General features: G+C 44.9%; 51 protein-coding genes, 1 riboswitch and 2 other annotated features. Of the genes, 8 read left to right on the top strand and 43 right to left on the bottom strand.

Annotated features, from left to right (window positions below; all coding sequences use genetic code 11):
* A partial coding sequence (locus CVN76_RS21255) for an FAD-binding protein (protein ID WP_157805740.1) occupies window positions 1-945 on the bottom strand: 945 nt, incomplete at its 3' end.
* A 72-nt stretch (window positions 946-1,017) separates the two neighbouring features.
* A complete protein-coding gene (locus tag CVN76_RS21250; protein WP_061142167.1) occupies window positions 1,018-1,626 on the bottom strand; it encodes a succinate dehydrogenase cytochrome b558 subunit in 609 nt (202 codons plus the stop codon).
* 384 nt (window positions 1,627-2,010) lie between these two features.
* Between CVN76_RS21250 and CVN76_RS21245 the strand changes: the two genes are divergently transcribed.
* Entirely contained in the window at window positions 2,011-2,466 is a 456-nt protein-coding gene (locus tag CVN76_RS21245) for a YslB family protein (RefSeq protein WP_061142168.1), read from the top strand.
* Window positions 2,467-2,529: 63 nt separating this feature from the next.
* Here CVN76_RS21245 and CVN76_RS21240 read toward each other — a convergent pair whose 3' ends face one another.
* The 14 genes from CVN76_RS21240 to zapA form a co-directional block, all read right to left on the bottom strand.
* Window positions 2,530-3,762, bottom strand: a complete 1,233-nt coding sequence (locus tag CVN76_RS21240) for an aspartate kinase (RefSeq protein ID WP_100532958.1) — start codon at window positions 3,760-3,762, stop codon at window positions 2,530-2,532.
* A gap of 85 nt (window positions 3,763-3,847) precedes the next feature.
* Window positions 3,848-4,024, bottom strand: a riboswitch (Lysine riboswitch).
* A gap of 61 nt (window positions 4,025-4,085) precedes the next feature.
* On the bottom strand, window positions 4,086-5,858 hold the full coding sequence (gene uvrC, locus CVN76_RS21235) for an excinuclease ABC subunit UvrC (RefSeq protein ID WP_232732403.1): 1,773 nt from the start codon (window positions 5,856-5,858) through the stop codon (window positions 4,086-4,088).
* A 103-nt stretch (window positions 5,859-5,961) separates the two neighbouring features.
* Entirely contained in the window at window positions 5,962-6,276 is a 315-nt protein-coding gene (gene trxA / locus CVN76_RS21230; protein ID WP_057911504.1) for a thioredoxin, read from the bottom strand.
* Window positions 6,277-6,473: 197 nt separating this feature from the next.
* Window positions 6,474-7,451 (bottom strand): electron transfer flavoprotein subunit alpha/FixB family protein, encoded by a 978-nt coding sequence (locus CVN76_RS21225; RefSeq protein WP_100532956.1) that lies wholly within the window; start codon window positions 7,449-7,451, stop codon window positions 6,474-6,476.
* A 72-nt stretch (window positions 7,452-7,523) separates the two neighbouring features.
* Window positions 7,524-8,297 carry an electron transfer flavoprotein subunit beta/FixA family protein gene (locus tag CVN76_RS21220; protein ID WP_100532955.1) on the bottom strand — a complete coding sequence of 258 codons (774 nt, stop codon included), beginning with the start codon at window positions 8,295-8,297 and terminating at the stop codon, window positions 7,524-7,526.
* A 128-nt stretch (window positions 8,298-8,425) separates the two neighbouring features.
* Window positions 8,426-9,199 carry an enoyl-CoA hydratase gene (locus tag CVN76_RS21215; RefSeq protein ID WP_100532954.1) on the bottom strand — a complete coding sequence of 258 codons (774 nt, stop codon included), beginning with the start codon at window positions 9,197-9,199 and terminating at the stop codon, window positions 8,426-8,428.
* Window positions 9,200-9,325: 126 nt separating this feature from the next.
* A complete protein-coding gene (locus CVN76_RS21210) occupies window positions 9,326-9,913 on the bottom strand; it encodes a TetR/AcrR family transcriptional regulator (RefSeq protein ID WP_061142174.1) in 588 nt (195 codons plus the stop codon).
* A gap of 196 nt (window positions 9,914-10,109) precedes the next feature.
* A complete protein-coding gene (locus CVN76_RS21205) occupies window positions 10,110-11,807 on the bottom strand; it encodes an AMP-binding protein (RefSeq protein WP_100532953.1) in 1,698 nt (565 codons plus the stop codon).
* 167 nt (window positions 11,808-11,974) lie between these two features.
* Window positions 11,975-12,136, bottom strand: a complete 162-nt coding sequence (locus CVN76_RS31165; RefSeq protein WP_157805739.1) for a hypothetical protein — start codon at window positions 12,134-12,136, stop codon at window positions 11,975-11,977.
* Window positions 12,137-12,343: 207 nt separating this feature from the next.
* The gene (locus CVN76_RS21200; protein WP_061142176.1) at window positions 12,344-12,751 is read right to left on the bottom strand and encodes a DUF350 domain-containing protein; all 408 of its coding nucleotides are present in this window, start codon (window positions 12,749-12,751) and stop codon (window positions 12,344-12,346) included.
* A 62-nt stretch (window positions 12,752-12,813) separates the two neighbouring features.
* Window positions 12,814-15,168 carry an endonuclease MutS2 gene (locus CVN76_RS21195; RefSeq protein ID WP_100532952.1) on the bottom strand — a complete coding sequence of 785 codons (2,355 nt, stop codon included), beginning with the start codon at window positions 15,166-15,168 and terminating at the stop codon, window positions 12,814-12,816.
* Window positions 15,169-15,204: 36 nt separating this feature from the next.
* Window positions 15,205-16,923, bottom strand: a complete 1,719-nt coding sequence (polX, locus tag CVN76_RS21190; protein WP_100532951.1) for a DNA polymerase/3'-5' exonuclease PolX — start codon at window positions 16,921-16,923, stop codon at window positions 15,205-15,207.
* A gap of 193 nt (window positions 16,924-17,116) precedes the next feature.
* The gene (locus tag CVN76_RS21185; protein WP_100532950.1) at window positions 17,117-17,662 is read right to left on the bottom strand and encodes a CvpA family protein; all 546 of its coding nucleotides are present in this window, start codon (window positions 17,660-17,662) and stop codon (window positions 17,117-17,119) included.
* Window positions 17,663-17,666: 4 nt separating this feature from the next.
* Complete coding sequence (gene zapA, locus CVN76_RS21180) at window positions 17,667-17,927, bottom strand: cell division protein ZapA (protein ID WP_057911494.1); 261 nt, start codon at window positions 17,925-17,927, stop codon at window positions 17,667-17,669.
* Window positions 17,928-18,098: 171 nt separating this feature from the next.
* Between zapA and rnhC the strand changes: the two genes are divergently transcribed.
* The gene (gene rnhC / locus CVN76_RS21175) at window positions 18,099-19,058 is read left to right on the top strand and encodes a ribonuclease HIII (RefSeq protein ID WP_100532949.1); all 960 of its coding nucleotides are present in this window, start codon (window positions 18,099-18,101) and stop codon (window positions 19,056-19,058) included.
* A gap of 125 nt (window positions 19,059-19,183) precedes the next feature.
* Here rnhC and pheT read toward each other — a convergent pair whose 3' ends face one another.
* From pheT to CVN76_RS21160, 3 genes are all read right to left on the bottom strand, one after another.
* Window positions 19,184-21,598, bottom strand: coding sequence for a phenylalanine--tRNA ligase subunit beta (gene pheT, locus CVN76_RS21170; protein ID WP_100532948.1), 2,415 nt, complete (start codon window positions 21,596-21,598; stop codon window positions 19,184-19,186).
* A gap of 28 nt (window positions 21,599-21,626) precedes the next feature.
* A complete protein-coding gene (gene pheS / locus CVN76_RS21165) occupies window positions 21,627-22,667 on the bottom strand; it encodes a phenylalanine--tRNA ligase subunit alpha (RefSeq protein ID WP_100532947.1) in 1,041 nt (346 codons plus the stop codon).
* Window positions 22,668-22,725: 58 nt separating this feature from the next.
* Window positions 22,726-22,966, bottom strand: a binding site (T-box leader).
* A 50-nt stretch (window positions 22,967-23,016) separates the two neighbouring features.
* Window positions 23,017-23,769, bottom strand: coding sequence for a TrmH family RNA methyltransferase (locus tag CVN76_RS21160; RefSeq protein WP_100532946.1), 753 nt, complete (start codon window positions 23,767-23,769; stop codon window positions 23,017-23,019).
* 123 nt (window positions 23,770-23,892) lie between these two features.
* Between CVN76_RS21160 and sspI the strand changes: the two genes are divergently transcribed.
* A complete protein-coding gene (sspI, locus tag CVN76_RS21155; RefSeq protein WP_061142185.1) occupies window positions 23,893-24,102 on the top strand; it encodes a small acid-soluble spore protein SspI in 210 nt (69 codons plus the stop codon).
* A gap of 33 nt (window positions 24,103-24,135) precedes the next feature.
* Here sspI and CVN76_RS21150 read toward each other — a convergent pair whose 3' ends face one another.
* From CVN76_RS21150 to CVN76_RS21120, 7 genes are all read right to left on the bottom strand, one after another.
* Complete coding sequence (locus CVN76_RS21150) at window positions 24,136-24,525, bottom strand: general stress protein (protein WP_100532945.1); 390 nt, start codon at window positions 24,523-24,525, stop codon at window positions 24,136-24,138.
* A 189-nt stretch (window positions 24,526-24,714) separates the two neighbouring features.
* Entirely contained in the window at window positions 24,715-25,494 is a 780-nt protein-coding gene (locus CVN76_RS21145) for a general stress protein (protein WP_100532944.1), read from the bottom strand.
* Window positions 25,495-25,691: 197 nt separating this feature from the next.
* A complete protein-coding gene (locus CVN76_RS21140; RefSeq protein WP_198512612.1) occupies window positions 25,692-26,624 on the bottom strand; it encodes a YsnF/AvaK domain-containing protein in 933 nt (310 codons plus the stop codon).
* 264 nt (window positions 26,625-26,888) lie between these two features.
* The gene (locus CVN76_RS21135) at window positions 26,889-28,214 is read right to left on the bottom strand and encodes a (Fe-S)-binding protein (RefSeq protein WP_100532942.1); all 1,326 of its coding nucleotides are present in this window, start codon (window positions 28,212-28,214) and stop codon (window positions 26,889-26,891) included.
* The gene (gene glcD, locus CVN76_RS21130) at window positions 28,211-29,623 is read right to left on the bottom strand and encodes a glycolate oxidase subunit GlcD (protein ID WP_100532941.1); all 1,413 of its coding nucleotides are present in this window, start codon (window positions 29,621-29,623) and stop codon (window positions 28,211-28,213) included. The genes CVN76_RS21135 and glcD overlap by 4 nt, the downstream gene beginning before the upstream one ends.
* A gap of 115 nt (window positions 29,624-29,738) precedes the next feature.
* Window positions 29,739-30,857, bottom strand: a complete 1,119-nt coding sequence (locus tag CVN76_RS21125) for a PucR family transcriptional regulator (RefSeq protein WP_100532940.1) — start codon at window positions 30,855-30,857, stop codon at window positions 29,739-29,741.
* Window positions 30,858-30,923: 66 nt separating this feature from the next.
* Window positions 30,924-32,615: an L-lactate permease gene (locus CVN76_RS21120; RefSeq protein ID WP_100532939.1), complete on the bottom strand. Its 1,692-nt coding sequence runs from the start codon at window positions 32,613-32,615 to the stop codon at window positions 30,924-30,926.
* A 254-nt stretch (window positions 32,616-32,869) separates the two neighbouring features.
* Between CVN76_RS21120 and CVN76_RS21115 the strand changes: the two genes are divergently transcribed.
* The 4 genes from CVN76_RS21115 (at window position 32,870) to CVN76_RS21100 (ending at window position 36,642) form a co-directional block, all read left to right on the top strand.
* A complete protein-coding gene (locus CVN76_RS21115; protein WP_100532938.1) occupies window positions 32,870-33,601 on the top strand; it encodes a FadR/GntR family transcriptional regulator in 732 nt (243 codons plus the stop codon).
* A gap of 173 nt (window positions 33,602-33,774) precedes the next feature.
* On the top strand, window positions 33,775-34,491 hold the full coding sequence (locus tag CVN76_RS21110; RefSeq protein WP_100532937.1) for a (Fe-S)-binding protein: 717 nt from the start codon (window positions 33,775-33,777) through the stop codon (window positions 34,489-34,491).
* A 22-nt stretch (window positions 34,492-34,513) separates the two neighbouring features.
* Complete coding sequence (locus CVN76_RS21105) at window positions 34,514-35,944, top strand: LutB/LldF family L-lactate oxidation iron-sulfur protein (RefSeq protein ID WP_100532936.1); 1,431 nt, start codon at window positions 34,514-34,516, stop codon at window positions 35,942-35,944.
* Window positions 35,938-36,642 carry a LutC/YkgG family protein gene (locus CVN76_RS21100; protein WP_232732406.1) on the top strand — a complete coding sequence of 235 codons (705 nt, stop codon included), beginning with the start codon at window positions 35,938-35,940 and terminating at the stop codon, window positions 36,640-36,642. The genes CVN76_RS21105 and CVN76_RS21100 overlap by 7 nt, the downstream gene beginning before the upstream one ends.
* 64 nt (window positions 36,643-36,706) lie before the next feature.
* On the opposite strand, the gene CVN76_RS21095 is transcribed toward CVN76_RS21100, so the two are convergent.
* Window positions 36,707-37,792 (bottom strand): M42 family metallopeptidase, encoded by a 1,086-nt coding sequence (locus tag CVN76_RS21095; RefSeq protein ID WP_100532934.1) that lies wholly within the window; start codon window positions 37,790-37,792, stop codon window positions 36,707-36,709.
* A gap of 64 nt (window positions 37,793-37,856) precedes the next feature.
* A complete protein-coding gene (locus CVN76_RS21090) occupies window positions 37,857-38,345 on the bottom strand; it encodes a dUTP diphosphatase (protein WP_100532959.1) in 489 nt (162 codons plus the stop codon).
* A 109-nt stretch (window positions 38,346-38,454) separates the two neighbouring features.
* Between CVN76_RS21090 and CVN76_RS21085 the strand changes: the two genes are divergently transcribed.
* The gene (locus tag CVN76_RS21085; RefSeq protein ID WP_100532933.1) at window positions 38,455-38,838 is read left to right on the top strand and encodes a sigma-w pathway protein ysdB; all 384 of its coding nucleotides are present in this window, start codon (window positions 38,455-38,457) and stop codon (window positions 38,836-38,838) included.
* Between the two features lie 48 nt (window positions 38,839-38,886).
* Here the strand turns inward: CVN76_RS21085 and CVN76_RS21080 are convergent, their stop codons facing one another.
* From CVN76_RS21080 to coaE, 15 genes are all read right to left on the bottom strand, one after another.
* Window positions 38,887-39,456 carry a TVP38/TMEM64 family protein gene (locus CVN76_RS21080; RefSeq protein WP_061142199.1) on the bottom strand — a complete coding sequence of 190 codons (570 nt, stop codon included), beginning with the start codon at window positions 39,454-39,456 and terminating at the stop codon, window positions 38,887-38,889.
* 64 nt (window positions 39,457-39,520) lie between these two features.
* Window positions 39,521-39,793 (bottom strand): DUF1294 domain-containing protein, encoded by a 273-nt coding sequence (locus CVN76_RS21075; protein WP_100532932.1) that lies wholly within the window; start codon window positions 39,791-39,793, stop codon window positions 39,521-39,523.
* A gap of 68 nt (window positions 39,794-39,861) precedes the next feature.
* Complete coding sequence (rplT, locus tag CVN76_RS21070) at window positions 39,862-40,221, bottom strand: 50S ribosomal protein L20 (protein ID WP_034309067.1); 360 nt, start codon at window positions 40,219-40,221, stop codon at window positions 39,862-39,864.
* Between the two features lie 35 nt (window positions 40,222-40,256).
* Complete coding sequence (rpmI, locus tag CVN76_RS21065) at window positions 40,257-40,457, bottom strand: 50S ribosomal protein L35 (RefSeq protein WP_034309070.1); 201 nt, start codon at window positions 40,455-40,457, stop codon at window positions 40,257-40,259.
* A 34-nt stretch (window positions 40,458-40,491) separates the two neighbouring features.
* Window positions 40,492-40,992 (bottom strand): translation initiation factor IF-3, encoded by a 501-nt coding sequence (infC, locus tag CVN76_RS21060; protein WP_057911473.1) that lies wholly within the window; start codon window positions 40,990-40,992, stop codon window positions 40,492-40,494.
* 98 nt (window positions 40,993-41,090) lie between these two features.
* Window positions 41,091-41,227: a sequence feature (ribosomal protein L20 leader region), on the bottom strand.
* A 127-nt stretch (window positions 41,228-41,354) separates the two neighbouring features.
* On the bottom strand, window positions 41,355-41,849 hold the full coding sequence (locus CVN76_RS21055; protein ID WP_100532931.1) for a GNAT family N-acetyltransferase: 495 nt from the start codon (window positions 41,847-41,849) through the stop codon (window positions 41,355-41,357).
* Window positions 41,850-41,892: 43 nt separating this feature from the next.
* Window positions 41,893-42,063 carry a hypothetical protein gene (locus CVN76_RS31160; protein WP_155645463.1) on the bottom strand — a complete coding sequence of 57 codons (171 nt, stop codon included), beginning with the start codon at window positions 42,061-42,063 and terminating at the stop codon, window positions 41,893-41,895.
* A gap of 89 nt (window positions 42,064-42,152) precedes the next feature.
* A complete protein-coding gene (gene thrS / locus CVN76_RS21050) occupies window positions 42,153-44,084 on the bottom strand; it encodes a threonine--tRNA ligase (protein ID WP_100532930.1) in 1,932 nt (643 codons plus the stop codon).
* 416 nt (window positions 44,085-44,500) lie between these two features.
* On the bottom strand, window positions 44,501-45,337 hold the full coding sequence (ytxC, locus tag CVN76_RS21045) for a sporulation protein YtxC (RefSeq protein ID WP_100532929.1): 837 nt from the start codon (window positions 45,335-45,337) through the stop codon (window positions 44,501-44,503).
* Window positions 45,338-45,458: 121 nt separating this feature from the next.
* A complete protein-coding gene (gene dnaI / locus CVN76_RS21040; RefSeq protein ID WP_100532928.1) occupies window positions 45,459-46,397 on the bottom strand; it encodes a primosomal protein DnaI in 939 nt (312 codons plus the stop codon).
* Window positions 46,381-47,796, bottom strand: coding sequence for a replication initiation and membrane attachment family protein (locus CVN76_RS21035; protein WP_332850658.1), 1,416 nt, complete (start codon window positions 47,794-47,796; stop codon window positions 46,381-46,383). Before CVN76_RS21035 ends, dnaI begins: the two co-directional genes overlap by 17 nt.
* Window positions 47,797-47,854: 58 nt before the next feature.
* Window positions 47,855-48,322: a transcriptional regulator NrdR gene (gene nrdR / locus CVN76_RS21030; protein WP_061142318.1), complete on the bottom strand. Its 468-nt coding sequence runs from the start codon at window positions 48,320-48,322 to the stop codon at window positions 47,855-47,857.
* Between the two features lie 227 nt (window positions 48,323-48,549).
* On the bottom strand, window positions 48,550-48,930 hold the full coding sequence (gene speD / locus CVN76_RS21025; protein WP_061142319.1) for an adenosylmethionine decarboxylase: 381 nt from the start codon (window positions 48,928-48,930) through the stop codon (window positions 48,550-48,552).
* Between the two features lie 682 nt (window positions 48,931-49,612).
* On the bottom strand, window positions 49,613-50,650 hold the full coding sequence (locus CVN76_RS21020) for a glyceraldehyde-3-phosphate dehydrogenase (RefSeq protein ID WP_100532926.1): 1,038 nt from the start codon (window positions 50,648-50,650) through the stop codon (window positions 49,613-49,615).
* A 160-nt stretch (window positions 50,651-50,810) separates the two neighbouring features.
* Window positions 50,811-51,083, bottom strand: a 273-nt coding sequence (gene coaE, locus CVN76_RS21015; protein ID WP_100532925.1) for a dephospho-CoA kinase, incomplete at its 5' end; no start/stop codon positions are given.

Raw genomic sequence — 51,083 nt, 5'->3', positions numbered from 1 at the left:
ATGTGATAGATCCAGATAAACCATGTTTTCTCCATTAATACCAAGCTTCATGTTCATACATACGTCGAAGATTTCACGAGTCGCGATATCACGAGGTACCAAGTTACCGTAAGCAGGGTATTTTTCTTCAAGGAAATACCAAGGTTTTCCGTCTTTATATGTCCAGATACGTCCACCTTCACCACGAGCGGATTCACTCATTAGACGAAGTTTGTCATCTCCAGGGATTGCTGTCGGGTGAATTTGAATGAACTCACCGTTGGCATAATTAACACCTTGTTGATAGACGATCGATGCTGCTGAACCTGTATTGATCATCGAGTTAGTGGATTTACCGAATATGATTCCAGGGCCCCCGCTTGCCATGATGACTGCATCGCCAGGGAATGATTTGATTTCCATTGTAGTCAAGTTCTGAGCTACGATACCGCGTGCTGTTTCTTCATCATCGATAACAGCTCCAAGGAATTCCCAGCCTTCATATTTCGTAACAAGTCCTTCCACTTCATAACGGCGAACCTGCTCGTCCAATGCGTAAAGCAATTGTTGACCAGTCGTTGCACCCGCGAATGCTGTACGGCTATGTTGTGTACCGCCGAAACGACGGAAATCAAGAAGACCTTCCGGAGTACGGTTGAACATAACGCCCATACGGTCAAACATATGGATGATCGATGGTGCCGCTTCACACATCGCTTTAACCGGGGGTTGGTTAGCCAAGAAGTCCCCGCCATAAACTGTATCATCAAAGTGAATGAATGGAGAATCCCCTTCACCTTTTGTATTTACTGCCCCATTGATTCCGCCTTGGGCACAAACTGAGTGAGAGCGTTTAACAGGCACTAAAGAAAATAAATCAACCTGTTGTCCAAGCTCTGCTGCTTTGATCGTCGCCATTAAGCCGGCTAGACCTCCACCTACGATAATGATTTTACCTTTACCCAATTCTGTCACTCCCTTATTTCCATTAGCAAAGCTATGTTTTTTATCCGGATACTATAAATGAACTCTAACTTCTTAAACGAAAGCGAAAACTGCGCTAACGCCGATATAAGAAAGCAGAACGAAAATGATCAAAGTTACGTACGTCATGATTTTTTGTGATTTAGGTGAAACTGTCAGACCCCAGCTCACTGCAAATGACCATAATCCATTCGCAAAGTGGAAAATTGCAGAAATAATACCTACAATATAGAACACGATCATGAATGGGTTAGAGAAAATCTCTGCCATCATGTCAAAATCAACCTCAGCACCCATGGCTGCTTGAACTCTAGTCTCCCAAATATGCCAAACAAGGAAAATCAGCGTTATGATTCCAGTCAGGCGTTGCAACATGAACATCCAGTTACGGAAGAAACTAAATCTCCCCAAGTTGTTTTTTGCTGTAAAGGCAATATAAATTCCGTACACAGCATGGAAAATGATCGGTAGATAGATGACGACCCACTCTACCAAAAGCTTTACGGGCGTATATTCAATTAAATGAACGGCCCCATTAAATGTCTCTTCCCCTTTTGTTGCCATAAAGTTTACCGATAAATGAAAAATTAGGAATAGACCAATCGGAATAACTCCAAGAAGTGAATGAAGTCTACGATTCCCAAACTCGCGATTTTTTGCCACTAAGTGCCCCCCCTTAATTTGTGAAAAATCATGCAAAGATAATCTGGTGGCTACCTTTTATCTCCGCGTGAAAATAAAGTATAGAGTGCAAAAAGCTCTCCTATACTTTCTTACAATTATGTGACATGTCCATTTTACTCCTGACTTCTATGTGCGTCAAGAAAACGGATACAACAAATCTCTTTTTTAAAATAGATATTATTGGCTAAAAATGCATGTTTTTTTATTTGTCAAGGCTATATTACGAGAAATAATGTATGAATCCATTAATATTTCGGTATAATTTATCATTTTTTTCCATTTGCCTTTTAAATAAATAAAAAAACAATATAATTTGCAAAAGAAAAACGTTTATAATAGATTTACAGAAAGAGGCGATAAACTATGAAAAAAAATATTGCTGCAGCGATAGAGGAAGAAATTCAAACTGAAGAGTTCCAAGTTCCGGCTTTCGGATATGAATTAATCAGGGAAGTACTTCTGAACGATATACTCGGAAAAGACTCGAATCAGATCCTCTATTGGGCAGGTAAACAGTTAGCAAGAAAATTCCCACTGAATGGCGATCAAGAGGTTATTGAATTTTTCCAAAGCGCCGGTTGGGGAGATTTGGAAATCATCAAGTATACGAAAAACGAGATGGAGTTATCCTTGTCGGGTGAAATAATCAGCCGCCGCCTGGATTTACATCCTGACTGTCACTTCCAGCTTGAAGCCGGCTTTCTTGCCGAGCAGTTCACACTGCAAAAAAAATTCCTCAGCGAATCAACGGAAGAAGTTAAACGCCGCGCAAAAAAAGTGACATTCACCATTCAATGGGATCCCAGAGATCCAATCTAACGAGCCCATAAAACAGACTTACCCTTTTTACCGGAAGTCTGTTTTTTACTGGACTCCATACAATCAGGCTAGCACATTTGCATGCTGACCAAGTTTAAATGCTTCATGCAGGGATTCTACCGCCTTCACCATCTCCAGCTCATTGACGACAGTCGAAACTTTAATTTCCGATGTGCTGACCATTTTCACTTGGATGCCTGTATTGGCCATCACTTCAAACATCTCGGCAGCCACTCCAGGATTGGATACCATACCCGATCCAACGATTGACACCTTGGCCAGTCCGCCCTCCGTTTCAACCCTGTCAAAGGCCAACTGCTCTTTATTATTTTCCAACACGATCAAAGCCGCTTTTTTATCTTCACTTTTTATGGAGAATGATAAGTTGGTCGTATCCTCTGCAGTCATGCTTTGAATGATGATGTCAACATTGATCTGGTTTTTCGCAAGCGTCATGAAAATGGTTGATAATGCACCAAGTGATTGGGGCAAGCCATAAACCGTCACCCTAGTGATGCTATCTTCGAATGCGATGCCGCGCACGATTAAGTTTTCTTCCATAGTTGCTTCCTCCTCAATGATCGTTCCTGATTCCCTCTCCATGCTTGAACGGACTTCAAGCGGGATTTGATAATTTTTCGCATATTCGACAGCCCTTGGATGGAGCACGCCCGCCCCTAAATTGGCAAGCTCGAGCATCTCATCATAAGAGATGGATTGCAGTTTGCGCGCTTCTTTAATGTAGCGCGGATCCGTTGTGAAAACACCCGTAACATCCGTGTAAATGTCACATCTATCCGCATTGAGCGCTGCAGCGATGGCAACTGCGGTCGTATCGGAACCGCCACGCCCCAATGTAGTGATTTCCCCATTAACATCGTTTCCCTGAAAACCGGCCACGACGACGATCTGCCTTTCTTGCAGTCTAGCTTGGATTCTCGAAGCATCAATATCCAATATCCGGGCATTCCCATGTACGGATTCCGTCTGCATCCCTGCCTGCCAGCCAGTATACGAGATCGCTTCATGCCCCTTCTCAAGCAAGGCCATCGTCAGCAGGGAAATCGTAACCTGTTCCCCCGTCGTCAATAGCATATCCATTTCCCTCTTGCTGGGGGCGCTGGATATATCATGGGCCATGGAAACCAATTGATCGGTCGTTTTACCCATTGCTGAAACAACGACGACTACCTCATTGCCCTTCTCCGCTTCCTCGATTACCCGATTGGCAACATTTTTAAGTTTTTCAACGCTGCCGACGGATGTCCCGCCGAATTTTTGTACGATTAATGCCATCCTCATGCACCCTCTCTTTTTAGGCAATAAAAAAAGCAATGAGAAATATCTCATTGCTGTGATCACATATCCAATCCTGTAAGCACAGTGAGATAGCTCTCCAGGGCATACACCCTGACAATCCGCCATTTATTAAATGTCAGACCAGAAAAACAAGCTATGAGACTTGTCTTCCTTCGGCGTCCTCCCCTTTCAAAACCCATCATGGAAACTCATACTTCTCCAGGTTTTTACTCTTGAATTCCGCACCTCTATCAGCACTTTTAAGTTGTCTAGTTAAAAATTCCTTTTAATCATAGCATAGAGATTTGTGGGGGGCAAGATTATTCTTGCAATTTTCTCACGATTCCCTCAGCTACCCCTTTTGGCATGCCCGCTCCGATAATTTCCTCGACCGAGGCCTCTTTAATTTTCTTCAATGAACCGAAATGTCTCAATAATTGCTTTCTTCGTTTTTCGCCGACTCCCGGAATATCATCCAGCTGGGAGTGCACGGCATTTTTGCCTCGCAGCTGGCGGTGAAACGTAATCGCAAACCGATGCACTTCATCCTGTATTCTTTGCAATAAGTAGAATTCCTGACTCCGGGAATCAAGCGGTACAAGCTCAAGAGGATTGCCGATCATCAATTGAGATGTTCTATGCTTCTCATCTTTAATCAGGCCAGAAAGCGGGATATCCAGGCCCAGTTCATTTTCCAAAATATCGCGGACGGCCTCCACATGTCCCTTACCGCCATCGATGATGATTAAATCCGGAAGCGGAAGACCCTCTTTCAATACCCGTGAATACCTTCTTCGGACGACTTCGCGCATCGATCCATAATCATCAGGCCCCTGGACGGTTTTGATCTTATATTTGCGGTATTCCCTTTTCTCGGGTTTGCCATCAATGAACACGACCAAAGCGGAAACAGGATCGCTTCCTTGGATGTTGGAGTTATCGAAGGCCTCAATTCGATGCGGGGTATAGATCCCCAATTGCACTCCAAGGTTTTCCACCGCATTGATCGTTCTTTCTTCATCACGCTCAATCAATGAAAACTTTTCCTGAAGCGCAATGGAGGCATTTTTATTGGCCAATTTCAACATATCCTTTTTCGAACCCCGCTTTGGATGAATCGTCTTCACGCCAAGCAGGCCTTCAGCCAGTTCAGCATCCACCGACTCGGGAAGCAGGATTTCCTTCGGTTTAAAATGGTTCGTAATCTCGTAAAACTGACCCAGGAATGTGAGCAGTTCCTGTTCCGGTTCATCATAGACGGGAAATAGGGATACGTCCCTTTCTATCAATTTACCTTGTCTTACAAAGAATACTTGAACGCACATCCAACCTTTATCATGGGCAAATCCGAATACATCCCTGTCGATGAAATCGGTCGACATCATTTTCTGCTTTTCCATCGTGATATCGATATGGGCAATTTTGTCACGAAACTCCTTCGCCCTCTCAAAATCCAGCTCTTCGGATGCCTCCAGCATTTTTTCGGTCAGTTCTTTCTTAATCTCGGTATGCCCGCCATTCAAGAAACGGTTGATATCATCGACCATTTTTTTATATTCCTGTTCCTCCACATCATATACGCATGGAGCCAGACATTGACCAAGGTGATAATAAAGGCAAACCCGATCCGGCAGCGTATTGCACTTTCGAAGAGGATAGATGCGGTCGAGCAGTTTTTTCGTTTCGTTAGCCGCAAAAGCATTAGGGTATGGACCGAAGTATTTCCCTTTGTCTTTTTTGACCTTTCGCGTAATGATCAGGCGGGGATGCCGCTCAGCGGTCAGCTTGATGAAGGGATATGTTTTATCATCCTTAAGCATGACATTATATTTTGGATCATGTTTTTTGATTAGATTCAGCTCTAAAATGAGAGCCTCGATATTGGAAGATGTGACGATGTATTCAAAATCCTCAATCTCATTTACGAGCCGAAATGTCTTTCCATCATGGGATCCCGTGAAATAGGAACGGACACGGTTCTTCAACACTTTCGCCTTGCCTACATAAATGATCGTTCCCTGACGATCTTTCATCAAATAACAACCAGGCTGATCGGGAAGAAGGGCAAGTTTATTCTTTATTTGCTGGTTCATGCTTTCAGCCTCCTGTTCTCCCATTTTACAATTATTATATATCAAGATAGCGAAAAAAGCTTCAAGTCCGGAGACCTGAAGCTTTTTTTAGCTGACCCGTTTATTAAGCGTGTTTTGCAATAAGCTCAGCAAGAGCTTCTTTAGGTTGGAAGCCAACCACTTTATCCACCACTTCACCGTCTTTAAGGACGATCAGTGTCGGAATGCTCATTACACCGAATTTTCCAGCTGTTTCTTGGTTTTCATCTACATCCACTTTTACGATTTTCGCTGAATCGCCAATTTCCGTATCAAGCTCTTGAAGAACAGGAGCGATCATTTTACAAGGTCCGCACCATGGAGCCCAGAAATCTACAAGAACGACACCTTCGCTAGTATCCGTTGTGAACGTTTGGTCAGTTGCATTTACAATAGCCATATATATTTCCTCCTCAAATTTACTCAAATAACTAAAGACAGTATACCATTGTTGCTAGAATCGATGCTAACATTTTGCTTCAGTGGTAGGATGTCCAAATAAAGAGGGAATATGCACCCATAATTCGCAGCCTATATCAATAAAATAAGGGACAAGACATATAATGTCCCATCCCTTATTCGAAGCCGTTTACGCTTTTAAGCATTCACTTTAAGTTTTTTGAATTCTTCCGTCAGTAATGGAATGACCTCGAAAAGATCGCCGACAATTCCATAGTCAGCTACATTGAAGATGTTCGCTTCAGGATCTTTATTGATGGCTACGATCACTTTGGAGTTGGACATACCAGCTAAATGCTGAATCGCTCCAGAGATTCCGCAGGCAATATATAGGTCAGGTGTAACGACCTTACCCGTTTGGCCGATTTGCAAAGAATAGTCACAATAATCCGCGTCACATGCACCACGGGAAGCCCCTACCGCTCCGCCAAGAACTTGTGCCAGTTCCTTTAAAGGTTCAAAGCCGTCTTCGCTTTTCACTCCGCGGCCGCCAGCGATGATTACCTTGGCTTCTGAAAGATCGACGCCTTCACTTGCCTTTCTGACAACATCTTTTATGATGGTGCGTAAATCCTTAATATCCACGCTCAATGCAGCTACATCACCGGAGCGGGACTCATCTTTCGCCAATGGCTCAATATTGTTCGGACGGATCGTTGCGAATATCACTCCATCTGTAACAATTTTCTTTTCAAAAGCTTTACCAGAATAAATCGGACGGGTGAAAACGATATTTCCGCCTTCTTCTTCGATGGATGTTACGTCAGAAATCAAACCTGATTCAAGCTTTCCAGCCAATTTAGGGGCAAGGTCTTTTCCAAGTGCCGTATGGCCGAAGAAGATGCCTTCGGGCTTTTCCTGCTCGATGACGGCGAGCAAGGCTTGCGCATAGCCATCTGAAGTGTATTGCTTCAATTGATCGTTTTCGATGGCGACAACCCGGTCTGCACCGAATTGGATCAATTCATTCCCCAAATCTTGAACACTGTCACCAACTAAAACACCTACGATTTCTCCGCCATCTGCAGCAAGTTTAGCCGCACCGATCGCTTCAAATGATACATTTCTTAGTGAACCGTCGCGAACTTCGCCCAATACAAGAAACTTTCTAGCCATTTATAAAAACCTCCTGTGCTCTATTTTATCCATTTGTTGTGTGTAGTTTGTTTTAAAAAGGAACCGTTTCTATTAAATTACTTTAGCTTCGCTGCGTAATAATTGCACAAGTTCGCTAACTTGGTCACCGATCTCGCCGCTCAAGACTTTTCCTGCTTCTTTTTTGGCTGGAAGGTAGATTTCGATCGTTTTTGTTTTCGCTTCAACATCTTCCTCTTCCAGGTCCAAATCATCCAATTCCAATTCTTCAAGCGGTTTTTTCTTCGCTTTCATGATCCCTGGCAAAGAAGGATAACGCGGCTCATTTAAGCCTTGCTGAGCGGTGACCAACAACGGAAGAGATGCTTCGATCGTTTCGGAATCCCCTTCAACATCACGGATAACGCTTACATTTCCATCTGCAATATCCAATTTAGTGATCGTTGTGATATAAGGGATTTCTAAGATTTCGGCAACGCGTGGACCGACTTGACCTGAACCGCCATCGATGGCCACATTCCCTGCAATGATTAAATCGGCCTCTTTGTCTTTTAAGTATTCGCCTATGATTTTGGCAGTCGTGAATTGGTCGCCATTTTCTATATCATCTTCGATATTGATCAATACCGCTTTATCTGCACCCATTGCAAGAGCTGTACGCAATTGCTTCTCAGCCTCTTCGCTTCCGACGGAGATGACCGTTACTTCGCCGCCTTGTGCATCACGCACTTGGATGGCTTCTTCAACAGCATACTCATCATACGGATTAATGATGAATTCTGCTCCATCCTCATTAATTTTCCCATTGGATAATGTAATTTTTTCTTCTGTATCGAATGTTCTTTTCAGCAGCACATAAATGTTCACGGTAATACCTCCCGAATGATTTGAGTTTTGAAGATTATGAATTTTTTTGATATATTAATACTATTCTTCAGGTTCCGGCAAAATCCTGCATAATATTTAAAAATAGTTTTTTGGTACCTACAAAACTATTATTTCCCTTTGAATACAGCTTCCCTTTTTTCGATGAAGGCCTGAATTCCTTCTTTTGCATCAGCCGTCTCAAAAGCTTTGCCAAAGAGGGCCGCTTCCCTATCCACACCTTTATAGTAGGAATCATGCTTGGAATAATTCAATAACTCGATGGCCGCCTTTAAAGCAACCGGGCTTTTCTTGGCGATTTTTTTTGCCAGCTCATTTGCCTTTGGAAGCAGTTCTTCGTCACTGAAGGCATGATTCGCCAGACCCCATTCCACGGCTTGAGTACCTGTAATCGGTTCGCTTGTAAAGAGCATTTCAGCTGCTTTTGCCGTGCCTACATAACGAGGAAGGCGCTGTGTGCCGGCAAAACCAGGGATTAAACCCAACTGCAGCTCAGGCAAACCTAGCTTTGCCCTTTCGGTTACCAAACGAATGTGGCAGGACATTGCCAGTTCCAATCCTCCGCCAAGTGCTGCACCATGGATGGCGGCAATGACCGGTTTCGGGAAGGATTCGATTTTTTCGAATACAGCTTGACCTTTCTTGGTCAAGGATATGAAAGCTTCACCATTTTTCACTTCAGTAAACTCTTTAATGTCAGCTCCCGCCGAGAAAAATCTTCCTTCGCCATGAAGTAGGACAACTCGCACCTCTTCGTTTTGCCCGATTTGATCGAAGGCCTCTGACAGCTCCCCGATGATGGCCGAGGAAAGTGCGTTTGCAGGTGCATGTTCAATCGTTATGGATGCCACATGATTTTCGATAGAAAGCTTAAGGTATTGCATATCCATCCCTCCTGTCATGTTAGTCGAACTTTTTTGAACATTCAATATGTATCTCTTCCCTTAATAAAACGGAAAGCCATTAACCGATTCTTTTAGAGGATGGTTAGCCATCCTCCATTCAAACCGTTAACTTCTAAGGCCGCATCCTCCGAGCAGGAGGCGATGAACGTCTGGTGCAAGGTCCGAAAGAGAATACTTTTGCTCATTCATGACCCATGTCGTCACCGTTTCGTCTATCGTTCCGAATATCATCTGCCTTGCAAGTAAATTATTTAAATCGGGCAGGAATTCGCCTTTCTCTTTTCCTTCAATGATGATCTGATCGATTAAATTTAAATACCCTCTCAACACATCATTGATTCTTAGGCGCAATTCTTTATTCGACTGCCTTAATTCCAACTGGGTGACAATTGCTAAATTCACGTCTTCTGAAAGGATTTGAAAATGTTTCTGGATAAGCACATGCATCTTTTCCGACGCTGTGGATTTTCCTTTGAGCTCTTCTTCGATTTGTTCCACAAAATAGCCCATCTTTTCATGAAATAATGATATTAAAATATCTTCTTTATTTTTGAAATAAAGATATATGGTGCCATCCGCTACGCCTGCCTGCTTGGCGATTTTGGATACTTGAGCTTGATAATAGCCGTTTTGGGCAATGACGATGACGGCTGCGTCAATAATTTGATTATACTTTGGTCTGTTGCGTTTCACTGGCTGTCCCCTTTCAGAAAATGAATGAATCATCATTCATATTTCTATCATAAAATGACGACCCTTGCCTGTCAAGCAAAAACTTCAAAGAGTACTGCCACTCCATTATCTCCATTGTACAGCCTCGATCTGGAGGTTGTCCAGCTTCTCTCCAAAAATCGGAGCCATGCCACTGCTCCGTTTAGACGATGCTGCTTTACGCTTCTTTTCTTTCGTCGGATAGCTTCTTCTTTTCTTCCTCGATCAGGACTCTTCTCAAGATCTTTCCTATTGTCGTTTTGGGCAGTTCTTCCCTGAATTCATAGCTGCGCGGCACCTTATAGGAAGCCAGGCTCTTTCTGGCAAACTCATTCAATTCTGCTTCAGTCGCACTGGCATTTTTTTTCAGGACAACATAAGCTTTGACGGTTTCACCGCGATATGGATCAGGTATTCCTGCCACTACAACCTCTTGAATCGCCTCATGCTCATATAGGACCTCTTCCACCTCACGCGGGTATATATTGAATCCCCCTGCAATGATGGTATCTTTTTTCCGCTCGACCACATAAAAGAACCCCTGTTCATCCATGTATCCCAAATCGCCTGTAAGCAGCCAGCCATTTTTAAAAGTGCTTTCCGTTTCTTCCGGTCGATTCCAGTATCCCTGCATCACTTGAGGTCCTTTTATGGCTATTTCCCCAATTTCATTCGGCGCAAGCTCTTCACCCGTTTCCAGGGACAAGATCACCGAGTCCGTATCTGGCCATGGCAATCCAATGCTGCCTTTTACCCTGGGCTGATCCCAAATGAAATTAGCATGGGTCACCGGAGAAGTTTCCGAAAGTCCATAGCCTTCAACGAGCTTTCCGCCCGTTATTTTTTCGAATTGCTCTTGAACCTCCAAGGGCAATGCTGCAGAACCGCTTATACAGGCATTGATGGAAGACAGGTCATACTTGCCGATATCCGGATGGTTCAGTAGACCGATATACATCGTTGGCGCACCGGGAAACATCGTCGGTTTCTGTTTTTGGATGGTTTTCAGCGTCGCTTCGATATCGAACTTCGGCATGATGATCATCGTATTCCCTTCCATGACGGAAAGAACCAATACCGTCGTCATCCCATACACGTGGAAGAATGGTAAAATGGCCAGGACCCTTTCTTCCCCGCGCCTATTTTTATAAAGCCACGCATTGCACATCTTCGTATTCGCCAATAAGTTCTTATGAGTAAGCATGACCCCTTTCGGAAAGCCCGTTGTCCCTCCCGTATATTGCAAAAGGGCAAGGTCTTCATTCACATCGATCGGCTCGAGCACTTCCTCGGGGATTTCCCGTTTCATGATTTCGGTGAACAAATGATGATTGCCTGCATGCTCCACTTTGACGACGATTCCATATTGCTTTTTTTGGATGAATGGATAAATGAGATTTTTCGGAAAAGGTAAATATTCCTTGATAGCGGTTACAATGATATGTTCGATATTCGTTCTAGAAGCGATTGCCGTGACACGGGGAAATAAAATATCCATCACTAAAATCATTTTCGCCCCGGAATCTTTCATTTGATACTCAAGTTCACGTTCCGTATACGTTGGATTCGTTTGAACGACTACTCCGCCGGCCATCAATATCCCAAAAAAGCTGATGACACCTTGAGGGCAGTTAGGTAGCATGACGGCGACCCGTTCTCCCTTTTGAAGGCCGATGCTTTTTAAATAGGCTGCAAACTTTAAAGCCGACTCATAAACTTCGCGGTACGATAATTCCTTTCCCTGGAAATGAATGGATGCTTTACCGGGGAATTCTTCGGCTGACTCTTTCAAAAATGAATAAAGAGGCTTATCTTCGTACGATAGTACGGCTGGTATCTGTTCCGGATAAAGAGCTTGCCATGGCTTATGGCTCATGTACACCCCTCCTTCTGAATATTCACAATACTCATTCTCATTATAATACAACCGGGATTTTCTTACAATTGCTGAAATCAGGAAATATAAGCATAAAGGCTGATGGCAGAATCTTAGTTGCATTCAATAAGCCACAAAACTTAGAAACCACCCCAAACTGAGGGCAATCAGGATTCCACATTCGTTTTCAATATAAGTGTATGAAACGGAAGGCGCGACACTCCTGCGGGAATTGCGCGCCTACGTAAGACACCGCAGGCTGAAAGCCGAGGAGACTCAAGGACCGCCTCTGGATAAGGGATCACCTGCAGTGCAATGGAACGGTCCAAGTACAGACCTCCAAAATTGTGGCCATTTAAGTGCTAAGCTTGAAATTCCTCATTCTATTTGACTGCAAAATAAAAAGCGACGCATATGGCCGCTTCTTTCAAGTGAAGAATAACATATAAACGATTCCAAGCAGAAAAAAGATTCCGCAACAAACAATCAGGATTTTTGCAAGTTTCTCCACAGTTTTCTCCCTCTCATGATGGACATCAAGAAATTCCGGCACCGATGACTAAAGATAAAGCGATGGAAATGATCATCGATAGGAATCCAACTGCCCGGTTATCTTTTTGTATTTCTTCATCTATTTTAAAGCCAGGTGTCATAAATTCAAAAATGAAATAACCGATCAGCAAAAGGACAAATCCGTACACACCCCAGCCAATCATGGTAAGGAGCGAGTTCTGATGGAGGATGGACTGCTGGAATACATAGGCGATCCCAAATATTTTGCCGCCTGTTGCCAACGCCACGGATAGGTTTCCCTGTTTGATTTCCTCCCAGTTCTTGTACTTTGTGACAAGTTCAAAAATGGCTAAAAAAACAATCATGCACAAAATTACGACACTGTAACGAGCAGCTATATATACATATTCATTTTCCCACATATTCTCCATGGTCCAACTCCCAAAATGGTAACTGGCCAACCGGCTAGGCAGAGAGCCGGCATGACCACCCTTTATTTAAATTCCACCACCGTAATGCCCGTTCCGCCTTCTCCAGCTTCGCCGAACCGGATCCTTTTGACAGCGCGATGATTTTTCAAGTATTCCTGAACTCCGGACCGGAGAGCCCCCGTCCCTTTACCATGAATGATCGAGACACTTGAATATCCGGCCAATAGCGCATCATCCACATACTTTTCGACTCTTGAGATGGCATTTTCAAAGCGTTCCCCACGTAAATCAAGTTCCACGCTAACGTGGTAATCCCGCCCTTTTATCGTGGTGAGGGGCTTGGTTTCCTTCACTTTTGTAGCCTTGATGAATTCCAGGTCGGACTCCTTCACCTTCATTTTCATGATGCCGATCTGAACTTGCCACTCATTACCGGAAACCTTTTCGATCAGATGACCCTTTTGGCCGAAGCTTACAACCTTAACTTCATCTCCCGGTTTCAGACTTTTCTCCAAAGGCCTTGCCACTTTATTCGATGTTTTCTTCAGTTTAGGCGTTGCTTCTTCAAGTCGTTTTTTCGCGTCGATCAGTTCGTGCTCTTTCACATCGGCATTTTTTTCAAGCCGCAATTTACGTAAATCCGCGATGATCGCTTCGGCTTCTTTTTTTGCCTGTTCAACGATTGCAGCCGCCTCTTTTGTTGCCTTTTCGGCAAGCGCATCGCGTTCTTCTTCATATTCACCCATTTGCTTTTGCAAATCTTTATGAAGGATTTCCGCCTGTTCCAGGTGGTTCTTGGCTTCCAGCTCCTCCTCTTCCGCCTTCTTGCGGCTATCTTCAAGAGAAGCTATCATATTTTCAACTTTATTCGTATCCTCGCCGATATGACTGCGGGCATTGCTTATCACGCTTTCATCCAAGCCTAGACGCTTGGAAATTTCAAAAGCATTACTTCGTCCCGGTACACCGATCAAGAGTTTATAAGTGGGGCTTAACGTTTCCACATCGAATTCAACGCTTGCATTGATGACCCCTTCCCGATCATATCCGTATGCTTTTAATTCCGGATAATGTGTCGTTGCCATCACACGTGCTCCGCGCTTATATACCTCATCCAAAATCGATATCGCTAAAGCGGCTCCCTCCTGAGGGTCGGTTCCCGCACCAAGCTCATCGAATAAGACAAGGCTGTCGTAATCGACTTTTTTTAGGATGTCGACGATATTGACCATATGGGACGAGAACGTACTAAGGCTTTGTTCGATCGACTGTTCATCGCCAATATCGGCATAAACGGAGGAAAACACAGCCGTTTCAGAGCCATCGAGCGCAGGGATTTGCAGTCCTGATTGGGCCATTAACGTACAAAGGCCAATCGTTTTCAAGGTTACCGTTTTTCCCCCTGTATTCGGGCCGGTAATGACGATCGTCGTGAAATCATCACCAAGGAAAATGTCGTTGGCGACGACGGCATCACTTGGAATGAGCGGATGCTTCGCCTTGAATAATTTCACGCGTCCTTCATTATTAAGATTCGGCTTCGACCCCTTTATCGCTTTGGCATATTTCGCCTTGGCAACCAGGAAGTCGATATGTGCCAGCACCTTGACATTATGAAGCAATTCAGGCGTGTACCCACCGACTTTCTCCGATAATTCCACCAATATCCGTTCGATTTCCTGCATTTCATTCACTCTTGTTTCCTGAAGGACATTATTCAATTGCACGATTGCTTGCGGCTCAATGAACAAGGTCTGCCCAGATGATGATTGATCATGGATGATCCCGCCATACACACTGCGGTATTCCTGTTTAACCGGGATGACAAAACGGTCATTCCGGATCGTGATGATGGCATCCGATAACATTTTTGTTGCGTTCGAGGAACGAATCATGCTTTCCAGCTTCTCACGGACACGACTTTCGTTCGTGCGGATCTGGTTTCTTAAGGTGCGGAGCTTATCGCTCGCAGAATCCATCACTTCGCCATGTTCACTGATTGCAAACGTAATTTCCTGCTGCAGATCAATCAACGGGTGAAGCGAATCGATATATTCGGCTAAAAGCGGGACATCTATTTCCTGCTCGGCCAATTCTTCGAAGAAACGAGTCAGGATCCTGCCGGCACGAATCGTACTGGCGAGCTCCATCAGTTCCATCGGTGAAAGCATACCGCCAATCTGGGCCCTTTTGGCATGTGGCCGGATATCAAAAATCCCGCCCAATGGCAAGTTGCCTTTCAACCGGACGATTTTGGCAGACTCATCCGTTTCGTCCTGCCACCTCGTCACCTCTTCAAAGTCGGTTGAAGGCATCAGTTGCTCAGCCTTCTCTTTTCCTATTGAAGAAGAAGCGTGAGAGATTAATTGTTCTTTGATTTTATGAAATTCCAATGTCTTTAAAGCTTTATTATGCATGGAGTTAAAGCTCCTCCTTATTTATGGGCAAAATAGTTAATCATTTCTCTTCAAAAACGCTAATAATCCATCCGGATCCTTTGCATTCAGGACCGTAGATTCTTTGACCCAGCCTTTTTTGGCCGATGAAACTCCTACTGGCATATGCTCCAGCATATCGATGCTGTGTGCATCGGTATTGATTACGATCGTAACGCCAGCTTCCTGTGCCTTGCGCAGGTGGGGAGGCGCCAAATCCAGGCGGTTCGGATTCGCATTCAGCTCCAAGGCAGTATTCGTATCACGTGCCAGCTCGATCAGCATATCCATATCGACATCATATCCGGTCCGTTTCCCGATGATCCTTCCCGTTGGATGGGCGATGATATCGACATGTGGATTGTTAAGGGCCGTTTTCAAGCGCTCCATGATCGTTTCTCGCGGCTGTGAAAAACTGGAATGGATCGATGCGATTACCAAATCCAGCTCCGCAAGCAGGTCATCGTCATAATCAAGCGTCCCATCAGGGAGAATATCCATTTCAATCCCTGAAAGCACGGTAAAATCATCGTATTTTTCATTTAACTCTTGAATGATCTTTTTTTGTTCGCGGACCCGTTCTACGGTCAGTCCGTTCGCCACTTTCAAATATTGCGAATGATCGGTTATGGCCATATATCGATAGCCTTTTGCACGGCACGCTTCAATCATTTCTTCTATCGTATAAGCCCCATCACTCCAAGTGGTATGCATATGGAGATCACCTTGTATGGCCTCTAAAGAAATGAGCGATTCACTTGAATCATATTGCTCCACTTCGGTTCCGTCTTCACGCAATTCCGGTGGGATGTATGGCAAATCAAAGTGATGATAAAATTGTTCTTCTGTTTCGAACGTCAGGATCTCTCCAGTTTCCGCCACTTCCACACCATATTCGCTGATTTTTTCGCCTCGTTCTTTAGCAAGCTGGCGCATCCTCACATTATGATCCTTCGAACCTGTAAAATGATGCAGTGTCGTGATGAATTCCTTATCCTTCACGATCCTGAAATCGACAGAAATATCATATTCATAATCAAGCACGACCGATACTTTTGTATCACCTGCCGCTATCACATGCTTGATCCCTGATATAGCAAGAAGCTGATTCTTCACTTCTTCGGGATGATCTGTCGATATGATGAAATCGAGGTCCTTGATCGTTTCCCTCATGCGGCGGATGCTGCCAGCCCTCGATGACCGAATGATATGCTCCATGTTGGCTAGAGCCGTTTCAATATCAGCTGCAATTGGCCTCATGAAGGCAAGCGGAAGCCGATCAGGCCTTGAACCTGCTTCGGCAATCGCTGCCAGGATCTTTTCCTCCGTTTTTTTTCCGAAGCCGGCCAGGGCCGCAACCCTGCCTTCTTCACAGGCGGTTTTTAGATCATTCACATCATTGACATGCAGCTCTTTATGAAGTTTGGCAATTTTCTTCCCGCCCAACCCTTGAAGTTGAAGCAGTGGTATCAATCCTTTTGGCACCTGCTCCTGAAGTTCTTCAAGCACGGTCGATTTCCCCTCATTGATATACTCCTCGATGACCGATGCCGTACCTTTCCCGATGCCATTTAAAGCCGTGAAGTCCTCGATGGCCGCAAGACTCCGGTCATCCGTTTCCAACGCTCCTGCCGCCTTGCGGAAAGCCGAAACCTTGAAGGGATTCTCACCTTTCAATTCCATGTATATTGCGATTTTTTCCAATAGTTTAATGATATCTTTTTTGTTGATCGTCAATTTATTTCACCGCCGAAAAATTAGTAGGGTATCCGTTGTTTTCTTTCTTAAAGATACCTTTCTTGAAGGTAAAGTACAAGCAGGCCGCTCCTTGCCATGATTCCGGGCAAGATCACGCTATTACAGAAAAGGGGCCTCCCCCATTCAAAATCCAGGACTTTGAGAAAGGGAGGCAGGCCCTCGGTAACTGTCATTATGATTGATCTGGTTTTTGGAACCAAAGTTCTTTCACTTGTTCGGAAAGGAACGGTGTATGTTTCACGATCGATTCTGCCAGAAAAGATCCCGCTAATGGCTTCTGGATCGAATCCATTGGCAGCATGGCAGCTATATATAATATAATAAACATGATAAGATAGATTTCGATAAAGCCCAATATCCCGCCACCCCAGCGATTCAGCTGTTTCAATATCGGTAGGTGGGTAATGAAATTGAGCATCGAGCCAAGCATTTGCCAAAGGATCTTGGCCGCAAAGAAAATGATGGCAAAGGCAATCGCATTGTAATAAGCCGTTTCGAGCCCGACTGTTTCAAAAAACATATTAAGCGCCGAGGAATCACTCATCGTCGGAAACGGGATCCACAATTTCAGATTGGGAGCAAGATCTCCATAAAACACATATGCGACGATAAAGGCCACTATGAACCCTGTCATATGAACAGTCTGTAAAATGAAGCCACGCTTTAAACCGATTAATAAACCGATTAAAAGAATGGCCAGAATTGCTAAATCAAGCATGTACTCAGTCCTTCTCTCTCTTTAATTCCAGTTGAAGCTGGTCTAGTTCATCTTTTAACTTAATATATTCGTGGATGGTATTTACGGCCGTTAGTACCGCTAGCTTGCTTGTATCCAAGTATGGGTTTTTCATACTGATTTCTCTCATTTTTTCGTCAACCATCGAAGCGACCAGGCGCATATGGCTTGCGCTTTCTGTTCCGACGATTGTATATGGTTGTCCGTATATATCAACTGTTGTTTTATTTCGTTTATCGTCTGACAAAATGATGCCCCCAATCTAAACAATCCTAATTCTATCATATCATGAAGTTTTTCGTCATGAAAGAGAGTACCACGTCATTTCTTGTATAAAAACTGCAATAATTTGTCAAATGAAAACGAACTAAGAAACAGCTTGCCTAAATAATAATATGAAGTTAGGAGTTTACCGATTATGTCCCATGTTGTTTTACTCATCAATCCCGCCCAAATAAAAGCGATGCAAGTTCATTATACTTCAACCTTAGCCACCAAACAGCCGCCAGGGAGCATCTTTTCCGCCAAGCCGCCGCTATGCACGGTGACCGCCTATAAATCCGGTAAGGTCCTTTTTCAAGGCAAGAATGCCGAACTGGAAGCCGGTAAATGGCAGCAGGCCGCTACAGCCGCCACGCCAAAGAAAAAAACGGCATCAACCTCTTCGGTCAATGTCCACCGGTATTCACCGCCTGCCAATATCGGAACGATGTCCGTGATAGGTTCCGATGAAGTTGGGACAGGAGACTATTTCGGCCCGATTACGGTCGTAGCCGTTTATGCGAAAAAGGAGCAGCTTCCCCTATTGAGGGAGCTTGGTGTTCAGGATTCGAAAAATCTGAAAGATCCTCAGATCATCCAAATTGCCAAACAGATCAAGAATGTCGTGCCATTCAGCCTGCTTACTTGCGATAACCCCAAATATAATACGCTTCAGGCTCAGGGGATGTCACAAGGAAAAATGAAGGCCCTCCTCCATAACCAAGCGATCAAGCTTCTCATGCAAAAAATTCAGCCGGAGCAAGCGGAAGCTGTCCTTATCGACCAATTCGCCCAACCTGATGTATTTTTTAATTATTTGAAGGGCCAAGAACGGTTTCAGGCAAACGCCACTTATTTATGCACAAAAGCGGAAGGCATCCACCTTGGCGTAGCCGCCGCATCCATCCTGGCACGATACGCCTTCGTCAAACGCTTTGATTTGCTAAGTGAAAAAGTCGGATTCAAAATCCCGAAAGGAGCCGGATTTGCCGTGGACGAAGCCGCCGCACGATTAATTCATGAAAAAGGAATGGACTCATTGCACGAATTCACGAAAACCCACTTCGCCAATACCGAAAAAGCAAAGCGGTTATACCAACAAAAATACCATAAATAAAGGCGAAGCGGCCGTTCTTCCGGGAACAGCCGCTTTTTTTTGCAGTTTACCCGCCAGTTTGGGCACATTACTCGGGAGTTCATAAAAAGACAGCTTCCCGCGTTTCAGGGAGCTGTCTTTTTGTTTTATCCTCTTAGTTCTGCGCCGGCTTTTTCTTTTACGGCTTCTAGTACTTTTTCATGTGCTTTTGTAATGTCTTCGTCGGTCAGTGTACGTTCCGGATCGAAGTATTTCAGTGAGTAGGCAATGGATTTTTTGCCTTGCTCCATTCTTTCACCCTCGTATAAGTCGAAGATGGTTACTTCCTTGAGTAGCTTGCCTCCGGCTTCTTCAATAATGTTTTGAATGTCTCCGGCTTTTGTCGCTTGATCGACAACGAGCGCAATATCGCGTGTCGTGGATGGGTAGCGCGGAATGGTTTCGTAGGCAATTGGCGCCACTTCGGCTTCTGCCAATGCCTTTAAGGAAAGTTCGAAAATATATGTTTCTTTTATATCCAAGTCTTTTTGGACAGTTGGGTGCACTTGGCCGATAAAGCCGATCACATCACCATTCAACAGGACTTCCGCTGTCCGACCTGGATGCATGTCATTGATTTGTGCTTGGCGGTAACTGATTTGATCCGTTAACCCAAGTGTATCGAATAATGCTTCGATCACGCCTTTGGCTACAAAGAAGTCGACCGGTTTCTTTTCGCCTTGCCATGGATGTGCTTCCCATAGGCCTGTGATGGCTCCGGCGATATGTTCTTTTTCATCTGGTAGCTCGTGGTCATCCCGTTTAAAGAATACTGATCCGATTTCATATAGAGCTAGTGAATCAAGTTGGCGGGCATTGTTATATTTTACGACTTCCAGCAATTGAGGCACGATGCTTAGGCGCAGCTGGCTTCTTTCTTCGCTTATCGGCATGGCTAGTCGAATCGATTCTCTTGCTTCCAATGCGAATTGCGCTGCTTTTTCCTCGCTTGTCAGTGAATATGTCACCGCTTGATAAAGGCCTGCTCCTTCAAGTGTACGGCGTGCCTTCCGCCGTTTCATTTGATAGTCCGTCAAATGGCCAGGGGTGGCAGAACCGATCGGCAGTGTAGTCGGAATGTTATCATAGCCATATAAACGTGCTGCTTCTTCGACCAAGTCAGCTTCAATCGTAATGTCCCCACGGCGTGTCGGTACAGTGATCGTGAACGTTTCATTGTCAAGTTCCACGCCGAATTGCAGGCGCTTGAAGATGGATTCCACTTCGGTTACGGTCATGTCTGTTCCAAGAAGCTTGTTGATTTTTTCAAGGGTGATGCTGATGACTGCAGGTTCCATTGTCAATTCGTCCACTTCTGCCGTTCCTTGCAGGACTGTTCCGCCAGCATATTGGGCAATCAATTGTGCCGCACGTTCCCCAGCTTCACGTACACGGGCCGGATCGACGCCTTTTTCAAAACGTGCACTCGCTTCACTGCGCAAGCCATGGTCTTTTGAAGCTTTACGAACGACCGTACCTGCGAAATAGGCACTTTCAAGGATGATGTTCGTCGTATCGTTTTTCACCTCAGAATCGGCTCCGCCCATCACACCAGCTATCGCAACAGGCTCGCTGCCGTTTGTGATCACTAAATGATTCGGTGTCAATGTGCGTTCTGCTTCATCCAGCGTTACGATTTTTTCAGCATCCTTCGCCCTGCGGATGACGATTTCTTTTGAACCGAGTCGGTCATAATCAAAGGCATGCAGCGGCTGGCCGTATTCAAGTAAGATGTAATTCGTGATATCGACGACATTATTATGCGGACGGATACCTGCCGACATTAGTCGTGTTTGCATCCAAAGCGGTGAAGGACCAATTTTTACATCTTTGATGATTTTAGCGATGTATACCGGGTTATCTTCTTTCGCTTCCACTTTGACACTGATGTAATCCGTCGCTTTTTCAGCTGCTTCTTCTTTCTCGATGACCGGCCATTTCACTTCCCGGCCGAGGATAGCCCCCACTTCGTAGGCTACACCGAGCATGCTCAAAGCATCCGAACGGTTTGGAGTCAGCCCGAGTTCCAGCACTTCATCACTTAAACCAAGCTCCTCCAATGCATCTTTCCCCACTTCCACATCATTGGGGAAGACGAAGATGCCTGTAGCATAATCCTTGGAAACGAGCTTGGATTCAAACCCCAATTCTTGGAGGGAGCAAATCATCCCGTGCGATTCTTCTCCGCGCAGCTTCGCTTTCTTGATTTTGAAATTACCTGGAAGGACTGCGCCAACAGTGGCGACTGCGACTTTTTGGCCTTTATCGACATTCGGTGCCCCACAGATGATCTGAACGGGATGTTCTGCCCCGATATCAACTTGGCACTTATTCAATTTATCGGCATTTGGATGCTGTTCACGTTCAATGACGTGGCCGATGACGACGCCTTTTAGCCCTTCACTTTTCTTTTCCACCCCTTCAACCTCAATGCCGCTTTTCGTGATTTTGTCAGCTAGCTCCGCCGGATTGATGCCTGAAAGGTCAACATAATCTTGTAACCATTTATATGAGACAAACATGGTAGGTCCTCCTTTATAAAAATAAAATTTATGCTTCGTGATGGTTGAATTGCTTTAAGAATCGAACATCATTCGTATAGAAATGGCGAATATCGTCCACACCGTACTTCAGCATCGCGATCCGTTCCACGCCCATTCCAAATGCGAACCCAGAGTATTTTTTGGAATCGAACCCAGCCATTTCAAGGACGTTCGGATGAACGATCCCGGCACCAAGCACTTCGATCCAGCCTGTTTTTTTACATACGCTGCACCCTTTACCACCGCAGATTTTACAGGAAATATCCACTTCGACGGATGGCTCCGTGAATGGGAAGAAACTTGGACGAAGACGGATTTCACGATCTTGCCCGAATACCTTTTTGGCAAATACGTCAAGCGTTCCTTTTAGATCGCTCATGCTGATGTTCTCATCGATGACCAAGCCCTCGATTTGCTGGAATTGATGGGAGTGTGTCGCATCATCGTTATCGCGGCGATATACTTTCCCCGGGCAAATGATTTTAACAGGGCCTTGACCTTTATGTTTTTTCATCGTCCTTGCTTGAACAGGTGAAGTGTGCGTCCGCATCAGGATTTCCTCCGTGATGTAGAAGGAGTCCTGCATATCACGTGCCGGATGGCTTTTTGGCAGGTTAAGTGCCTCGAAGTTGTAGTAATCGCTTTCTACTTCCGGACCTTCTGCAACGGTGTATCCCATTCCGATGAATAAATCTTCAATTTCTTCCACAACACGTGTTAACGGATGATGGTTCCCCTTGTTTACGGGACGTCCTGGCAATGTCACGTCAATCGTTTCCGTTGCTAGCTTAGCATTGACAGCTGCCGTTTCAAGAGCCTTTTGTTTTTCCTCGATTTTTGAAGCGATCGCCTCACGGACGTCATTGGCAAGCGCCCCGATTTTCGGGCGTTCCTCTGCTGATAGCTTCCCCATGCCACGCAATACCTCAGTGATCGGGCCTTTTTTCCCTAAATAAGCAACCCGGACTTCATTCAGTTCCTTAAGTTCGGAAGCGGCGGTTAATTTTTGCAACGCTTCTTCCTGCAGTTCTAGTAATCGTTCCTGCATCATGTTTTCCTCCTTTATTTTCCTTTTGTAAAAATGAACACAAAAAAACCCCAATCCCTAAAGGGACGAGGTTTATGTATCGCGGTACCACCCTTATTAGTGCAAAGACAAATAAACTCCTGCACTCACTTCATGAAAATAACGGCTTTTCACCGGAACATTTTTCGGACGATGTGTCTTCCCAATGCCAACTCGAAAGGTGAATTCACTTAAGCAGCGCCATAAAAATGCTTTCAGTCGAGGCATTTTTTCCCTGGATATGGATATCTTAAGTTACTACTCTTTGTCATCGTTGTTTGCATTATAAAATTCTGTTTCATTATATTATAATTCGGCGGCCGTTTCAAATTCATTTTCGCAAATGATACATTAAAATCCCGGCTGCGATCCCTACATTAAGCGATTCGCTTTTTCCATAAATGGGAATATAGAGATTTTGAGTCGTTTTTGCCAATAATTCTTTCGAAACACCTTGGCCTTCATTACCGACAAGCAGGGCGAATCGGGTTGTTTTTTCGACTTCTTCAAATGGTGAAGCGCCTTCCAAAGCCGTGCCATAAACCGGCGTCCCCTTCTGTTTCAGCTCTTCGATGACCTCGGATAGGTTTGCTTTGATGACAGGCATACGGAATAGACTTCCCTGTGTCGAACGGACCACCTTCGGGTTATATAAATCTGCGCATCCTTCGCCAACGATGACTGCATCCATACCAGCTGCATCCGCTGTCCTGATCATCGTACCTATATTCCCCGGATCCTGAACAGCATCAATCAATAATAGTTTATCCAGATTGATGGACTCCATGCTCATTACTTTCTGTTCACACACCGCAGCAATTCCCTGCGGGGCCTCGGTGTCGCATATCGCTTTCATAATATCATGTTTCACATAAATGACTTCCGTGCCTTCCAATTTAAAATGGGCGGGCATTTCCGTTTCTTCATTTACGATGACTTCCATGACGATTTCTTCTTTTAAGGCTTCTTCAACAAGGTGGAATCCCTCGACTAAATATTTGCCTGTCTTATCGCGCTCTTTTTTCGTCAATAGCTTCTTCCATTGCTTGACTTGCGGGTTTTTTACGGATTCGATATATTTCAAGGGTAAAACGCTCCTTTAACTTCACACTGATTTTCCTATTATAACGCAAATCGCATACATATTGCATGCTCGTTTGTGAAATGCTATTAATGTCAGTCATTATGTGTTAGAGGAGGAATAATTGTGAATTTAAACCTACGTAATGCGATCATCCAAAATGTATCTGGAAATTCGCAGGAGCAGCTGGAAGATACGATTGTCGATGCGATACAAAACGGCGAGGAAAAAATGCTGCCTGGCTTGGGAGTATTGTTCGAGGTCATCTGGCAAAATTCATCTGATCAAGAAAAACAGGAAATGATTAATGCCCTTGAATCAGGATTAAAAAAATAACAGCCCTCGGAGGCTGTTATTTTTTTGATTCGCTCACTTCGTCATCGGCACCACTTTATCTGGGTCAGCCATCATTTCTTCAACAGATACTTCTTCATCAAGAAGCAGAATGAATTTTTTTGCTTTCACTTCTTCAAGAATCGCATTCGTCTCGGTTACGGAGTACCCGTATTTCGTGAAAAAGGTACGCAAATCCCCTGAACCTTCTTCTGTGAAGAAATGAATGATTTTCTCTAAAAAAGTATCCTTATCCTGATTGGCGATGATCAATATATCCGTATGGTCGTTTCCTAGCTGCACATCATTTTTTATATCAGCTGCGACTGTCATTTGTATGCCAGTCACGCCTTTTGCTTGTAAATCATGAATTGCAGCAAGTAATTCCGGATTAGAGTCAAAAACACCGTAAACGTTTTTGTCCATGTTTTCTTCCTCCTTATTACTTCACTTGAAATAGAATTCCTCTGTAATTATACCTTGTCGCTTTATCAATAAACAAGCAAATAATGCAATGGGAAATGCTAGTACCTGGCCGAAAAACTCCTTTGCCTAAAGGAGTTTCCATTCAAATTCAAAAACTAACAGCCTTTGGCCGGCTGTTAGTTTGCGCCTTTACAGATGATCGGTATTGATTCTATTTTTGATGTAATCGTCCTCTAACGGATCTTCTTCCTCTTTTACATCACGGTTTACAGATCTTTCTGCATTCCGTTCTTTTTGGGCTCCGGCTGAAAATGGGTCGGCATGGGGGTCGCTAGTCAATATGCCTTCATGGTCCATTTTCTCCTGTTGTTTAAATTTTTCAGTGGAATTAGCCCTGATTTCCCTTTCTTGAGAGCGCTTCGTGTCCAGCTCTTGTTGATTTTCAAAAATATCGGAAGAATTTCCGTGCAGTTCTTTGCTTCTCCCTGGCTGTGCCTCAACTTCCCTTGTTTGATAGGCATTGGCAGTCGTCTCAGGAAAAAGATTCGGGTCCGGGTTGTTCACCACTCCTGTTTTTAGCGGATCTTCTATAAGGGATTCGTCATCATGCATGTCTTTGGAAGCGGCTGCCTGGTCATCTGTAAGGATCAAGAATTTCCCTGACTCCACCTCGTTTATATAAGCAGTCGCTTCGCTATCGGCAAGCCCCAATTCACCCAGCCTGTTCCTAATGTCCCCAGAGCCTTCGTTCAGGAAAAAATGCTTCATCTTATCCAAGAAGGAATCTTCATTGGAATTCGTTACGACGTCCACATCCGGATTTCTTCCTTCATTGCCAAAATCGAAATCTTCCTTTTTATTGGCGATTACGGTTATTTCCCCTTCATGTCTTCTTGTTTCCTTTAAGGATTGTATAGCCTGATATACTTCTGTTTTAGTATCGTACACACCATATAATGCTTTAACCATGCATCTCTTCCTCCTTATTTACTGAAACGTTTCTTATTTGTAGGTATACCCCAAGGGCTGCTTTTTAAACAATGGCTGATTTCGCATACTCTTGCGATTCATCAAGTAATGCTGTGATCAAGTCAAATGAAAAAGGGCTTCGGAATGGGGAACATTCCGAAGCCCTTTTTTCAAGCAGCAGCTTGATTTTTTTACACTTAGAAGCGGTCGCCCCTTCGTTCAGCTGCGTTTTTTTCATTTAAGATCGAGTCATCTGTACTATCAAGCTGAATTTCTTCCTTTTTCAGGGTATCTTTAACCTGTTCGGTTTCTTGAACAGCATGTTTCTTGATGACGATTTCGTCTGTTACGATTGGTTTTTTTGATACTTCCAATTTTTCCTCGACGACAGGAATACGTATCGTTTCCCCAGCTTGAATGCTGCTGCCAGGTTCGAGATTCGCTTCACGTCCTGAAACGGATCGATGCTCGACAGTCACCTCTTCATGCTCAACAGGGACATTGATCGTTTTATGTTGTTCTTTCACTTCTTTATTGATGACAACTTCACCGGTCTGAACTCTTTCTTTATCGATATTCAGCTGCTCTTCACGAAGCTTGAGCGTCTGTTCATCTTCCGGCAATTCACGACCTTGTCCGTTCATTCCATATACATCTTCCTTATTTAAGGCATCGGTTTTTTCGGTATTGTTATAAAGAGGGGGCGTGGTGTTCGCATCCAGCCTTGTTCCAGCCGTGTCCGTTTTTGCGGTCGTGAATTGATCTTTTGCCGTTCCAAGATGTCCTTCCCCTTCTTCAACTAGTACGAGAACCTTTCCGTTTTCCACATCAAAGACATGCTCAGCTGCATCACTATTGGAAAGGCCTGCATTCGCCAATCTTGTCGATAGATCAGCTGTATCGTCCGGCATGAAGAAGCGGGCCACCTTGTCCATGAAAGATTCGTCGTTAGAAACATTCGTCATTGTATGAACATCCGTTTCACGTTGGTGATGGGTAAAATCCAATGTTTCTTCCTTATCAGCCACAACCGTGATATCGTCCCCTTCAAAGCCCTTGGCCTTGAGTGCATTAATCGCTTGGATCACTTCTGCATTCGATTCATATACTCCATAAACTGTTTTATTCATTGTACATTCCTCCTTAGGGTTTGTTGTGCTATATGGTAGCTCATATATAATTTGTACCCGCTTGTCACCTAAGTAAACGAGGAATCCATATTTCATTTATGTTATAACATGACGATTTGTTCTCAGAATAGAACGAGCATTTGACGGAAAACCAGGTTTTTCAATGGTTTGCTCATCATTTAAAACGTAATGTTTAGACATATAATTCCATCCGACCATTCGCAGCCTAGCGTCGGCGTTCGATTTTCCTGCCGTTTTCTTCTATTATAATGCCGCAGCTTCCAAGAGCAGGTCGGCAATATGTACCGCTTTCGTGCAATCCCCCATCTTTTCGCGCTCGATTCCGAGCTGCATTTGCAACAAACAGCCAGGGTTCGCCGTCACAACAATATCCGCCTGCGTCGATTTGGTGTTCTCCATCTTCGAGTCAAGGATTTTCATGGACATCTCTGATTCCACAATATTATAAATTCCGGCAGAGCCGCAGCAGCGATCAGCATCCTTCATTTCCCTGAAATCGATTCCTTCTATCGCTTGAAGTAGAATACGTGGAGCAATGGATGTATTCATCACATTTCGTAAGTGACAGGAATCCTGGAATGTGATGGCTTGAGCTGGCAATTTCAGGCGAGTTTTTTCATGAAAGCGTAAATCGACCAGAATTTCGCTAATGTCCTTCAACTTACCTTTGAAGGCAATTGCCCGTTCATGCCAATCCGGGTCTTCTTGGAGCAAATGGTCATAATCAATGAGAAAAGCTCCACAACCACCGGCATTCGTAATGATATAATCCACCCCGTCCGCCTCAAACGCTTCAATATTACGCTTGGCCAGCTGCTTAGCTCCTTCTTTTTCACCACTGTGCCCATGGAGCGCCCCACAGCAAGCTTGGGATTTTGGAATCACGATTTCACATCCGGCGACCTGAAGGAGCTTTAGTGTTGCCTTGTTCGTTTCCAGAAACATCGTATCCATCAAGCAGCCGGAAAAGAAGGCCACCTTTTTAAGGACTGGGCCAATCGAAGGCAGACCGGTTGGCCTTTTTTTCATTTCCGATTTTGTCGGGACCTTTGGCAGCACCTTTTCCATGGTAGCCAAATGATCGGGCAGCATGCTGAGTACCCCTGTTTTACGGGCGATATATTGCAGGCCGGATTTCTGATAAAAGCCAAGTAAGCTCGTCATGTTCTGCATTCGCTCCTGATGTGGGAATAATCCGCTAAAAACGGCCTTGCGGATCGTTTTCACAGGAAAGCTATGCTCCTTGTTCTGATGGATGATATCTCTTGCTTCTTCCAGAAGATGTCCATATTTCACACCGGAAGGGCAAACGGGCTCACAAGCCCTGCAGCCCAGGCATAGACTTAAAGAGCGTTCCACATCTTCATCGGGCTCTATCAACCCATCCGTCACCGCTTTCATCAGGGCAATTCTCCCCCTCGGCGAATGGGATTCCTTTGATCCGGATTCGATGTATGTCGGACAATGGGGCAGGCAAAAACCACATCGCATGCAATTCAGCAATTCATCTTCATTCATTCTTTCAGCGAATCGATTGGCAATCGCTTCTTTTTCCTGAACGGTCGTCATGACGAAACCACCACTCTTTTCCTGCTTTCCTTGGCAAAGACTTTTCCGGGATTCATGATGTCATTGGGATCGAATGCTTGCTTTATCGCCCTCATGGCGGCAACCCCTTCCTTCTTTAGCTTCCATTCCAGGTAAGGAGCCTTCATCGCACCCACTCCATGTTCACCGGTGATCGTCCCGCCAAGATCGATGGCCGCGGCAAAAATGTCAGCAAATGCGAGCTCCACACGCTCCATTTCATCATGATCACGAGCGTCCGTAATGCAGGTAGGGTGAAGGTTCCCATCCCCGGCATGACCGAAAGTACAAATGTTCACGTCATGCTGCTTTGCGATTTCATTGATCGCTCGAACCATCTTGGCAATTTCCGAACGGGGAACGGTAGCGTCTTCCAAAATGGTCGTCGGCTTCAGACGTGCCAGTGCAGAGAGCGCTGTACGTCTTGCCGTTTTCAGCGCAGCTGCATCAGCCTCCGTCTCGGCAATTTCCACGGAAACCGCCTTTTCCTCGAGACAGATATCAGCCATCCTTTTCATATCACGTTCCACCACTTCCAAAGGACCATCCTGTTCAATCAAAAGAACCGCTTCCACATCGGTCGGCAACCCGATCTTTGCAAAATCCTCAACGACGGCCAATGTCGGCCGGTCAAGAAATTCAAGGGTAACCGGAATGATTTTATTCGAAATGATTTTTGCCACGGACTGGGCTGCGGCATCCAAGTCTTGATACAAGGCCAGCATCGTCTTTGTCGTTTCCGGGGTGGGAATCAGTTTTAAGATCGCTTCCGTAACGATTCCTAGCGTCCCCTCGGAACCGACCATCAGCTTCGTTAAATCGTACCCCGCTACATCCTTCGCAAGCTTGCCTCCTGTGTGAATGATATCCCCATTCGGAAGGACCACCTCAAGCCCGATGACATAATCGCGCGTGACTCCATATTTCAACCCCCGCAAGCCACCGGAGTTTTCATTAATATTGCCTCCGATCGTGGAGATTTTCATCGAACTTGGATCGGGCGGATAAAATAACCCCTTCGCCTCAACCGCTGAAATCAAGTCCAATGTGATGAGACCGGGCTGCACCGTCGCCGTTAAGTTTTCCTCATCTATTTCCAGCAAAGCATTCATTCGATTGAATAATAGAACAAGCCCGCCCTCCATCGGACAGGTGCCGCCGCTCAAATTCGTTCCGGATCCGCGTGGAATGATGGGAATCTTGTACGCGTTGCATACCTTGACGATGTCTGACACTTCAGCTGTACAGCCAGGTTTAATGACCGCATCAGGCATCGCTTGATACCCTGGTGTCGCATCATATGAATAAACCAGGCACTCCACCTTTGAGTCATCGTAGTTTTCCGCTCCAACGATGCCAAGGAGTAACTGCTTGATCTGCTCCGTTATCATGTATGTATTTCCCCCTCATATTTACAATCATATTTGATAGCTTCGATATGATTTAAGTATAAGGAAAAAACAACGCCAACTTCTATGTATGAAAACACAGAATTTCACGTTTCATTTACAAATAATTTGTATGTTTATCCAATACCTTCAACGCTAGATAGAGTGTGACCAAATCTGCTAGGTTCCTTGGATTCAATTCGGTCATGTCTTCGATCCGCTTGAGTCTATAATGGAGTGTATTGATATGTATATGAAGGGCTGCAGATGTGTCCTTCATGGATAGATCACAGGCAAAATACATGGAAAGGGTTTTAAGCAACTCCTCATTGGGAAGCAAATCCTCTATCGTCCGGGTTACATATTCCTGTCTTATTTCCCGAGTGACCTCATCAAGCAGGACTTCAAGTTTCAAATCCTCATCAAAGACGATTCCCTCTGCTGGAAACGCAATCTTCAACGAGCGTTCCGCTTTATAAAAAGCCTTTCTGAAGGCGGAGCCAGACATACTCGGGCTAACCCCTGCACACATTTTATAACCGGTGCTATCTTCGAGCTTTCTTTGCAGTTTACGTAATTTCATTAATTGTTGATCTTTTGATCCAAAAGAATCGGCTGCTGAGAGAAGGACGAACTGATTCCGGCCCCATCGGACGACGATGTCCGATGGATGCTGCTGCCTTACGTAAATCTGAAGCGCCCTCCATACATGAGGTTCGATGACTTTTTCAGTCTTGAATTCACCAAGGATGATGACCCTGTCCACATGAACATCGATGCCAAGCATCTTTGCCTTCTGAAGGAATGGCTCATTGAATGTTTCCAGCTGATGCCATTCAAAGACGAAGAATTCCATCAGGCGTGATCGGGATTCCTCCTGTTCGAGGTGATAGCTTTCCTGAATGAACAATTCCGTCATCTTTTTTAATAGTTCTGCATATGGGGAAACAAGATTGGGTTCCCCAGTGATCCCAATCACGCAAACGGCTTCCTGATTAAAGAAAATCGGCAGGTTGATTCCCGCCTTCACCCCTTTCCAATTTCGTTCATCCTGTTTATTTATGATCAGTTTCTCGCGGTTTTTAAAAGCATGTATCGCCCCTTCATGATAGGAGCCGATCCGGCTGTCATCGGTGCTTGCAATGATCGTGCCTGCATGATCGATGATGATGATTTCCTCATCGATCAATTTCCGTACCTCATGCACCAATTTCTCAGCAACGGCTGACAATTGCATGGTCCTTCCTCCTTCCCCATTGGTCTTGGCGTATTTTTGTGTCTCTCCTGCATAAGGCCATTCTCCTTATGGTATCATCCAGGAAAGGACGCCATTTTGCAAGAAGGTAATCATGCAAACGAGCAGCAATAAGAATAAACTATGTTTGATCGTGAATCTCAATAACTCCGATTCCCTGCCGGCCAGTCCAACGGCGGCACAAGCAATCGCGATCGATTGAGGTGAAATCATCTTCCCTGTCACCCCTCCGGAAGAGTTCGCTGCAAGCGCCAGGACCGGTTCCATTCCCACCTTAAGCGCCGTCACCTTCTGAAGACTGCCAAACAAGAGATTGGCTGATGTATCCGAGCCGGTTATGAACACACCTAGCCAGCCAAGAACCGGTGCGAAGAACGGAAACAAATCCCCCGATTTCGCAAGGGTCATCCCTAAAGTCGTCGACATGCCCGAAGCATTCGTAACGTAGGCAAAGGCGACAACGGAAGAAATCATCAAGATCGGTTTCGCCAACTCGCCCATCGCTTCGGCAAAGGTGGTGAAAAAATCTTTTGCTGGCATATGGACGAGGAACTTCGTAACGATGGCAGCCAATAAAATCGCCGTTCCCGCCGCACCAAGCAGCTCCAATTTAAAGAAAGCGGCTATCGGTTGGCCGTTGCCTCCGATAATTTCATTATGCAGCCCCGGCACTTCCACTTGGAAGGTTACTAGTTTTCCAAGTTCATTGATTCCCCCCAGCAGAAAGTTATGGCCTTCATAATGGCCAGTCAGCGCCAGTTTTACCGGGCTTATCCCCCAAATGGTTATGAAAAGCGTCAATAGCAGGAATGGCGACCACGCATGGACGATCTGCCCTTTCGTGTACACTGGTTCTTTCTTGGACGACTCATTCAGTGGTTCGGCAGATGCAGCCGTTTCCTCGGATGCAAAGCGAAAGATCGTTTTAGGCTTCCAGAATTTAAGAAAGATCGCTAAGGCAAAGAGTGACACTAACGCAGAAAGGATATCCGGCAGCTCAGGGCCGAGGAAATTCGAGCTTACATACTGGGTGATGGCAAAGGAAGAGCCGGAAACCAAAATGGCCGGCAAGACCTCCAGCGATCTTTTCCATCCAGCCATGATCAAAATCAGGTAAAGCGGGATGAAAGCCGAAAGGAATGGCAGCTGACGGCCGACCATTTTCGATATTTCCATCGCCGCAATGCCAGTTGGCCCTTCCATCGCGATGATCGGTATGCCAACGGCGCCGAAAGCAACCGGCGCCGTGTTTGCGATCAAGCAAATACCGGCGGCATATAGCGGGTTAAACCCGAGTCCGACTAAAAGGGCGGCCGAAATTGCCACAGGCGCGCCAAATCCAGCGGCGCCTTCCAAAAAGGCCCCGAAGGAAAAGGCCACCAATAATGCTTGCAGGCGCCGGTCTTCGGTAAGTGAAAGGACCGAAGACCGAATAATATTGAATTGGCCGCTTTTCACCGTCATTTTGTACAAAAATACGGAGGTGATGATGATCCATCCGATTGGCAGCAGTCCGTAGACCGCTCCTTGTGAAGCGGACATCAACGCCTTTCCTGCAGGCATTCCATAGACCCAAACAGCCACTCCAAGAGCTACAAGTAACGTCGTTAATCCAGCCAAGTAGCCCTTCATCCTTCTGATGGCAAGAGCCCAGAAAAAGTAAAGGATGGGGATGAGTGCAACAAGAGAAGATAAAACTAAATGATCAGTGATCGGGGTAAAGTTTTGTGTCCAGGTCATTCATTTCGACTCCATTTACGATAAATTTTTTAAAAAATTCTGAAATCAATCTCTAGATGAAAACCCTTACAAACCAAAAAACCCAAAGTCATCTGATGACTTGATGAGTATTCATTAAAATTAAATGATTAAAAATATAAAATCAAGATTTTTTTATTTTTCATTGGATTTTCCAACCTTCAATGAGGGTGAAAGAACATTTGTGTTATATACTATTACTAGAGAAACTCATAGAAAATAGAGGTGCTACTAACTTGGTATACAAAAAAATAAAGCCGAAAAAAATTTATGAAGTCGTCAGCGATGAACTTTATGAAATGATTCGGTCTGGTACCCTGAAGCCAGGTGAACAATTGGATTCCATCCAGCAGCTTGCGGAAAATTTCCAAGTCGGGCGCCCGGCCATCCGTGAGGCACTGAGTGCATTAAGCTCAATGGGCCTCATCGAAATCAAGCAAGGGGAAGGCACATTCGTTAAAACCTTCGATCCCGCCATCATGAATCATCCCTTGACCTCTGCGCTTTTGATGGATCAAGACAATATCAAGCATTTGCTCGAGGTTCGAAAAATCCTTGAGTCTGGTATGGCAGAAGCTGCTGCAAAGAAACGAACGGAGGAAAACCTTACCGAACTGAAGAAAAGGCTTTCCCATATGAAAAACGTCTCTGACAATGAGGAATTGAGTGATAAAGCCGATATCGCTTTTCATGTTGCCATCGCAAACGCTTCACAAAATGAGTTACTGATTTCCTTGATGAACCACGTGTCAGAATTAATGACGGAAAAAATGCGCGATATCCGCAGGTTTGCCTTATATTCCGAGGAAATGACGGTCAATCAGCTATATCAGCAGCATGCCCGGATTTATGAGGCCATCGCTGACCAAGATGAAGCCGGAGCCCGTAATGCCATGCTATTTCACCTGCAAAGCGTCGAGGAATCATTGGATGGTGTCATCAAAAAAAATCAACAAGATAACCGCTGATTTAGTATGAATTTTCAAAAACACTGTATACAAACTAAGATATTATTGATATATTATTTTGAAAATGATGTCTTCATGTAAAAACATTGGAAATTGGTATTCACCATTTCCTTTTTCTATTTTTCAGTCATCAGATGACCTGTTAACCTAATCGAAAAAAGGAGGAGTTCATATTGAAAGTGACTCTCTTTGCTACATGCTTAGTTGATCTGTTTCAATCCAATGTCGGTAAAGCAACGGTGGAGCTGCTAGAGAGATTGGGCTGTGAGATTGACTTTCCGGAATCCCAGATATGCTGCGGACAGCCGGCATATAATAGCGGGTATACGAAGGATTCGAAGGAGGCGATGAAAAAAATGATCAAAACCTTTGCGGACGCTGAATACATCGTCACTCCTTCCGGTTCCTGTGCGGCGATGTTCAAGGAATACCCGGTTCTTTTTCAAGGCGATGCTGAATGGGAAGAGAAAGCTGTCTCGTTAGCGGCGAGAACCTATGAATTGACCCAATTCATCGTCGATGTCCTGAAGGTCACCGATGTCGGGGCAACCTTTAAGGGAAAGGCGACTTATCATACATCATGCCATATGACAAGGCTGCTTAAAGTGAAGGAGTCTCCTTCGATACTATTAAGCCATGTGAAAGGCCTTGAAATGACCCCTCTCCCGGATGCCCAAAACTGCTGCGGATTCGGCGGCACGTTTTCGGTTAAGATGGGTGATATTTCCGGTCAAATGGTGGAGGAGAAGGTGTGCAATATTCAAGACACTGGCGCCGATTTTTTAATTGGCGGCGATGCCGGATGTTTGATGAATATCGGCGGACGCATCCAGAGGAAAGGGGAACCGATTCAAGTGCTTCATATTGCGGAGGTGCTGAATAGCATATAAAGAAAGCGAGGAGGGAAAAACGATGGCAATGAAAACGAGCTCGGCCAAATTCAAAGAACGGGTGGATGAAGGCATACATAATGATTTTATGCGCATGGCCGTATCGAGTGCCCAAGAACGGTTGCATGGACGAAGGCTGACGGCGGTTGATGAATTAGGCAATTGGGAGGATTGGCGCTCGCTTGGGCAAGAAATCCGGCAGCATGTCCTCTCCAACCTTGACTTCTATTTGCACCAGCTGGCAGATAATGTTTCGAAACGGGGCGGTCACGTTTTTTTCGCGGAGACCGCAGAACAAGCAAGCGGTTACATTAAGGATGTGATTGTGGATAAGAAGGCCAAGAAAATCGTGAAATCCAAATCGATGGTCACGGAGGAGATCAACTTGAATGCTGCCCTTGAAGCAATTGGCCTCGATGTCGTGGAAACGGATCTTGGCGAATACATTTTACAGGTGGATGATCATGATCCCCCTTCCCATATCGTCGCACCTGCCCTTCATAAAAATAAAGAACAAATTAGGGATGTTTTCAAAGAGAAGCTTGCCTATACCCAAACCGAAAAACCGGAAGAACTAACCGCCCATGTCAGAGGCATCCTCCGAAAGGATTTCCTAAGCGCCGATGTGGGGATTACGGGCTGTAATTTTGCAATAGCGGAAACGGGCTCGATCGGTTTGGTGACGAATGAAGGGAATGCCGATTTGGTCACCGCCCTTCCAAAAACGCAAATTACCGTGATGGGAATGGAACGGCTCGTCCCCACTTTCGATGAATTCGAGGTCCTTGTCAGCCTCTTGACAAGAAGCGCCGTCGGTCAAAGATTGACCAGCTACATCACTGCTCTCACCGGCCCGCGAGATGAAGGCGATGTCGACGGCCCCGAGGAATTCCATCTGGTGATCGTCGATAACGGACGTTCCTCCATATTAGGAACCGAGTTTCAATCCGTCCTTCAATGCATCCGCTGTGCTGCCTGTATTAATGTATGCCCGGTCTATCGCCAGGTTGGCGGCCATTCCTACGGTTCCATTTATCCGGGTCCAATCGGGGCCGTGCTTTCACCGTTGCTTGGGGGGTATGATGATTTCAAGGAGCTCCCGTATGCGTCGACTCTCTGTGCAGCCTGTACAGATGCCTGTCCGGTCAAGATTCCGCTTCACGATTTACTCAGGAAGCATCGTGAAGTCATTGTGGAAAGGGAAAAAATGGCGCCATTTTCGGAAAAGATGGCGATGAAGGCATTCGGTATCGGGGCCGCCTCCCCCATGCTTTATAAGTTCGGTTCCAAAATGGTCCCTTCTGCCATGTCTCCTTTCAAAACGGGAGACAGCATCTCAAAAGGGCCGGGGCCGCTGAAGAATTGGACGGAAAGCCGTGAGTTTCCTGCGCCAGGTAAAGAGAGCTTTCGGGACTGGTTCAAACATCGTGAGAAGGGAGGAAACCCATCATGAAGGGTACCATCCATAATGAAGGGACGTTCTTGGCCAATATTGCTAAAAATCTAGGAAGGCCTCTTATATCCGAAGGGATTTCACCCCCCGTTTGGAAGAACGCCCCTCAAAGGGAGGTTTTGAAACATGCGACACCAAATGATCTTGTCGAGGTATTGCAGGAACAATGCAAACGGGTCCATACCGATTTTCACCTGACCGATACAACGCAAGTGAAGCATCGGTTGAATCAGGTGATCGAGCAGCTTGGTAACGGCCCCTTGATCATCCCGAACGATGATCGGTTTTTAGAGTATGAATTGGATGAATTATTATTGGAAAAAGACACGTTTGTATGGAATCATCAAGCAGGCAGAAAAAACATCGAAAAAGCCGAGCGTGCAAACATCGCAATCACTTTCAGTGAAATGACTCTGGCAGAATCAGCGACCGTTGTCTTATTCAGCAGCAAGGATCATGGCCGGTCCATCAGCTTCCTTCCCTCCTGCCATATTTCGATCATCCCGAAAAGCACGATCGTTGCGCGAATGACCCAAGCTGCAGCGGCCATCCGTTCTAAAGTCGCCCGCGGCGAAGTCGTTCCTTCCTGCATTAATTTCATAACCGGACCGAGCAATTCGGCCGATATTGAAATGGACCTTGTCGTTGGCGTCCACGGGCCCATCAAGGCGGTCTATATCGTCATCGAAGATAAATAGATGTTAGTAATAGAAAAGGGAGTGGACTTTTTTCACGTCCACTCCCTTACTATTTTTCCCGATATTATTCGTAAATGATTCGATCTACGGCTTCACGGTCCAAGCGTTTGATCACTTCGACAATGAGCTTGACGGCATTCTCGTAATCATCCCGGTGCAGCATGGCTGCATGCGAATGAATGTAGCGGGTTGCAATCGTGATCGCCAGTGCAGGCACTCCATTCGCCGTCAAATGGATGGAGCCGGCATCGGTCCCTCCGCCTGGAATCGATTCATATTGATAAGGAATATTCATTTCATCCGCCGTGTCGGTGACGAAATCGCGCAAGCCCTTATGTGCCACCATCGATGCATCATATATGACGATTTGCGGCCCGTCCCCCATTTTACTCATCGCTTCTTTATCGGATATCCCCGGTGTATCACCAGCAATGCCGACATCGACGGCAAAACCGATATCCGGCTGGATCTTGAATGTCGATGTTTTCGAGCCGCGCAGTCCCACTTCTTCCTGCACCGCGCCGATCCCGTAGACGACATTGGGATGTTCGCTATCCTTCAGCTGCTTCAGCACATCTATGGCGATGGCACAGCCAATGCGATTATCCCAAGCTTTGGCAAGCAGCATCTTTTCATTATTCATGACCGTGAACTCGAAATAAGGCACGACCATATCCCCTGGCTTGACGCCCCATTCTTTAACTTCTTCCTTGCTTGATGCCCCTATATCAATGAACATATCCTTAATATCGATTGGCTTTTTCCTCGCCTCGGCTGACAGGATATGCGGCGGTTTGGAACCGATGATGCCGGTTACATCGCCTTTACCCGTCACGATCGTCACGCGTTGGGCAAGCATCACCTGCGACCACCAGCCTCCTACAGGCTGAAAGCGCAAAAATCCTTTTTCATCGATTTGGGTGATCATGAAGCCGACTTCGTCCATATGGCCAGTGACGACGATCTTCGGACCGTTTGCGTCCCCCGTCTTCCTGGCAATCAAGCTTCCCAACCCATCACTGGAAATTTCATCGGCATAAGGTGTTATGTATTCAGCCATCACGTTTCTTACTTCACTTTCATTGCCTGCAATGCCTTTGGCATCCGTTAAGTCCCGCAGCATTCGTAACGTTTCATCCAATTGAGCCATCCTTTAACCTCCCTATTCCTTACATCACAAGGATAATTATACAAAAAATCGATTGCATAAACAATCAGTAGCCTTGCTTTTGGCGTTCATAGTTCACTTCATTCTTGCTCACGTATGCCTGTTCCACATCCGCTGCGGAAAATCCGAGCATCTCCCCTAAAGATAGATACTCCGCAAATACCTTTTGATACGATGTTTCGGTCAACTTTGTACGGAATTCACTGATATAGCCATAAATCGCAATGAATTGAGCCGTCAGATCGGCCTCGTGCTTTTTGGAGTCCGATCGGATTTCCGGTACGAAACCAAGTTCGATCCCGAGTGACAGAATGAAATGAATGCCATCCACGTATTCAGCCAATATCGTCTCTTTCTCGGCAGGACCTTTAAGGCTCCAGAATTTAAAGCATCTCGTTTCATTGGCCAGCTCCCCAAGCTCCACCAGAAGGGCGAGGACCTTCCGTTCAATCAAGTTTTCAGCACCCAAATCATGCTTCGCTTGAATATGTTCATCCAAACCCGCCTGCATGTCCAATAATTTTCCTATGTTCATTTTCATCACTACTTTCTGTCATCATCCATTAAATTATAACAAATAAATGAAACTTATTAAAAACCCATACGTAAATGAAGGGAATCACTCTGTTTAGGGAGGTAGCTCCATGGTATTGATCATGCGGTTCGTTCTTTTGGCTCTTATCATCTTCTTCATATACACAGTCATCAAATACCTATCGAACCCGAAAAGAAAATTAGAGCTGGCACATGAACAGAAAAAGTATTTTCTTCTCGACGATACAGCCAATATCCGCAAGAATTTTTTGTTGACGTATAACGGGGTCATGTTTGAAGGGGAAAAGTATCTGGGAACGACGGAACGCTCCTTCGAGATCATATCGATCTTCATATGGCCTAAAACGGTCGCCGGATTGAAAGGCTTGAAGAGAAATGACTTCTTGAAAATCGAGACAGCGATAAAAAAACAATATCCAGATGCGGTTATCGATTGGAAAAGTCCGGTTAAGGAATTTTTGAAAAAAGAATGACAGGTGCGCATGAAGAGCCTTGAGGGAAATGCACTCAAGGCTCTTCATCTATTCATGTGATCGGAAGAATTCCTTCCAGGGAACGACGGTTTGCTTCTCCCTCAATAAATAGAGCAAGACGGTTAGGGATAATAAAATGATGACGATCAGCGTCGGGCTGAAATCTGCAATATAGTGGCCAAATACCGTGTAGACGAAGGCAACGGGGATATTAGTCATGAAGGATAGGTAAAAATAATTTTTCAACCCTTTATTCGATTCCAATAAGCATAGCGACAATAAATAGAAATGGATGAACGGGATGAGCCGCAGCACGGCAATCTGCCGGCTGTTCAGCTTCCGGTTTCCGAATAGCTTATTTTTAAGCCGCAGCAGCTTATCCTTGGTTTTCGGAAATTTGCCTATCACGAAATAAAAGACCATGCTCGATAACGTCAAGCCGATTATCGAATAAATGGTTCCGAAAGCTGCCCCGAATAACACCCCGCCTGATATACAGACGACAATGACGGGAATGAATAAAAATTGCCGTAACAAATGAAACGTGATAAAAATCAATGGTGCGAACACACTGCCGGATTGAACGTAGCTCATCACAAGTGTCAGTTTATCATTCATGTTCTCCCTCCAGCTACTCTTTGCTGCTTCCTTCAAGCATATACATTAAATGGGCTTCATATGACTATTGAATGAATATCTTGATGATTAAGCCTATCTGGACGGCCATCAACAGGGGCAGGCCCCATTTAAATGCAGCATGCTTCGTCTTATGGCGAAAATGCCTCATCCCCAAAAATGATCCTGTCCCTCCGCCGATGAACGCCCAAAACCATAGTGTCTTTTCACTGATCCGGTATTCATGGGCACGCGCTTTCCTTTTGTCGATTCCCATTATCGCAAATCCGATGATGTTTGTGATGACCATATACGCCACGATGATCCATACTCCCTGCATCCCGATTTCCTCCTTTTCTATGTAAAAAGCCACCCTCTAGAAAAGAGAGTGGCTGATATCAGTCAGACTTATTTGTCTAATTGTTGTTTAGCAGCAGTTGCTAATTGAGCAAAAGCTTGTTCGTCAGCAACAGCAAGATCAGCAAGCATTTTGCGGTTCACTTCGATACCAGCTAGCTTTAGACCATGCATTAAACGGCTATAAGAAAGACCGTTGATGCGTGCAGCTGCGTTGATACGAGTGATCCAAAGTTTGCGGAAATCACGTTTTTTCTGACGACGGTCACGGAAAGCGTAGTTTCCTGACTTCATTACTTGTTGGTTAGCTACTTTGAAAAGAATATGTTTCGCGCCATAGTAACCTTTAGCTAATTTTATTACCTTTTTACGACGTTTGCGAGTAACAGTACCGCCTTTTACACGTGGCATGTTATTTCCCTCCTATTTAACTCGATAAATCGAACTTATTTAATGTTGTCTAGCATATGACGAATACGTTTGAAGTCACCTTTGCTTACAAGGCTAGCTTTGCGAAGCTTACGCTTTTGCTTAGTAGATTTGTTAGCAAATAAATGGCTTGTGTAAGCGTTAGAACGCTTAAGTTTGCCGGATCCAGTCTTTTTGAAACGTTTAGCAGACCCGCGGTGAGTTTTCATTTTAGGCATAAGGTATTCCTCCTCATTACAAATTACTTTACAATTACTTTTCAGCTTTTGGTGCTAAGATGATGAACATGCTGCGTCCATCCATTTTTGGATGTTGCTCGATTGTAGCCACTTCTTTACATGCTTCAGAAAAACGAACGAGTACACGTTGACCAATTTCCTTATGCGTAATGGCACGTCCTTTGAATCGGATAGAAGCTTTTACTTTATCGCCTTTTTCAAGGAATTTAATACCGTTGCGAAGCTTCGTATTGAAATCATGTTCTTCAATCGTCGGGCTCAAGCGAACCTCTTTCAGACTGATGACTTTTTGATTTTTACGTGCTTCCTTGTCTTTCTTTTGCTGCTCGAAGCGGTGTTTTCCGTAGTCCATGATCCGGGCTACCGGAGGCTTTGCATTTGCAGCAACTAAAACTAGATCAAGATTTACACGAGCGGCAATTTCCAATGCTTCGAATTTCGTTTTAATTCCAAGTTGTTCTCCGTTTTGGTCAATAAGACGAACTTCACGGGCTCGGATGCCCTCGTTTACCATCGCGTCTTTACTAATAGTTAGCCACCTCCAAAGATATTGGCGAATACGAATATTTGAATCAATTCGGTCACGCTCACAACTCGCTTACAGGATATAATCATAATAAAAAAGTGTGGATGCATGCTGCACCCACACTGATAGACTCATTCAGAAAGATCCAAATAATCAAATCATGACCTGTTAACTGCATTGCTTGCGTCAACCAGGTGAGAAGCGGGTGCTTCTTCTTTTCCTCAAACACGTATTCAATTCACTTTAGAAATATATCATAAACACTGATGACTTGTCAAATGCTAATTTTATTCGTTTTTCACAACAAAATTAATATTATCAGACATTCTGTTATTTGACAATACGTTTTTTCAAAGTAATTTGGACAAAACATATTCATCATGATACTTTCCATCAAAAAACAGCGATTCACGCTTTACGCCTTCTTGTTCGAACTCCATCTTAGCATACAGCGAGAGGGCATGAACATTATTTGCGATGACGGACAATTCCAGGCGCCGGATTCCGTTTAGGCGGGCAAACTCCTCCATTTCCTGGAATAGCCTCGACCCGATGCCTTTCCCCCGCTCACCTTCCTTGATGCCGATGACGATCTTGGCTGAATGCCTCGTTCTTTCGAGCCCGTTCCCGACTAACAGTAAATAACCATGCAAATCATGCCCGCTTGCAGCAACAAGGAATACGGAATGGGGATTTTTTTCGATTTGCTCGATTTGTTTTTCCATTTGGATGTTCGTCGCTTTTCTTTCACCGGGGTTGAACAGCATAAACCCTGAATCTTCAACATGATTGAACAAAGCTGCCAACTCCTCCGCATCTTTCCGCGAAGCCTTTCTGATTTCCATTTGCCGCCGCTCCCCCTTTGCTCGATAACGAGTTAGTCAAATGTTACGAGTTTTCTTTTGCTTTCTTCTTTTTCTCGATCGAGTCCCAGGAAAAGAGGATGATCCAAAAAAGCAGGACCGGGACGATCGCATACTGGCGGTAATCGTCCAACACCAATAAAATGATGATGGCAAGAAATGTTGGCCCGAATAGATATGAGAATTTCTTCTTCATTCTGACCCTCCTTTTCAATGTTGTGGTGGTCTCATTTTATCATGACTGAATGAAAAGAGGGACACAACTTATGTGCCCCTCTTTTGCCATTAGCGGCTTACTTCCGCTTTAATCGCTGCAACGAAATCTTCAAAATCGATCGTTTCCGATTTTTGTTCACCGTATTTGCGCACATTCACACTGCCTTCTTTGGCCTCATTGTCGCCAACAACCAGCATGTAAGGGATTTTTTGCATTTGCGCTTCACGGATCTTGTAACCGATTTTCTCGTCACGTGTATCCAGATCGACCCGAATGCCTTGCGCTTTAAGTTTTTCCTGCACATCTTTCGCATAATCCAAATGCACTTCAGGAGAGACCGGAATCACTTGTGCCTGGATAGGTGCCAGCCAAGTCGGGAATGCTCCCTTATATTCTTCGATCAAGTATGCGACGAAGCGTTCCATTGTCGAAACGACACCGCGGTGGATGACGACCGGACGATGCTGCTTGCCATCTTCCCCGACATAGTTAAGATCAAAACGCTCAGGAAGCAAGAAATCAAGCTGAACAGTGGAAAGCGTTTCGTCCTTTCCTAAGGCAGTACGCACTTGAACATCAAGCTTAGGACCGTAGAATGCCGCTTCACCTTCCGCTTCGAAATAATCCAATCCAAGTTCGTCCATGGCATCTTTTAACATGCCCTGCGCTTTTTCCCACATCGCATCATCATCAAAATATTTTTCTGTATCTTGCGGATCGCGATAAGACAAACGGAATGAATAATCCTTGATATCGAAATCTTTATATACTTCAAGGACAAGGTTGACAACACGCTTGAACTCTTCTTTGATTTGATCGGGACGGACGAATATGTGCGCATCATTCAATGTCATCCCACGTACACGCTGAAGGCCGGAAAGCGCACCTGACATTTCATAGCGGTGCATCAAGCCAAGCTCGGCGATCCGGATTGGCAGTTCACGGTAACTGTGGATACTGTTTTTATATACCATCATGTGATGCGGGCAGTTCATCGGACGTAAAACGAGCTGTTCGTTTTCCATCTCCATGACCGGGAACATGCCGTCCTGGTAATGATCCCAGTGTCCGGATGTTTTATATAGGTCCACGCTTCCCATTACAGGTGTGTAGACATGGTCATAACCCAGACGTTCTTCCTTATCGACAATATACCTTTCGATCGTCCGGCGAATGGTCGCGCCTTTCGGCAGCCACATCGGCAGCCCTTGCCCGACTTTTTGTGAGCTCATGAACAAGTCCAGTTCCTTGCCGATTTTCCGGTGATCCCGTTCCTTGGCTTCTTCGAGGAAGCGCAGATGCTCGGCCAATTCTTCTTTCTTATAGAACGCCGTTCCGTATATACGCTGAAGCATTTTGTTTTTGCTATCGCCTCTCCAATAAGCACCAGCGATGCTCAAAAGCTTGAATTCCTTGATCTTCCCAGTTGATGGAACGTGAATTCCGCGGCAAAGGTCAAAGAATTCCCCTTGCTCATAGAGCGTTACTTGCTGATCGGCAGGAATCGCATCGATCAGCTCCAATTTATACTCATCGCCAATTTCTTTAAAACGGGAAATGGCTTCATCACGACTGACCTCAATACGGGAGATTTCCAAGTTTTCATTAACGATTTTCTTCATTTCTTTTTCAATCAATGGCAGATCTTCGGGAGTCAATGATTCCTCTAAATCGATATCATAGTAAAAACCGCCCTCGATGACTGGTCCCACACCGAACTTAGCATGTTTGTACAAACGCTTGATGGCTTGGGCCATTAAATGAGCTGTACTGTGACGCAGCACTTCAAGTGCATCCGGTGCGTCTTGTGTGACGATTTCAATCGTCCCGTCCTCTAAAAGCGGACGTTTCAAGTCATATAATTCACCATTGAATTTTCCGGCAATGGATTTTTTCCTTAAGCCAGGACTGATCGATTGCGCGATTTCTTCAGTTGTTGTGCCTTTGGCAAACTCCTTAACCGCTCCGTCAGGAAAAGATATTTTCAGTAATTCAGACATTCAGTTTCACTCCCTCTAATTGTTCAGACAAATTCCTTGCAGGCAGCTGATTCCCATCCAACACAAAAAGCCCGCCCCTGTATAAATACAGGGACGAGCTTAGTAATAGTAATCATTAACCCGCGGTTCCACCCTCGTTCCATTTTGCTTTTCAAGGCAAAACGGCACTTGTAACTTGGTAACGGCAGCTTCCCGTCAGCTCATATTCGCAAGAATGCCTGCTTTCCGAGCCGAAGTTTAAAGGTGGTAAGTGTTCCATGCGAATAGGAAGCTTTCAGCCTGTTGGCTTCCCTCTCTGCAAATCGTATATCAGAATACCCTTGTCCTCATCATAACTTTTGTTTTTTAATAGTATGTAGGAAATTATAAGGTGTTATACGGGGAAAATCAAGGTTAATTTCTCTTTCCGAAGAAAGTTATTCATTTGCACGGGAAAATGACGAAAGTGGCAGAACAGTCGCCCGCTCTTCAAAAATCCTTGAGATCGTTTGAATCAGCCCCTCTTCCTTGTCATCTGTATAGATGTATAAGTTAACGGGTGCGATCGATAATAGCGGGGCCAGTATCACCGTGTCGAGAAAAAGTGAACTTTTGGCAAGCAGCCTCCTATCGATCAAACTATTGATTCTCGGGCGGTCGAGCTTGGTAAATCCTTGATCATAGAAATGAAAACCATCACGGTTGACGAGGTGAAGCTTTGTTAATTTCGGCTCTTGGCCAAAAAGGCAATCACGGAGCGTAGCGATGAAATTTTGATAGTCCTGTTCCAATTTATATTCATCAATCGCCTTGACTACATACTTCTCCAACGTGTGCTGGAATGACTTCAATCGGAAGGTCGTGAAGGAATCGAATGAAAAAGATACCCTCCCCTCCAAAATGCTTTGCAGTCCCTGCTCGATCGAGCGTTTCTCCGTTCTGAATGCCGCATCCCCATTCGCGGACCTTTCCCCTTCAATGATGGATGAGGCAATTTCAATGATCGCTTCGATTTCTTCCCTCTCCCTATAGAAAAACTTCCCGACGATGATTTGCTCAAGTACGGATAGCGTCTTTTCTTCCAATAAAAAAGAATGGAATGAGTCACGAAGCAGGATCAACCACTTTTCACCTGAAGATTCTGTCATGTCCACATGCATGCCTTGCTGCGGAAGAAATCGAATGTATGGTCGAAATTCTGCCCCTAATGGATGGACAGAAACGAAATCCAGCAATTTCAATGCCTCTGAATCATTTTGAAACGAAATTTGCACTACGACATCCCCCCTTCCCCCTTGCTCCTTTTTTCAAGTATATGGAGGCGGGGACAGGTTTAGAAGTGGCTGGGGGCTGTATTCAAGAAAAAAGTGACCTCTAATCAGAGATCACTATCCTTTATCTTCTGCGGTTCACTCCATCAAGTCTTACAGGCTCCGCTAAATATTGAATTCTTTCCAAGACCCGGGCCGCCTTCACTTCCTCCTTCTCACCGCGCTGTGAAAAGGTCAGGTGATTCTCCAGGCCATTCATATCAAAATTCGAAGTGAAAAACGTGGGCAGGTTTTCCAGCATCCTGAATTGCAAGATCGGGCCGAAGACTTCATCGCGCCCCCAGCTCGTCATCGACTCGGCCCCAATATCATCCAGCATGAGGACCGGTGCCGTTTTCACCATCTCAATTTTTTCATTGACCGTATTATCACCGATCGACCCCTTAAGTTCCCTTAAATAATCGGGTACATAAACAATAAGGGAGGCAATTTGCCTTTCCGCAAGTTCATTGGCAATCGCACCTAACAAGTACGTTTTGCCAACGCCGAACTTCCCATATATATATAAGCCCTTTTGCCTTTTTCCCGGTTCATACTCCATAATGAACGACATCGCTTTACTTAAAACATCCAAGCGTTTGTTTTCATCATCCGTTTGGGTAAAATCCTCGATCGATGCCCTTAAAATATCCTTCGGCACGTATAGGCTGCGAATCAACTTCTCCCTTTTCCGCTTTTCATCCTCCGCGAGCTTCCGCGGGCAAACTTCATAATGCAGATTCAACGCCTTCCCTTGAACGACCAATTTCGGATAATACCCATGCATCATATTGATGCAACCATCCAAGCTCGGGCATTTGTCGCACTTATTGCTTTGTGAAGTGAATTCATAAAGCTTTCCCAAGTTTTTATCAATCATTTCATCCGTGACAGTCGAACTGTGGGCATTCAAGAATAACCGCACCTGCTCGTCTTCAAAAATCTCCTGTTTCAGCTTTTCGTACCGCTGTTGAAATTGGTTCGTATTCGCCAATTTGTTAAGGGATCTATTGATCTTTTCCATCGTTCATTTCACCTCCTGCTTTCCACTGTTTCCATTTCTCCTGAAGATCACGTTTTTGGGCATCCAATTCAGGCTGATCGGCTTTCTGCTCCTGCACAGCTTCTTCCTTTTTCTCAAGCCATTCCGGAACCACTTCTTCCCGAATCGTCTTTTTCCGTCCGCCTTTGGCCGCATTCCTGCTGCCTTGCGCCCAGTCCTGATATTTCCGATGTTCATTTTTGGCTAACTCCATCGCCTCGATGACGGTGGAAACCTTCAGCCGCGCCCAATGGCCAGCCAGCTTTTCCACATAGCCCTTCGTGAATTTCATATCCGTTTTGAGCATGACATATTCAATCAGGACATTGACGACACCCGGATTGAGCTTTTGATTGATCATCACGCCTTCCACAACCTTCAAATCCCCGCTTGATGGTTCCGCACCGCCGGACAATTGCATAAGGCGCTCGCGTGGTGAAATGGTTTCCAAATGGCGGATCAGCTCTTGTTCCTGCGTTTTCGGTTCCGCTTTTTGTGTCCGTTCACGAACCGGCTGCACCCGATTGACAAGGGATGGCATGTCAGCCTGCCGTTCGATTTGATACCAATCCCTTGCCGCTTTTCGGAGACTCTCCTCATCGATCTCATCATCCAATGAAACGGCATCCATGACTAGTTTTTGCATTTCGAGCGGATCGATGCCATATAAAAAAGCAAGTTTGGCAATCGTGCTTTTAATTTTCGGCGTAAAGGCCTTTTTGGGGACGATCGAGGATTTAATCCCGGCAAATAACAGCTCAAAATCAAATAGGCTATCGAACCCCGAAGGCTCGACCCCCTCCGCCCGGTCGATGAAACGCTGTTCGGGCATCGGTTTCCATTCATTTTTCGCTTCATCCGTTACATATAAAGAGTCCAAATGATCCGATGAGAAGACCTCCGCAAAAGACTTCGTCACCCTGTCATATTGATCTGTCAGGATCTGATCATCACAAAAGAATCGCTTTAACCGATTGAATTGCGCTTTGCCGATTTTTTTGTATAGGTAGATATTCAGCATCCCGTCCGTGAAAAACTGCTGCGGTGACAGCGGCGGGTTCAATTCATAGATGAATTCCTTCGAATCGTTTTTCGTTTGCTTATATACATTCAGCAAGCCGATTCCCTCAAGTAATAGACGCGCTTCGTAAATGTCACCTAACTTCAGTCCGATGGTATTCATCAATTGATAATGAGAGGAGGTTTCCGCCCATAGCCTGTTTTCCTCCAGCTCACTCCACAGCGTCATGTATAGGCTAATGCAAATAGGTCCAATAAGAGGTTGATATAGTCGGGTCAATATTTTCCGATCATAATCATGAAGCAGCCCCGCAGATGAGACCAAGTATGAATCTGCTGGGAGCAATTCTTGCCAATGCATTGACATCTCCATTCAAACCTTTCAAAAGATGTAGTGAAAAAAGAGCCAAAGTGAATCTTCAGCTCTGCTTTCTTTCTTTATTAATCAAATCCTTCAGTTCATCGATAAAGACATTGATATCTTTAAATTGCCGATAGACGGATGCGAACCTTACATAGGCAACCTCATCGACTTCAGCCAGCTTGTCCATCACCATCTCGCCGACATTGTCGCTCTTCACTTCCGATATGCCCTGGTTGCGTAGTTCCTTCTCTACATAACTGGTAATTTGCTCTAGCTCTTTCAAGGGAACCGGCCGTTTTTCGCAAGCCCTGATCAAGCCACGCAGGATTTTATCACGACTGAACTCTTCCCGTGTCCCGCCCTTTTTGACTACAATAAGCGGTGTTTCCTCCACCTTTTCAAATGTCGTGAATCGAAAACCGCATGCCTCGCATTCACGGCGACGTCGAATCGATTTGCTTTCATCGACAGGCCTGGAATCGAGCACTCTTGTTCCGTTATATTGACATGATGGGCATTTCATCATTATCAGCTCCGTATTTTATGTAGGACTCCCCTATCTAAATGTTCCCCAAGTAAAATTATCTTCTAGCTCAATCTTATATTAAAAGGAACGGCCAGTACAAGTAAAAAGTGTAACTTGAAGGCTGCAGCCGCTTCTTGCCTTTATTTTTCACACCGTCAGAAACGGCTGGATCATTGCAATTAAAAAAGAGATGCACCCATGGCATCTCTGTGTATACGTGTTTTTTATAGGGCACTTATATTGGTTTTTTTCATTTGTACCGGACCTAATCCACGTGGTAATTCGATATTTTCACGTGTTTGCGCATTTAAAGCTTCTGCAATATAATCTGCCGCAATATTCGGATCCAAGTTACCGCATGTATAGACATCGATGCTCGCATAGCCGTGTTCTGGAAAACTGTGAATCGTCAAATGAGACTCAGAAATGATGACAACCCCGCTGACTCCTTGTGGAGCAAACTTGTGAAAGGCAACTTCACGTACCTCTGCACCTGATTTCAAAGCAGCATCAACAAAAATCTTTTCAATCAAATCGATATTGTTCAGTTTTTCAAAGTCACAACCCCAAAGTTCAGAAATGACATGTCTACCCATTGTTTCCATAGTGTAAGCTGTTTCCATATTAAGCTTCCCCCTTACAATGATTAAAATTAGTTCTGATAACTACCACGGGGGAAAGTTAGTCCAAAGAGGTCCTAACCCTTTAAGTAGCCATCATGCAAACCTCATTTGAAGAAGTTCACGATTCATAGTATATATTGTTTGAATTTTTTTTGCAACTGCAAATTTGAAGTTTCGGAAAGATAAACTGCATTTACGAATGGCCAAATCGAAGTTCAAGAAAGCCAGATTGCCTTCACTCCAGTTTATTGCTGCCGCTCATAACCGCTAGGAAATATATGAAACTGTTGAAAAAAAGGGCAAAAAAAAGTCTATCATGCAGACCGTAACGTTAAGTAACACCTCTATTACCTATCGCTTAAGAACGTTCCATTGCACTGCATGCGCTCCCTATCCTCTGCGTTTATGCTTTCGGCATCTCCCCTTGACTATTTACCCGCAGGAGTATCGCACCCCCTCCCCACTCTGCGTGAAAACTCCGGCTCAAATTCAATGCAAAGACTAAACTCGCGAGTAACTGTACCTCGATCGTTCCATCCATGATCGAAAGACAGCGGAACCTAAAAAAGATGCCGCCTGCAAATTGCAGACAGCACCTCCTTCAAGTTACTTAGCCCTTTTTATATGTCCTTCACAAATGGTACACGATAAAATCCTAAAAGGATCATTTTACTGATAATTCAACTTCTGCTGTTTTTTTCAATTCGGATGCCACCAATTTCACCAGGTCGACTACGCGGTTGGAGTAACCCCATTCATTGTCATACCAAGCTAGGACCTTCACTTTCCTATCGCCAATCATCATCGTTGTCAGCCCATCGATGATGGCGGAATGCGGATTGGTTTTGAAGTCACAGGAAACCAGTGGTTCCGTCGTGAACTCCAATATGCCTTTCAGTTCATTTTCCGAGGCATCGATGAATGCTTGGTTCACGTCATCGATGGTGACATCTCGGTTTAAGTCCACAACAAGGTCGACCAAGGACACGTTAGGTGTAGGTACGCGGATGGCCATTCCGTGAAGCTTGCCTTTTAATTGAGGCAGCACGAGGGAGATCGCTTTTGCAGCTCCTGTCGTCGTCGGAATGATGCTTTCCGCTGCGGCACGGGCGCGTCTTAAGTCTTTATGCGGGTTATCGATATTATTTTGATCATTTGTATAAGAATGGATCGTCGTCATCAAACCGTTATTTATACCGAATTTCTCATCAAGCACTTTTGCAACAGGCCCAAGACAATTAGTCGTACAGGAAGCATTGGATATGATAAAATGCTTGTCGATTTCGAGCACTTCCTCATTGACGCCCATGACAATGGTAACGTCTTCATTTTTCCCCGGTGCAGATAATATCACCCGTTTTGCCCCTGCCTCCAAATGAAGAGCCGCTTTGGAACGTTCATTGAATTTGCCTGTAGCTTCGATTACGATATCTATGTTCATCTCTTTCCAAGGCAATTGCTTTGGATCGCGGTTATTGATAAGTTGTACCCGGCGGCCATTCACAACAAGTGAATCATCCTCCGCTACAATGATGCCGTCGAATTTACCATGTATCGTATCATACTTTAGTAAATGGGCTAACGTTTCAGCAGGATAGCTTGCATTGATTGCAATAATGTCCAAACTCTCATCTAATATGGCCTTTCGGAAAACCATTCTCCCGATTCTCCCAAATCCGTTAATCGCTACTCTTGAATTCATTGTTCGGACCCTCCTGAAAAATATTAATGTTATACTTATTACCCCTCTTATGTAATTAGTATAACATAATTAAGATTAATTGTGCTAATAAAAATGCGGATTAATCCTGTTTTTTCAACACAAAAGGAAGAAACCTACTGGTTCCTTCCTTTAATGACAACTATATGACATGCCAATCGTTGAGTATGGCCCTGACTTGCTTCTTCGTTTCCGTCAGTTCTCCATTATTATCAATGATCGCATCCGCTAGAGCTTTCTTATCGGCTAAAGGCATCTGTGAATGGATTCGGGCAAGGGCCTCCGCCTCCGATAGACCGTTCCTGTTCATCAAGCGCTCCAATTGAACCCGTTCATCCGCATAGATCAAAAGTGTTTTTTCAACCATGTAGGTCAGTTTACTTTCGAATAATAGCGGAATGTCCATGAATACCGT

The sequence above is a fragment of the Bacillus sp. mrc49 genome (assembly GCF_002803435.1).
This window is presented reverse-complemented; position numbering and strand designations above follow the sequence as displayed.

Bases quoted from the DNA above. Each gene is read 5' to 3' on its own strand.
- CVN76_RS21245 (WP_061142168.1), top strand. From the start codon at position 2,011: ATGAAAAAAAATATTGCTGCAGCGATAGAGGAAGAAATTCAAACTGAA.
- CVN76_RS21240 (WP_100532958.1), bottom strand. From the start codon at position 3,762: ATGGCATTAATCGTACAAAAATTCGGCGGGACATCCGTCGGCAGCGTT.
- uvrC (WP_232732403.1), bottom strand. From the start codon at position 5,858: ATGAACCAGCAAATAAAGAATAAACTTGCCCTTCTTCCCGATCAGCCT.
- trxA (WP_057911504.1), bottom strand. From the start codon at position 6,276: ATGGCTATTGTAAATGCAACTGACCAAACGTTCACAACGGATACTAGC.
- CVN76_RS21225 (WP_100532956.1), bottom strand. From the start codon at position 7,451: ATGGCTAGAAAGTTTCTTGTATTGGGCGAAGTTCGCGACGGTTCACTA.
- CVN76_RS21215 (WP_100532954.1), bottom strand. From the start codon at position 9,199: ATGCAATACCTTAAGCTTTCTATCGAAAATCATGTGGCATCCATAACG.
- CVN76_RS21205 (WP_100532953.1), bottom strand. From the start codon at position 11,807: ATGAGCCATAAGCCATGGCAAGCTCTTTATCCGGAACAGATACCAGCC.
- CVN76_RS21200 (WP_061142176.1), bottom strand. From the start codon at position 12,751: ATGGAGAATATGTGGGAAAATGAATATGTATATATAGCTGCTCGTTAC.
- CVN76_RS21195 (WP_100532952.1), bottom strand. From the start codon at position 15,168: ATGCATAATAAAGCTTTAAAGACATTGGAATTTCATAAAATCAAAGAA.
- CVN76_RS21185 (WP_100532950.1), bottom strand. From the start codon at position 17,662: ATGCTTGATTTAGCAATTCTGGCCATTCTTTTAATCGGTTTATTAATC.
- rnhC (WP_100532949.1), top strand. From the start codon at position 18,099: ATGTCCCATGTTGTTTTACTCATCAATCCCGCCCAAATAAAAGCGATG.
- pheT (WP_100532948.1), bottom strand. From the start codon at position 21,598: ATGTTTGTCTCATATAAATGGTTACAAGATTATGTTGACCTTTCAGGC.
- pheS (WP_100532947.1), bottom strand. From the start codon at position 22,667: ATGCAGGAACGATTACTAGAACTGCAGGAAGAAGCGTTGCAAAAATTA.
- CVN76_RS21150 (WP_100532945.1), bottom strand. From the start codon at position 24,525: ATGGACAAAAACGTTTACGGTGTTTTTGACTCTAATCCGGAATTACTT.
- CVN76_RS21145 (WP_100532944.1), bottom strand. From the start codon at position 25,494: ATGGTTAAAGCATTATATGGTGTGTACGATACTAAAACAGAAGTATAT.
- CVN76_RS21140 (WP_198512612.1), bottom strand. From the start codon at position 26,624: ATGAATAAAACAGTTTATGGAGTATATGAATCGAATGCAGAAGTGATC.
- CVN76_RS21135 (WP_100532942.1), bottom strand. From the start codon at position 28,214: ATGACGACCGTTCAGGAAAAAGAAGCGATTGCCAATCGATTCGCTGAA.
- glcD (WP_100532941.1), bottom strand. From the start codon at position 29,623: ATGATAACGGAGCAGATCAAGCAGTTACTCCTTGGCATCGTTGGAGCG.
- CVN76_RS21125 (WP_100532940.1), bottom strand. From the start codon at position 30,857: ATGCAATTGTCAGCCGTTGCTGAGAAATTGGTGCATGAGGTACGGAAA.
- CVN76_RS21120 (WP_100532939.1), bottom strand. From the start codon at position 32,615: ATGACCTGGACACAAAACTTTACCCCGATCACTGATCATTTAGTTTTA.
- CVN76_RS21105 (WP_100532936.1), top strand. From the start codon at position 34,514: ATGGCAATGAAAACGAGCTCGGCCAAATTCAAAGAACGGGTGGATGAA.
- CVN76_RS21095 (WP_100532934.1), bottom strand. From the start codon at position 37,792: ATGGCTCAATTGGATGAAACGTTACGAATGCTGCGGGACTTAACGGAT.
- CVN76_RS21090 (WP_100532959.1), bottom strand. From the start codon at position 38,345: ATGAACATAGGAAAATTATTGGACATGCAGGCGGGTTTGGATGAACAT.
- CVN76_RS21085 (WP_100532933.1), top strand. From the start codon at position 38,455: ATGGTATTGATCATGCGGTTCGTTCTTTTGGCTCTTATCATCTTCTTC.
- CVN76_RS21080 (WP_061142199.1), bottom strand. From the start codon at position 39,456: ATGAATGATAAACTGACACTTGTGATGAGCTACGTTCAATCCGGCAGT.
- CVN76_RS21075 (WP_100532932.1), bottom strand. From the start codon at position 39,793: ATGCAGGGAGTATGGATCATCGTGGCGTATATGGTCATCACAAACATC.
- rplT (WP_034309067.1), bottom strand. From the start codon at position 40,221: ATGCCACGTGTAAAAGGCGGTACTGTTACTCGCAAACGTCGTAAAAAG.
- rpmI (WP_034309070.1), bottom strand. From the start codon at position 40,457: ATGCCTAAAATGAAAACTCACCGCGGGTCTGCTAAACGTTTCAAAAAG.
- infC (WP_057911473.1), bottom strand. From the start codon at position 40,992: ATGGTAAACGAGGGCATCCGAGCCCGTGAAGTTCGTCTTATTGACCAA.
- CVN76_RS21055 (WP_100532931.1), bottom strand. From the start codon at position 41,849: ATGGAAATCAGAAAGGCTTCGCGGAAAGATGCGGAGGAGTTGGCAGCT.
- CVN76_RS31160 (WP_155645463.1), bottom strand. From the start codon at position 42,063: ATGAAGAAGAAATTCTCATATCTATTCGGGCCAACATTTCTTGCCATC.
- thrS (WP_100532930.1), bottom strand. From the start codon at position 44,084: ATGTCTGAATTACTGAAAATATCTTTTCCTGACGGAGCGGTTAAGGAG.
- dnaI (WP_100532928.1), bottom strand. From the start codon at position 46,397: ATGGAAAAGATCAATAGATCCCTTAACAAATTGGCGAATACGAACCAA.
- CVN76_RS21035 (WP_332850658.1), bottom strand. From the start codon at position 47,796: ATGCATTGGCAAGAATTGCTCCCAGCAGATTCATACTTGGTCTCATCT.
- nrdR (WP_061142318.1), bottom strand. From the start codon at position 48,322: ATGAAATGCCCATCATGTCAATATAACGGAACAAGAGTGCTCGATTCC.
- speD (WP_061142319.1), bottom strand. From the start codon at position 48,930: ATGGAAACAATGGGTAGACATGTCATTTCTGAACTTTGGGGTTGTGAC.
- CVN76_RS21020 (WP_100532926.1), bottom strand. From the start codon at position 50,650: ATGAATTCAAGAGTAGCGATTAACGGATTTGGGAGAATCGGGAGAATG.